The following is a 56,729-nucleotide window of genomic DNA, read 5'->3' as shown; positions in this document are numbered from 1 at the left end:
CCGAGGAGGCCGCGCTGGTGGCGGAGACGATGGGCAGCCGCGTCGTGCGACGGTACGACGCGCCCGTCCACAATCCCGGCGTGCTGCCCACCTGGCTCCACCAGCAACACCGGCCAGGAGTGTTCGTCGTCGCGGACGGGACGGGCGGCGCGCTGCCCACCCTCGTGTCCGGGCTGACGGATCGGATGGTCGTCGCGTTGCCGACCTCGGCGGGCGGCGAGCTGCCGGGACGGGCCGCGCTGCTGTCCGCGCTGAACTCGTGCTCGCCCGGCGTCGTCGTCGTCAACATCGACAACGGGTACGGCGCCGGATACGCCGCCCACCTGATCAACAGGGGGGCCGCGTGAGCCGTCCCATCGTCGCCGTCGCCGAGGCCGCCGGGCTCGACCCCGACCAGGTGCGCGACCGCGTCAAGGAGCTGCTCGCCCGGGACGCCGAGGTCGCGTTCCTCCGGCGGGCGTCGGCCGAACAGTTCGAGGCGGCGCGGGAGGCCGCGCCGGACGCCGTCCACCATCCGCGGTCAGGGCTCGTCGTGCTGACGCGGCCCCGCGCGCCGCTGGCGGAGCCCGTCACGGTCCTCTCGGCGGGGACGGCCGACCTGCCCGTGGCGGAAGAGGCGATGGTCGGCACGGCCGCGTTCGGCCTGGACGCGACGTTGATCGCCGACGTCGGAGTGGCGGGCCTGCACCGGCTGCTGGCGGTGCGGGAGCGGCTCGACCGGGCGCGGCTGCTCATCGTCGCGGCGGGGATGGACGGCGCGCTGCCCTCGGTCACGGCCCGGCTGACGTCCCGTCCCGTGGTGGCGGTGCCGACGAGCGTCGGCTACGGCAGCTCCAGCGGCGGGCTCGCGGCGCTGGCGGCCCTGCTGACGTCGGGGTCGCCCGGCCTGGTGGTCACCGGAATCGACGACGGCCTGGGGGCCGCGGTACTAGCGCGGAGGATGCTCGGATGAAGAAGATCGCCTATTTCAACTGTTTCGCCGGGGTCGCGGGTGACATGGCGCTCGGCTCGCTGCTCGACGCGGGCGCCGACCTCGCCGAGGTGCGCGCCATGCTGAAGGGGCTCGAAGTGCCCGGCTGGTCCCTGGACGTCGAACGGGTGTCGCGGCGCGGGCTGGCCGCCACCCGGGCGATCGTCGAGGTGAAGGACGACGCCGTCTCGCGGACGCACGCCGTCATCGAGGAACTCGTCCGGTCCGCGCCACTGCCCGGCCGCGTCCGCGACCGTGCGCTGAACGTGTTCCAGACCCTGGCGGAGGCCGAGGGCGCCGTGCACGGAATGCCGCCGAAGGACGTGCACTTCCACGAGGTCGGCGGGCACGACGCGATCGTCGACATCGTCGGAACCTGCGCCGCGCTGGAAACCCTCGGCGTGGACGAGGTGCGGGCCGCGCCGATCCCTGTCGGACGGGGCTTCATCCGCTGCCACCACGGCCTGATCCCCAACCCGGGCCCCGCGGTCGTGGAACTCCTGGCCCGCGCCCGCGCCCCAATCCAGGGCTTCGACCTCGACGCCGAAATGGCCACCCCCACGGGCACGGCACTACTCGTCACACTCTCCGCCGGATTCGGCCCGATGCCGTCAATGACCGTCACCGGCAACGGCTTCGGCGCCGGAACAAAGGTCTTCGGCAACTTCCCCAACGTGACCCAGGTAGTCCTGGGCGAGACCGCCTAACGAGCCAGCGCACGTAACAGGCCAGACCGCGTAACGAGCCAGCGCACGTGACCGGCCAGCGCGCGTAACAGGCCAGACCGCGTGACCGGCCAGACCGCGTGACCGGCCAGCGCACGTAACGGGCCAGCGCGCGTGGCGGGTGGGCGCACGTGGCGGGTGGGCGCGCGTGGCGGGTGGGCGCGCGTGGCGGGTGGGCGCCCGCAGGGCGTCGTTGGCCTGCGGGCGCCCGTGTGCAGCGGTGCCGACGCTTTAGCGGCGCCGCCAGACCTTGTGGTGTGGGGACCTCGGTGCCTCTGGGCGGGTCGACTCCCACTTGCGGCGCCACTCCGATGCCTCCGGTCCGCGTGGGGCGCGGCGACGGTCGGGGGCGTGCAGGGACGTCCACCAGTCCTCGTCGTGTTCGACCCACAGGCGGCCGAGCTCATCTTCCAGGCGGGCGTTGAACGCGCTGGTTGACTCGTCGGCGCCAGGGTCGAGTGGTTTGCCGTAGCGGACGGAGACGACGGGGCGACCCTTCTTTGGCCAGAAGCCGCCGCGTGGCATTGCCTGGTAGGTGCCGCGAAGGACCAGTGGCACGGCGGGGACGCCGTACTCGCGGCACAGGAGCGACGCGCCCATCCGGAAGCGGCGTGCCCAGCCGTCGGTGGAGCGGGTGCCCTCCGGGTAGATGAGCAGGCTCCAGCCGTCCTGGAGGAGCTCGGACGCCAGGTCGAGCGCGCCGCCCGAGCCGCGCCGCTCGATCGGGAACGCGTTGAACGTCAGCGCGGTCGCGACGGCGCGCCAGCGGGCGTCGAAGAAGTAGTCGGCGGCGGCGGCGACCGCCGTCCGGCTGCGGAGCCGGGCGGGCAGCGAACCCAGGATGATCGGCGTGTCCAGGTGGCTGGAGTGGTTCGCCACGAACACGACGGGGCCCTTGACCTCGTCCAGGATGTCGGCGCCGTGGATCTCGGGCCGGGTCTGGCTCCAGGTGAGGGTCCTGAGAACGCCGTCGAACGCGACCTTGCGGGCCGCGTTGGCGAGCGGCGTGCGCGCCCACTCGGTCTGGAACGAGCGGCTCGGCGGCGCCTCCGTCCACGGCTGCGCGGACCTCGGCGCGGGGGCGCGGCCCCGCCAGTCGCGGCCGCGGCGCAGAAGCTTGATCTCCTCGACCAGCTTCATGCGGCCGCCTTTGCCGCCGCTCATCGGACGTCCGCCAACGTCATCGGCGGCGTGTGCAGGTAGCTGAGGCTGGGGCTGCGGCCGACGGTCTCGCCCGCCATCTCCAGCGCGTCCGCGAGGGTGCTGGCGGCGCGGAACCCGAGCCGAGACGCGACCCGACGGTCGGCGCCCACGCAGATGACGTCACCCAGGTGGTTGAGGGCGTGCGCGCCCCAGTACCACATGTAGAACGGGTGCACGCCGTGGTAGGCGTACGAGTTGCGGTACAGGTGGATGTACCAGGGGTCGGTCGCGTACTGCTCCTCGAACTTCGTCTCGATGGTCGCCGGGTCGGTCGTCTGCGTCAGCACCTCCTCGTAGAAGTCGATGTAGCTCGGGTGGTGCAGCGGATGGAACTCCGACTTCATCGGGTGGTACAGGATCAGCGCGCCGCCCTCACGGACCAGCGGCTTGTTCTTGTACATGTTGAAGTAGTAGCCGAGCCCCAGGCTGTACACGAGGATCGGGTTCATCACCGAGTTGACGTTGTACGGGCACAGGTACGGCAGCCCCAGCATCAGGACGTCCGACTGCCCGTGCACCTCGGTGAGCTGCTGACGGTGCACCGCGGCGAGCGTCTTCTCGTGGACGAGGTCGGTCGCGCCCGCGTGCACGCCCGTCACGCCGTAGGGGGCGCGCATGTTCTGCCACACCCGGTGCCGCGCCGACGCCGGGGCCAGGTCGTTGCCGCGCTTGGCGGCCAGGAACTTCGCCTGGTCCTTGAGCGTCCACTCCCATTCGCGCTTGTTGAGGAACTCGAACGGCGACGGGAACTGGTCGTTGTTGAGCGTGCACTCCACGTGGAAAACGCGCACCGTCTCCGACAGGAGCTTGTGCATCCGGTCGTAGGAGTGGTGCATCGCCGAGTTCGGCGGGTCGTTGAACGACCGGGAATGCCGCAGCGTGTGCACGTTGTGGTGGTGCCGCAGGCTCTTGTACGAGGCGAGCCCGACCGCGACGGACTTGGCGCCGCCGTTCATCGCGACCAGGTTGATGTTCACGTACACGAGCAGGTCGGACTCGGCGGCCCGCTTGTTCAGCTCCACGTCCTCGCCGTGCCTGGTCTGCCCGAGCGAGACGAGGTTCTCGCGGTCCTCGGCGTCGTGGTTGCGGAGCCGGTCAGGCCAGAACGAGGTGAACACGCGCTCGCCGACGATGTGCCTGATCTCGGCGGGCGTCATCCGGCGGTGCAGCGCGTTGCCCGCGATCAGCTCGACGTCGTCGACGCCCGCCGCCGCGGCCATCTCCAGCACCTGCTCGATGACCCGGCCACGGACGTCGGGCGCCCGCATCGGCGGCAGCGGCAGCGACAGGTCGTCGAACACGATCGTCAGCCGCATGCCCGCGAACAGCAGTTCGGGAAGCGGCTCGCTGCCGAGCGGGTGCAGCAGCGCGTCCCGGATCTTGTTGTTGACGTCGCGCACGCCGGGCAGCGAGTCCGGCGGGTAGATCACCCTTGTGCCGAGGGGGAACCGTTCCAGCCGGAACCCTTCTCCTTGGTGCACCAGCAGCGGCGGCGTCCGCTCGTCCACCTCCAGCACGAGTCCCGGTCTGCTCACTTATCGGCTCCTTCGCGGTCGAGGTGGTCTGTGCCGTCAGCGGCCGAGGCGATCTCGCCGTGGGCGGGTCGGTCGCCGTTCTGCGGATCGAAGGCGATCTTGACGCTGCCGGAGCGTCCGGCGTTCAGCGCGTGCGACAGGGCGTCCCGCCAACGGGAGAGGGGGTAGACGCTGTCGACGAAGCCCGCGAGGGCGTCGTGCGAGGCGAGGTCGATCGCGGAGCCGAAGTCGTCGGCGCCGCGGCTGGCGTAGGAGCCGACGATGTTCAGCTCCCGGTACCAGGCGGGCGTGAGGTCGACCGCTTTGCCCGGCATGCCCGACAGCAGCACCGTCCCGCCCGCGCGGACGAGACGCAGCGCGGTGTCGAGCCCCTCGCCGCCCGTGCACTCGACGACGATGTCGGCGCCGCCGAGCAGGTACCCGGGCCCGAGTTCCGGACGGACGAGCGAACCGCCGGTGATGCGCCGCAACCCGCGCAGCGCCGCCGACGGGTCGATGGTCTCGGTGGCGCCGAGCGCGCGCGCCCGCCGCCGTTGCCCCGCGTGCCGGGCGATGACCGTGATCGGCCCGGCGGGGGTCAGTTCGCGCAGCGCGAGGGTGGTCAGCAGCCCGACCGTCCCGGCTCCGACCACGACGATGGACGTGCCGCGCGGCACGTCGATGCGACGGACGGACCGCACCGCGCACGCCAGCGGCTCGGCCAGCACGGCCCGCTCGGACGACAGCGACTCCGGCACCCGGTGCAACTGCGTCCGGTGCGCGACGAGGCGCTCCGACCAGCCGCCGCCCGTGTCGGCGCAGAACCCCGTCTGCAACCCGGACGAGATCCGCCCGGCGTTGACGTGGTCGCACCGGTTCTCGTTGCCTTCCGCGCACGGACCGCACGGGCCCGTGCCGCGCGCCCGGCACGGCAGCACCGGGTCCATGACGACCCGCGTCCCGACGGGCATGCCGTCGCCCGCGTCGTCGATCAGCTCCGCGACCACCTCATGGCCCGGCACGAACGGCATCGACACCAGCGGCGACAGGTAGGGCGACACCTTCCCGGCGGCCATCGCCAGGTCGGACCCGCAGATCCCCGACAACACGGGCCGCAGCCGCACCCAGCCAGGCCCCGGCTTGCCCGGCGCCTCCCTGGTCGTCAACCGCAGCGGCGCCAACGACGGCACCGCCGCCGACCGAATCCTCCCCGGCAACCGCGACGCGGCGAGATACCGCGCAGGCGACCGGTGATACTCCAGCGCCAATATCATCGGACCCTGCCTTTCTGGGGGACGACCCCCAGGCCCCCGGACAGGACGCCCGAAGATCCTCGCTCCGCTGCGGTCATCGGGCGTCCTCCAAGGCTGCGTCCAGGAGTGTTGTTACGGCGCCGTGGTCGCCGTGCCAGTCGGTGATGGTCCAGCGTTGGCGTTTGGCGTGGCGGTAGAGGCGGGCGTCGGGGTTGACGGCGACCGGGTGGCCGACCTGTTCCAGTACCGGACGGTCAGAGTAGTGGTCGCCGTAGGCCCAGCTTCCGGCGAGGTCGATGCCCTCGTCGTGGGCCCAGGCGCGCAGCCAGGCGGCGCGGGCCTCGCCGATCAGTGGTGGCTGGTCGAAGTGGCCGGTGCAGCGGCCGTCGACGACGCGGAGGCGGGCGGCGAGGATGTCGTCGAACAGGGTGCGGAGCGGCTCGACGAACACGTCCATGGTGCCGGTGAGCAGGATGGTGCGGTGCCCCGCCTCGCGGTGTCGCCGGATCCGGCGGATGGCCTGGGGCCAGGCGCGGCGCAGCAGGACGTGCGACAGCCGGTCGCGGGCGAGGGCGCGCAACTGTTCCTCGTCGGCGCCCTCGTAGCGGCGGACGAACTCGCGCAGGAACTCGCCGCGGTCGCGGTGCTCGGTGCGCAGGTAGTGGGGGACCTTGCGCAGTACGGGCATCAGCGTCCCGGGCCAGGACTTCATGGGGGCGTCCAGGAGGCGGGCCCACAGGTGCGCCTCGACGACGTCGGACGCGACGATCGTGCCGTCGAAGTCGAACACGGCCACGACGTCCGAGCGCTCCTCGAAGACGACCGGTGGGCGTGGGGGTGGGCCCGCGGTGAGGGCGGGCCGTGGTTCCCTGATGGGTTGTGGCACCGCGTGGAACGCGGCGGTCACGGCCGGGCAGTGCACGTCGCGTAGGTAGTACGCCCAGTCGATGACGGCGGAATCGCAGCCCGCGTCGTCCGGTAGGGAGCTGTCCAGGGCGAGGGTCGCGGAGTCGGCGTAGACGACCTCCGCCGCGCCGTACGCGCCGTACAGGTCGCGGTAGCGGCGCAGCAGCCGCACCTCGCGGCCCTGCTTGTACAGGTTGCGCTGCCAGTTTCGGGTGCGGTCGCCGCTCGGCAGCATCAGCAACGCGCGTTCGGCGATGTCCATGGCTCGTTCGGCGGTGCCGAGCATCTTCTCGGCGCGGCCCTCGCTGAGCAGCGTCAGCTCGCGGGGGCGGACGGCGCCGCGCCCGTCCATCCCGGGCAGCGGGTGCTCGGTGAAGTACTCCTGGACGAGCTCCACGAGGTTTTGCAGCGTCAGCGGGTTACGGGCGCCGGAGCCGACGTGGTAGTAGGCGGGGCTGCCGGGTTCGGGCGGGGTGGCTGCGGCGGCGAGCAGGGCGCTCACCACCAGGTCGACCGGGATGATGTCGACGACGCCGTCCGCGATCCCGGCGAGGGCCCGCAGCAGGCCCTGCCCGTAGGCGAGGATCAGCGGGTCGGCCATCTTGAACCCGTCGATCCAGCCCGGGTACGGGTGCCGGAGGCTGCTCTCCACGATCGCCGGACGGACGATCGACAGCGGCACGTCGTGGGCGGTCTGCTCGGCGGCGCGCTCACCGAGGGCCTTGGTGAGGGTGTAGACGTCGGGCCAGCCGAGGCTGCGGGCGCGTTCGCGGCCGTAGGCGACGAGGCGTTCGTCGACCTGCTCGCGGCGGCGGCGCTCGGTGTCGGCGGCCACGGCGGTCGGGCCCGCCTTGCTCTGTTCGCGGAGGGCGGCGGCGCGCAGCCGTCCGAGCACCTCGGGACGCCGCGACCCGCGCTCCACGGTCTGGCGGGCGTCGGCCGCGCATTCCAGCTCGGTCTTCCAGTCGATGGTGTGGTCGAGGGTCGTCTCCGGGACGATGCCCTTGCGGGAGCCCGCGACGTACGCGGTCGAGACGTGCACGATGTGCGGTTTCCTGCCGCCGCGTTGACCGGCGCGGCGGACCGCCTCGTACAGGTTGATGGTGCCGACGACGTTCGTCTGGAACGCCTCGTCGATCGGCGGGTCGAACGACACGATGGACGCGCCGTGGATGACGGCGTCGATGTCGTCGGGCAGTTCGGGCACGGACTCGGTGACGTCGGCCGACACGACCCGCACCCGCTCCCGCACGATGGCGCGGGCCGCCTCCTCGCCGACCCGTTCACGCCACGGCCCGAAGACGGGCTTGGCGATGAGGTCGTCCAGCCGCTGCTCGGCGGTGACGCCGGGCTTCTCGCGCAGCAGCGTGACGACACGGGTCTCGGGATACTGCGACAGCAGGCGCTCCAGAAGCGCCTGCCCGATGAAGCCGGTGCCCCCTGTGATCAGGACCGTCTGTCCGGCGAGGCCTTCGTCGAAGTCGTGCGTCATGCCCGGAACGCTAAGCACCGAAGGGGAGCGGCGAATCCGTCATCTGACGGGCCACTTCCCGCATGCCCGCACCCGCCGCGAGCGGCACCTCCGCGACGAGTGTGAAACCGCCTTTCGCGTCGGTCCCGGCGGAGAGGGAGCCGCCGAGCACGCCCGTCCTCGCCGTGAGGTTCGAGAGCCCTTTCCCCGATCCGGGGTCGGAGCCCGTGAACGACGGGTGGATGACCCCGTCGTTGCGCACCGTGAGCCGGACCACGCCGTCGTCGACGGTGACGGTCACTGCGCAGTGCTCCGGGTGGGCGTGCCGCAGCACGTTGGTCACCGACTCGCGCAGTACCGCCGCCAGCACTCCGTCCACCGGGCAGAACGGCGGGAGGTCGGCCTCGGCGGGCAGGTCCACGTGGACGTCGGCGCCCGCCGCCTCCAGCGCGGCCCGCGCCGAGACGGCCTCGTCCCGTAGCGAGAGGGCCGGGTCGTCGTCCTCGGCTACCGCGCGTGCCTCTGCGCGTGACCGTTCCGCTAGGTCGGCCAGTTCGCCAAGTTCGATGGCGGCGCGCGCGGGGTCGGTGGTGACGAGGCGTCCTGCCAGTTCCGCTTTCACGGTGATGGTCGAGAGCCCGAGGCCTAGTAGGTCGTGGACGTCGCGGGAGATGCGGAGCCGTTCGTGCAGCGCAGCCATCCGCGCCAGCCGTTCCCGGGCGACGTCGACCTCGCGCGCGAGCATCGGCAACCGGTACAGCGCGTACACGACGACGCCGATCTGCACCGAGATCGCGCACGTGTAGAGGTAGAACAGCGCGCCGTACGACGCCCACAGCGACGGGACGCACCACGCCACGATGGTCAACGCGAACAGAACCCAGGCGCGGCGTCCGCGCGCGACCAGCAGAACCGAGCCGGTCGCCAGGCACGCCATCGTCGCCCACTCCTGGCCGAACATCGCGTACGGGACGAACACGAGCAGGATCTGCGCGCTGAGCGTCCACGCGCCACCGCGCGGGAGCCGTCTGCGGAGCACCGTCGACGCGTGCCTGAGCGTGAGCACCGAGATCGCCGCCGCGACCGCCACGGCCGCCAGCGTCGCCCGCCAGGAGCCGTCGGTGCCCGCGTACACGTCGACGACCTGCTGCAACGCGAGGTCCACGGTCAGGATGAGGATGATCGTCCAGGCGAGGCGGGACTGGGTCACGCGGCCCGGCCGTTCGCGGCGGCGGGACGGCCCTCGCAACGCGCCGACGATCAATCGGACGTCGGTCGCCGCCTGCCGGGACGTCCGCGCGACGTCGTCAAGGTCGCGGCGCGCGGCCGGTGCGTCGACCGGCAGCAGGTCGCGGGCGCGGCGGCTCAACTCCTCGACGCGGGTGAGCGCGGCGCCGAGGACCGCGCGCAGGCTGCCCACGGCCTCCAGCCGTTCCCGTGCCGCCGCGGCCGCCGCGAACTGCGCCCGGGTGGCGTGCAGTTCGCGGACGAACCCGGACAGCCGCGTGATGGCGTACATCGAGACGCCGACGTTCACCGTCGCCATCACGCAGAAGGAGACGTCGACCGCCGACCAGCCCTGCGAGTACCGCAGGAGGCCCTCACCGCCCGCGACCAAGGCCACCATGAACCACGACACCGGGGGACGAAGCAGAAGCAGCATCGACCCGGCGAGGAATCCACCCGCGACGGGATACCAGTCGTTGCCGAACGCAAGCGGCGGCAGTAGCGCCAACACCGTCTGCACCGTCAGATGCGTCACGATGACCCATCGGCGTGGATGCTGCGACCGTGGCCCGTACAGAACGAGGATCCACTGCACGGCGAAGATGCCGGTGATGACGATGGTGGCGGACAGCAGCATGTGGGACGGCCCGGTCTCCGCCTGCTTGACCAGCCGCGTCTGCAACATCAGGACGAGATACATGCCGGTGACCGTGCGCGCGAAAAGGGGCGTACGGCCAGGAAGGCCACCAGGCCCTCCCAGCGCCGCCGCCTCAGCCTGCCGCGCCCTGGTCACGCTTCGATCACCGGCCCCCCAACGCCATCCCATCGGATGATGAAACGCCGGGGCCGCCGGATCAAGGGAACTAAGCGCGTGAATATTTTCACGGCGTTAATTTTGTGGCGCCTGGGTCAGGCGGGAACGTGGCGGTGCAGCTCGGCCCGCGAGGCGACGCCGAGCTTCGGAAACGCCTTGTAGAGGTGGTATGCGACGGTCCGGTGGCTCAGTCGCAGTTGGGCTGCTATTTGTCTGTTCGTTGCCCCCGTCATCGCGAGCCGGACGACCTGTAGCTCCTGAGCGGTCAGTCGGCCTGGTATGTCGTCGCCCGAGGCGCCCGAGGTACCCACGGCCTGCCCGGCGGCCCGCAGCTCGCCGCGCGCCCGCTCCGCCCACGGGACGGCGCCGAGGCGTTCGAAGACGTCCAGCGCGGCACGGAGCCTCGCCCTGGCCTGCGCGCGTCGCCTCGACCTGCGCAACCACTCCCCGTACAGCAGTTCCGTACGCGCCCGCTCGAACGGCCGCCCGCCCTCGCGGTGGGACGCGAGCGCGGCCGTGAAGTGCCGTTCCGCCTCGTCGGGCGCGGCGGCGAGCAGCGCCCGGCACCGGGACGCGACGCCGTCCGCCCACGGCTGCCCGGCGCCTTGGGCGAACGTCTCCAGCCGCGCCATCGGCTCGGCGCCGCCGTCGGGACGGCCCGCCGCGACCAGCGCCTCCACGGTGTCGGCGAGCGCGAGGACGACCGGCGCGGTGCACGGCGCCGGTGCCTGCCGGGCGTCGTCCCGGAGGTGTTCGGTCGCGTCCTCGTGGCGGCCGAGACCGAGGGCGAGCAGGCCGAGCGCGGCGCCGACCCGGCCGTCACCGGACAGCGCGCGACAGCGGACCTCGTCGCCCTCAACGGCCGCCTGCCGCGCCTGGATCGACCGCAGCGCGGCGGTCTGCCCGCGCTGGCCCGTCTCCTCGGCGATCTCCAGCGCGTCCCGCGTCAGGGCACGCGCCTCGTCGTGCTCGCCACGAAACAACCGCGACCATGCCTGGACGGCCAGCGCGCGCGGCACGAGGGTGAGCAGCCCCCGGCGCCGGGACCGCGCCACCAACTGCGCTGACATCTCGGCGGCGGCCGCGTCGTCACCGGCCAGCAGCGCGACCTCTGCGGCGAGGAGGCGAAGCCGGTCGTCCTGCCCGTCCGTGTCCGCGAGGATGCTGCGGGCGGACGTGACGTCGTCATCGAGCAACGCCGAGAGTGCCCGAACCATGCGGCTGGGGTTGTCGGTGAGCCCGTCCCTTGCCTGGACGCCGGTGGCCCGGTCGCCGCATGACCACGCGTGGAACACGGCCTCTTCGAGCACCCGCGCCCTGGTCTCTGGGTCGCCGTAGCTCCGGGCCCGATCCAGCAGCAGCCGGGCGGCGGCCTCCGGGACGCCGTGCTCCAGCTCGATGCCCGCCCGGACGATGTCGACCCGCGCCCTGGTGCCTTCGGCGTCGCCCGCGCGGGCGGCCTCGTCGGCGAGCGTCCTGGCCTGGACGAATCGTCCGGCGGCCAGCTCCGCCTCGGCCGCGGCGGCGAGGCGCCGGGCGCGGACCTCCGGGTCGCCGGTGAGCCGGGCGGCGCGCTCGTAGGCGTAGGCGGCGACGGACGGGCCCGATCTGTCACCGATGTCGCGTGCGGCCGACTCCAGTTCTTCGGCGACGGACTCGTCCGTGCCGAGGGCGGCGGCCGCCAGGTGTCGGACGCGCAGGTCGGCATCACCCGCCCGCGCGTGCGCCTCTGCGAGCGCGCGGTGGACGGCGATCCGCCGGGTGACCGGTACGCCCTGGTACGCGGCGGCGCGGCCCAGCGGATGCCGGAAGCCGATCGCGGTGCGGGTCACGGCGAGCAGGCCCGTCTCCTCCGCCGCCTCCAACGCGTCGAACGGAACCCCGAGGTCGCGTGCGGCCTGGACGACCACGCCCGGTTCGGCGGTGTCGTCGTCAGCGGCAGCGACGGCGAGCAGCAGGCGCGCCGATTCCGGCAGCCATCGGACCGCGCGCGCGAACTCCTCCGGGACGCGGGCGAGCCGTCCCGACCCGGCGGCGGCGAACTCGATGAGCGCGAGCGGGTTGCCGCACGCCTGCTCGACCAGCCGGTCACGGCGCTCGGCGGTCGTGTCGGGCGCGCGTTCGTCCAGGATTTGGCGCGCGTCGTCGGCGCTGAGGCCGTCCAGGTGGAGTTCGGGCAGGCCGGTGCGCGTCCACCCGTCTCTGACCGCGATGAGGAAGACGATGCCGCGTGAGGCGACCCGGCGGGCGGCGAACAGCAGCGCGTCCGCCGACTCGCGGTCTAGCCGGTGGGCGTCGTCGATGAGGCACAGCAGCGGCTTGTCGGCGCTCGCCCTGTCGAGAAGGGTCAGCAGCGCCAGGCCGGTGTGCAGCTTGTCACCGGCTTCCAGTGGGACGAGGCCGAACGCGGCGCGCAGCGCGTCTGCCTGTGGGGCGGGCAGGCTTTCAATCGCGTCCGCACGGTCGCCTAGCAGTAGGTGCAGGGCCGCGAAGGGGACGTCGGCCTCTGCCTCGATTCCGCTCCCTCGCAGGACGTCCAAGCCGTCCGCCCGCGACTCGGCGAGGTCGAGCAGCGCGGACTTGCCGATGCCGGTGTCACCTCGCAAAAGCAGCGCGCCGCCGCCCGCGCCAGAGCGGACGCGGTCGAGCAGCCGGTCGATCTCGGCGGTCTCGGCCGCGCGCCCGTACAGAGGTTCCCCCACCATGCTCCGGAGGGTGCCAGCAGCCGGTCGGCCCGACCAGTGCGGTGCGCACCGATCCGCATGTGAATCGCCCCGGGGTCGGACCATGCGTTTCTCATACCGGCCTCAAACCAGGAGTTCGCTCACACCCACCCGAACTCGTCGGCGATGCGCACCGCGTCGATGCGGTTGCGGGCGTTGAGCTTGCTGATGCAGCTCGCCAGGTAGTTGCGGACCGTCCCGACCGTCAGGTTGAGGGCGAGCGCGATGTCGTCCACATCGGCGCCCTCCGCCGCGAACCCCAGGACCTGCGCCTCGCGCGGTGTGAGCGGGTTCTCCGGCTGGCGCAGCGCGACCAGCGCGAGTTGCGGATCGACCACCTGCTCCCCCGCCGCGACCCGTCGGATCGCTGCGGCCAGTTCGGAGGGCGGCACGTCCTTCAGGACGAACCCGTGCGCGTGGGCGTCCAACGCGCGCCGCAGGACCCCCGGACGCCCGAGACCGGTCAGGATCAGCACGCGGCACTCCGGCAGCCGTTCGTGCAGTTCGGCGGCGGCGGTGACGCCGTCCGTGCCGGGGAGGTCGACGTCCAGCACCGCGACGTCGGGCCGGTGCCGCAACGCCGTCTGGACGATCGCGTCGCCGCTGCCGACCTCCGCCACGACCTCCAGGTCGGGTTCCATGTCGAGCAGGCCGGTCAGGGCACCGCGCAGTAGCGCGACGTCCTCGGCGAGCATGATTCGAATGGTTCCCGGCACCGTGTCCGCTTGCATGTCCGCCTGCGTGTCCGACTGAGCGTCCACCCGCGTGTCGACCCGCGCGCGTGCGGGCTCACCGTCCAGGCCCGTCATCGCTGACCACATCCTCCCGCCGCTCGCGGAAGACCGCCTTGATGAACACTTCGGTGTGTCGCAGCGCCCTGTCCCGCGCCTGCCGCCGTTCCTCGGGCGCGGCGTCGGCGTGCAACCACAGTAGCCGGGCTTGGCCGATGGGCCCGAACAGAGCCCAGGCCAGGTCGATCGGACGGCCGAGATCGGCCGGAACGCGCCCCGTGTCGATCCACTTCTGGAACAGCCCGCCGGTCTCGTCCATCGACCGCGTGATCATGGAGCCCATGGCCGTGCTGTGCACGAGGCCGTCCCGGGCCATGAGGCTGATGAACAGGCGTCCGCCCGGCGAGTCCCAGGCGTCCAGAACGTGTCCCACCAGCGCGCGGACGTACTCGGCCGGGTCGCGGTCGGCCAGCTCGGGGTGGAGGGTCTCCAACTCATAGGTCAGGCCCTGCGGCCCGAGCTTGGCGACGGCCGCGTCGAAGATGTCCTGCTTGCTCGCGAAGTGGGCGTACAGGACGCTCTCGCTCAGCCCGACCTCGCGGGCGATCGCGCGGATCGACGTCCCCGTGTACCCCTTCTGCGCGAACAGCCGCAGCGCCGCCTCGACGAGTTCGGCCTTGGTGTCCCCGGCCTCCGTCTTGGGCGGACGTCCCGGACGTCGCCGCGTCGGCCCGCCAGACTTCAACGACACCTCTCGCCACCTCCTCGGTCCCTAAGAGAAGAGTGCCGCACGGGCCCACCGGACACGCCGGTGGACCCCGCGCACTACCTGCCGACGCACGACCTGCTGGCGCACTGCCTGCCTCACGCGCTGGGCGCCGGTTCCATGGCGGCCGCCTTCTGCGTCCGTGCCATCTTCTTCGGCGCGAGAACCAGCGCGAGCCCGACCACACCCCACAGCGCCAGGACGAGGAGCGGACCACCGACCGCGTTGCCATCGAAGTAGACGGTGTTACGCACGGCGTCGATGGCGGCGCCAACCGGAAGCCACTCCCCGACCGCCGCGTACCACTCGGGAATGAACCGCGGACCGATCGGACCACCGCTCGCAGGGACACCGATCGGGATGAACAGCACTCCGGCCATTGCGACGGCAGGGGGACCAGCCATGTGCCACGCGCCCGCCACGAACGAACCGACCGCGAAGACGAGCAGCGCGCCGAGCCCCCACAGTCGCAGCGGAGAACCGGTGAGCGCGCCGGTCAGCCCGGCGGCGACCCAGGCGTTGACGCCGCCGACCGCGACGGACCCGACCGCCAGCAGCCCGATGCGCCGCGCGGCACCGGCCGCCGGGACGGCGACCGCCAGCAGAACCGCGAGGATCACCGCCGGGAAGACCGTCGTGATCACGAAGAAGATCGAGGACACGCCGTTGTTGTCGCCCTCGGGCAGCGGCGCGGCGTCCTTGACCGTGACCGGCCGCCCGGTCGCCTGGCCGGCGCCCTGGAACGCCGCCGTCAGCGCGGCCTCCTCGATCTTGCCGTTCGCGCCCGCGATGGTCAGCGTCGCGCCGCCCGTCCCGGGGACGAACACCGCGTCGACGTCGCGTTCCAGCAGCGCCTCGTTCGCCTCACGCTCGTTCCCGTACGCCGTGAGTTCGAAGGCGCCGTCGGCCTTCTCGTCCATCATCGCGTCCAGTTGGTGGACGGCGTCGTCCGGCGCGACGACCGCGACGGGCACGGCGTGCGGCTCCAGATGGTGCAGGGCGCCGAGGAACGACCCCGCGAAGATCATCCCGATCAGGGACGCCACGACCAGTACGGCGATGGGTTTGCGACCCTCATGCATCACTGCCTCCTTGCTCGATGTCTGCCCATAAAATAATCACTCGTTCGATTATTTTCCAGAGGGGTGCGTGCATGAGGCTGGTCACATGGCGGATGCGAACCCGCCCGAGGCTTCCTAGATTCGGGCTCGCGCACCTTCTCCTCGGGTGCGCCGAGTCACGGGAGGCTGCGTGTTCTACGGTGTCTTGTCGCACACGGTCGGGCCCCTGCTCCGCCTGGCGTTGCGTCCGAGGGTCGAGGGCAGGGAGAACATTCCGGCCGACGGGCCGTTCATCCTCGCGAGCAACCACCTGTCGATGATCGACAGCTTCGTGCTGTCGCCCGTCATCCCCCGCCGGTTGTGGTGGCTGGCGCGATCGGAGTACTTCGAGCTTCCCGGCGTGGGCGGGAAGCTGGTGCGGTGGGGCATGCTCGCGCTGGGGAACGTCCCGATCAGGCGCGGCCCGACGCGCGCCGCGATCCGCGCCCTCGAACGCATGGTCGCCGTCCTCGACGCGGGCGGGGGCGTCGCGATCTACCCGGAGGGGAGCCGTTCCCCGGACGGACGCCTCTACATCGGCCGCCGGGGCGTCGCCTGGCTGGCCCTCAACTCCGGCGCGAAGGTCGTCCCCGTCGCGCTCGGCGGAAGCGACCAGATCATCCCGCTCGGCTCCTGGCGGCCCCGGCTGAGCGTGCGTCCCATCGTCCGTTTCGGCGAGCCGATGGACTTCTCCCGCTACCGCGACCTGCCGCCCGGACGTGCCCGCCGCGTCATCACCGACGAGGTCATGGACGCCATCCGCAAACTGTCCGACCAGGAGTGGGCGGGGACGCTGAACCCCCGCGCCGACGACGAATGACCGTCCGGTTCAGCTGAGGACCTGATCGGCGAGGAGCCGCTCGAACTCATTCTCGAAATGCCCGTACTCGTCGCGCAACTCCTGCCCCAGCCAGCCGGACGGCAGGAGGTCCGGGGGCAGCAGCGGGTCGTTGACGAGGTGGCGCAGCACGGCGGCGGCGAGCGCGAACCGCTCGGCCACCCCGGTGGCGGCCGCCATCGCCGCTCTGAGCGCGTGCGCCCTGGCCATCCAGCCGCCCAGGTCCCAGAGGTCTGCGGCCAGCGCGGCGGGCGCGCCCTCGGGATACCCGCGCAGGAACGTGCACTGCCGTTCGACGATCTCCGGCCGCTCGCCCGCGCCACGGTGCCGGGTCAGGTTGGCCGGACGCAGCCAGGTGCCCTCGCGAAGTTCGGCGAGCCGGAGCGCGGACATCGCCTGCCGGAGCGCTGCCCGGTCGGCGGCGGGACGGCGCTCGGCGGTGATGACGGCGATCTCCCAGGTGCCGTCCCAGGGGATGGTCGGGGGCAGGCGGCCCTCGTCCTGGCGGGCCTGGCGGCGCAGCAGATGCTCGGTCAGCGCGTACGCGCCGCCCGCCTGCACCACGTCACCGGCGTTCACCATCCGGGAGAGGGCGACACGGACCGTCCCCTCGGCGATGCCGAACAGCTCGCCGACACGGACCAGATACCGGGCCGGCAACCTGGGCGGATGGACGCCGAGCAGCGTGCTCAGGACGACCGAACGCGCGGTGAGCGGGCGGATCTCCAGGCTGCTGTCCATGTCTGGTCAGACCTTATCCGGGTGGGCGGAGACGCTCTCCAGATTACATCCTTCCGTCATGCGATGAGGGAGCGTAATGTCCAGAGCATGGCGTCGAAGCGATCCGACCACCTGATCGAGCCGTTCGACCGGCTCCCGTTCGGCGACCCGGCCAAGGCCCGCCGGTACGAGACGGAGCGTTACCGGGGCGCCGTGGGCCTCAACTGGTACGACTGCGATCCCACGCTGCGATTCCTGATGCGCAGACATCTCGGGGACGGGTTCGCATGGGCCGAGCCGAGGCTGCGCGAGATGGGCGCGCTGATGGGCGGCCCGATCGCCGAACGCGCCGAGGAGACCGACCGGAACCCGCCGCGCCTGGAGAAGTACGACCGGTGGGGACGCGACATCAGCCGCGTCGTCATGCCGCCGTCGTTCGAGGCCGCCCGCGCCGACCTGGTCGCCACGTCGTTCGCCGGGCCCGCATTCGCCGCGGAGGCGACCGCGAACGGCGTCGACCCGGCGCCGCTGCGCGCCGCCTGGGGCTACCTTCTGGACCAGGCCGACATCGGCATGACCTGCGCGCTCGGCACCGGCGGCGACATGGTCATGGCGCTCGCGGAACAGTTCGCCCCCGAAGACGTCAGGGCGCGGGTACGGGAGCTGTTCGCGGAGGGCGCGATGTCCGGCGTCGCCGCGCAGATGCTCACCGAACGCTCCGGCGGCTCCGATCTCGGGGCGCTGGAGTCGACCGCGTCCCGCGACGGCGACGCCTGGCGGCTCAACGGTTTCAAATGGTTCGCGTCCAACGCGGGCGGCTCGGCGTTCGTCGTCCTCGCCAAGCCGGAGGGGGCCGTCGACGGGGTGCGGGGCATCTCGCCGTTCCTCGTCCTGACGGAACGGCGCGACGGTACGCGCAACGGTTTCCGCATCCGGCGGTTGAAGGACAAGCTCGGCACCCGTTCGGTGGCGTCCGGGGAGATCGAGTTCACCGACGCGGAGGCGTTCCTCCTCGCGCCGTCCGAGAGCGACGGCCTCTCCCGGATGATGGAACTGACGAACAGCGCGCGGCTCGGCATCGCGATGATGGGGCTCGGCTGCGCGCGGCGGGCCCTGGTCGAAGCCCTCTGCTACGCGCGGGCGCGGGAGGCGTTCGGCGCGCCGCTCGTCGAACAGCCGTTGATGCGGCGCAAGCTGGCCGAACTGATCGTCGAGACCGAGGCCGTCCAGGCGCTCGTGTTCGAGGGCCACCTGCGTCGCGGGCTGCGCCTGGCCCCCTCACTGATCAAGCTGCGGGCCGCGCGGCTCGGCGTCACCGCGGCGAGCGACGCCATCGAGATCCACGGCGGAAACGGCTACATCGAGCAGTGGCCCGTCGCGCGGATCCTGCGGGACGCGCAGGTCAACCCCATCTGGGAGGGCGGCGACAACATCCTGTGCCTGGACGTCCGCCGCGCCGTCGAACGCCACGACGCGCACGAACCGTTCCTCGACCGGCTCGCCGAAGCCGTCCGGCAGGCCCCCGCCGGGGACGACGGCACGGCCGACCTGGTCACCGAACGCATCGGTCATCTCCGGGAGGCCATAGAAAAGTGGCGGGGTCTCGACAGGACCGTCGCTGATGCCCGGCTCTATCCGCTGGCACAGTACATGGCGGACGTCTACGCCGCCGCACTGCTCCTTGAGCAGGCAGGATGGGAACGCGCCGACTCCTGCGAGGACCGCAAGGCCCTCGTCGCGCGCCTCTACGCTCGTACCCATCTCGCCGACTCCGGCCCGCTCCGCGCGATCGACGCACCGGCGGAGGAGCTCGACCGTTTCGCGGACCTGGCCGACGGCGCCCTGCTCGACGACCGACTGCTCGACGACCGTCTGTACGACGACCGCGAATGACCATCGGGAGCCAACGGATGACGCTGACCGTGGACGAGGCCGGGCTGGCCCTCGCCGACCCGAAGACCTACGCCGACGATCGTCTCCTGCACGAGTCACTCGCATTACTGCGCCGCGAGGCGCCGATCCACCGCGTGGACGCGCCCGAATACACGCCATTCTGGGCCGTCACCAAGCACGAGGACATCCTGGAGGTCGAACGCGAGCACCAGGTGTTCCTGAACGCGCCACGTCCGCTGCTCGCGACCACCGAACTCGACGTGATGAACCAGCAGCGCGCCGAGGCGGGCATCGCGTTGCGCACCCTCGTCCACATGGACGACCCCGACCACCGCGTCTTCCGCGCGATCGGCGCCGACTGGTTCCGCCCGCGAGCGATGCGGGCACTGGAACCCCGCGTCAAGGAACTGGCCAAGCGATACGTCGACCGGATGGTCGAGCTCGGCGGCGAGTGCGACTTCGCCCGGGAGATCGCCGTCCATTTCCCGCTCTATGTGATCCTGTCGCTGCTCGGGCTACCCGAAAGCGACTTCGACCGGATGCTGCGGCTCACCCAGGAACTGTTCGGCGGTGATGACGACGAGTTCCAGCGTGGCGCGTCCAACGAGGAGAAACTGCAAGTTCTGCTCGACTTCTTCGCCTACTTCCAGGGCCTGACAGACGCCCGCCGTCAGAACCCGACAGACGACCTCGCGTCCGCCATCGCGAACGCGAGCATCGACGGCGAACGGCTGAACGACTTCGACACCGCCTCCTACTACGTCATAGTGGCGACGGCCGGGCACGACACCACCAGCGCCACGATCGCCGGGGGCCTGCACGCGCTGATCGAACACCCCGCGCAACTGGCCCAACTCCGCGACGCACCGGGCCTGATGCCGCTCGCCGTGGACGAGATGATCCGCTGGGTCACGCCCGTCAAGGAGTTCATGCGCACCGCGACCCGCGACTACGACCTCCGCGATGTCACGATCCGCAAGGGCGAAGCCGCCATGCTCTCGTACCCGTCCGCCAACCGTGACGAGGACGTCTTCAATGACCCGTTCCGCTTCGACGTCGCCCGCGACCCGAACAAACACCTGGCATTCGGCTTCGGCGTCCACTACTGCCTAGGAGCAGCACTGGCCCGCATCGAGGTCCGGGCGTTCTTCGAGGAACTGATCCCACGCCTACGCTCCATAGAACTGGCAGGCGAACCAGAAAGCATCGCGACCACCTTCGTAGGCGGCCTCAAGAGCCTTCCGATCCGCTACTCAGTCGACTAACGCACGCGGTAGAGAAGTTCCTCGCCGCGTCCAAGGCGACGGCAGTTCTCCTCGGCCACCGCGAAATACCGATCCCAGGTCTCCCGAGTCAGCCACGCCACATGCGGCATGACAACGACGTTGTCGAGCCCCAGCAAGGGATTACCAGCGTCCACCGGCTCCCGCTCGAAAACGTCCAACCCGGCCCCGCCCAACCTTCCCGAGACCAACTCCGCCACCAACGCCGCCTCGTCGATCACCGCACCTCGCGCGGTGTTCACCACGACCGCACCGACCGGCAACAGCGCGAGCCGCTCGGCATCCAACAAATGGTGAGTCTCGTCCGTCAGCGGCACATGCACCGACACAACATCACTCGACCGCAACAACTCGTCCAACTCCCGCCAGGCCGGATCACCGGGCCGAGGCCGCCGCGACGTGTACAGAACCCGCGCGCCAACCGCCTCCAACATCGGCCGCAGCAGCCCCGCGATCTCACCCCCGCCGAGCAGCCCAACCGTCCGCCCACCAAGTTCCCCGCCGACAAGCTCCCGATCAGCGGGCCACCCGGCCCCACGCCGCGTCCGCGCATCAAACGGAACAACGCGACGAAGCACCGCCAGCATCAACAGCAGACTCGTCTCCGCGACGGCCTGCGCGTTGCGCCCCGGCATGTTCGCCACAGCGATCCCCCGCTCAGCGGCAGCCTCCAGGTCAATGGTGTTCACGCCGGTCCCGAGCTTCTGGATCAACCGCAGCTTCGGCGCCCGATCCATGTCCGCCGCCGTCAGAGGCCGAAGCACATGCCAGATCACCTCGGCCCCCGCCAGCAACTCCGCGAACCGCTCGTCGTCCTGCTCCGAACAGCTCACGACATCCAGCCCAGCCGCCAAATGCTCCATGTCGTAGTGCAACAAGACCCGCATCCCGCCCCCTTCACCAAAACACCACAACACGAACCGCCCAGCAACAGCAACCTCAGAACACCCATCGCCACCCATCGCCCCGGCCACACCATCCCAGACCGGCGCTCACTCCACCGGCACCGATAGCGCCGTCATCGCGGTTGACTCCGTATCCGGGAGAGCCGCTTGGCATCATGACACTCTGGCACCGGACGACTCTCCGCTTTCATCCATGAGCGACAGGTTCGTCGGCATCAATGACGACGGTTACGGAGTGTTCGAGCAAGGGGTCGAAGAGAACACGCATAAGCTGATCATCCAAGATCCGTCAGGCCGAGTCAGGACCGCACTGAACAAGGCCCAATCCTATGATATTTGGGGTCCTCTTTCGCCGTTGACGACGGCGGGCGACAGCATGGTTATTCCGTTCCTGCGGAGCGGAAAGCACTTCTTCGCCGTCATGACCGTCGCTGGAGAAGGCGCATCGACCATCAGACTTCCGGATGACGTGCGGGCGGCGACGTTCGACGGAACCACGGCATTTGTGATTCAGAAGAACGGATCTGTTGGCGTCGCGACCGGAGGAGCGGCATCGACCGAGACGCTACCACACCTGAAGGGCAATGTCTTCTGGACCGCCGCTGGAAACAATTCTTTGCTCGTCGCCACCTCGGTGGACACAGCAGAGAAAAGTCAGGTCTCGATAACGTCAATCGGAAACTAGGAACTACTCGTGAGCGAGTTCTATGTCTTCCACAATTCACTCGTGACGACCGCGCGCTCATTCGCGCAGGCGGCCAGCTCCTACGAGTCGACCATGCCGGACGATGGGCTTCCCGTGCGGTCAGAAGGGGTCGTTTAGGGTTACGGCGCCTTCTACGCCTATTTGGTAGGCCGAGACTCGGCGTTCGAAGAAGTTCGAGAGTTCTTGGACGTCCTGGAGGTCCATGAAGGCGAACGGGTTCTGGGTGCCGTAGCGGGGTGGGAGGCCGAGGCGGGTGAGGCGTTGGTCGGCGACGTATTCCAGGTAGGCGCGCATGTCGTCGGCGCTCATGCCGGGGAGGCCGTCGCCGCACAGGTCGCGGGCGAAGTCCAGTTCTGTTTGGACGGCCTCTTCCAACATGCGGGTGACCTGGTCCGTCAGCTCGGAGTCGAACAGGTCGGGTTCTTCGGCGCGGACGGTGTCGACCACGGAGAACGCGAATTCCATGTGCATCGACTCGTCGCGGAAGACCCAGTTGGTTCCGGAGGCCAGGCCGTTCAGGAGGCCGCGTGCGCGGAGCCAGTAGACGTAGGCGAAGGCGCCGTAGAAGAAGAGGCCCTCGATGCAGGCGGCGAAACAGATCAGGTTGAGTAGGAACGTGCGGCGGTCGTCTCTGGTTTTGAGTTCGTTGAGGGAGCCAAGTGAGTCGATCCAGCGGAAGCAGAATTCCGCCTTGGAGCGGATGGACGGGATGTGCTCGATCGCCGCGAACGCCTTGACGCGCTCTTCCTGGTCGGGGAGGTAGGTGTCCAGGAGGGTTAGGTAGAACTGGACGTGCACTGCCTCTTCGTACAGCTGGCGTGACAGGTAGAGGCGGGCCTCGGGCGCGTTGACGTGTTTGTAGAGGTTGAGGACGAGGTTGTTCGCCACAATGGAGTCGCCGGTGGCGAAGAACGCGACCAGGCGGTTGACCAGGTGTAGTTCGGCGGGCGTCAGGCGTGCCAGGTCGGCCATGTCGGACGCGAGGTCCACCTCTTCCACCGTCCAGGTGTTGCGGATGGCGGCGCGGTAGCGCTCGTAGAAGTCGGGGTAGCGCATCGGACGCAGGGTCAGGTCCATGCCGGGGTCTAGCAACATTACTGGCACGCCTCGCAGGTCTCGGGGTTTTCCAGGGAGCAGAGGTTTGATTGCGCGACGGTCGTTTGCGCGATGCGGGTGGCCGGGCGCGACCGTAGGTAGTAGGTAGTTTTGAGGCCGCTGCGCCAGGCGTAGGCGTACATCGAGGACACTTTCCCGATCGTCGGGGTCTCCATGAACAGGTTCAGGGAATGGGACTGGTCGATATACGGGGTGCGTGCGGCGGCAAGGTCGATCAATGCTTTTTGTGGGAGTTCCCATGCCGTTCGGTAGAGGGCGATCATCTCGTCCGGCAGACCGACGAGGCCCTGGACGGAGCCGTTCGCCTTCTTGATCGCCTCCCGGACGGCCGGGGTCCACAGCCCGAGCGATTTCAGGTCGTTCACCAGGTAGCCGTTGATCTGGAGGAACTCGCCGGACATCGTCTCCCGCTTGAACAGGTTGGACACCTGCGGCTCGATGCACTCGTAGCAGCCCGCGATGGACGCGATCGTGGCGGTCGGCGCGATCGCGATGAGGAGCGAGTTGCGGAGCCCTACGTCGGCGATCCGTTTCCGGAGTTTCTCCCATTCGGCGGGACGGGACGGAGTCGCGTCCGGGAAATGGTCGAGATGGAGTTGGCCGCGTGCGGTGCGGGTCTGGGCGTAGGCGGGTAGGGGGCCGTGGGCGGCGGCCAGGTCGGCCGACGCGTTGTAGGCGGCCAGGGCGATTTCCTCGGAGATGCGAGTTGACAGCGAGCGGGCCTCGGCCGAGTCGAACGGGAGGCTGAGCGTGAAGAAGACGTCCGCGAGGCCCATTACGCCGAGGCCGACCGGGCGCCATTTGTTGTTCGCCGTCTCCGCCTCGGGCGTCGGGTAGAAGCCACGGTCGATGGTGCGGTCGAGGAATCGGACGGCGGTGCGCACGGTGCTCCGAAGCCGTTCCCAGTCCATGCCGGACGGACCGACATGCGCCGCGAGGTTCACCGATCCGAGGTTGCACACGGCCGCCTCGTTGTCGCTGGTCACCTCAAGGATCTCGGTGCACAGGTTCGACAGGTGGACGGCCTGTCCCGGTTCGGCGGTCTGGTTGCAGGCGCGGTTGGCGGCGTCCTTGAACGTCATCCAGCCGTTGCCCGTCTGGGCGAGCGTCCGCATCATCTGCCCGTACAGCTTGCGGGCCGGGAGCTGCCGGACGAAACGGCCGTCCTTCTCGGCGGCCCGGTAGGCCGTGTCGAACTCGTCACCCCACAGGTCGGCCAGCTCCGGGACCTCCTTCGGGTCGAACAGCGACCATGTTTCGTCCTGTTCGACGCGGCGCATGAACTCGTCCGGAACCCAGTTGGCGAGGTTCAGGTTGTGGGTGCGGCGGGCGTCCTCGCCGGTGTTGTCACGCAGTTCCAGGAACTCCTCGACGTCGGCGTGCCACGGCTCCAGGTACACGCAGGCAGCGCCCTTGCGGCGTCCGCCCTGGTTGACGGCCGCGACGGACGAGTCGAGCGTCCGCAGCCAAGGCACGATCCCGTTGGAATGCCCGTTGGTGCCGCGAATCAGCGAGCCTCGTGAGCGCACCTTCGTCCAGGAGATCCCGATGCCGCCCGCGTACTTGCTGAGCCGCGCCACCTGCGCGTACCGCTCGTAGATCGACTCCAGTTCGTCGCGCGGCGAGTCGAGCAGGAAGCACGACGACAGCTGCGGCCGCCGGGCCGCGGAGTTGAACAACGTCGGTGAGCTGGGCAGATACGACAGCGTGCTGAGCAGCCCGTACAGCTCGGCGGCCTCGTCGACCGTGTCGGCCAGACCGCACGCGACCCGCAGGAGGAAGTGTTGCGGACGTTCCAGGACGAGCCGCGAACGCGGATGTTTCAGCAGGTAGCGGTCATAGAGCGTGCGGAGGCCGAAGTACTCGAAGCGGTCGTCGGCCGATTCGTCGATCAGGGCGTCGAGCGCGGGCGCGTTGGCGGCGACGAACGCGGCCGGGCCGTCCGCGAGCAGGCCCTCCCGGAGCCCGGCGGCGACCGAGTCGGCGAAGGTCAGCACCCCGGCGGCGGCCGTCTCGTCCCGGATCCGGAGCCCGAGCAGCCGGGCCGCGACCTTGGAGTATCCGGGTTCGGCGGGCACCAGCGTGCTCGCCTCGCCGATCGCCAGGTCGCGTAGCTCGGCGGCGTCCAGTCCATCACCGGCTCGGACGGCGGCCAGCACCCGGCCCGGGCCGGTGTCCGGTATCCCCTCGCAGGCCGCCTCGATCTCGGCGGCGATCTCCGCGACCGCCGTCGGCGGCGCGACCAGGTCCTGTGTCACGTGCTCTCCCCTCGCAGCCGCCTCGCGGAGGCATGCGAACGGGACACGACGGCACGTCGCGCTCCGCCCCCGACCCACCCGCGAGGCCTGGACATATCGGTCTGGGGGGCGACCCCCTGACCTCGTGCGGGCAGGTCTTCGGACTCGCGGGCGTCGCCTCGTTGTCAGTGAAGACAGGGCCGAGGCGTCCTACTGGCCGTCGCTTCCCAGGCCGGATGGCCCAGTGCCTATGACGGCGGTCGTTCCCGCTCACCGCTGCGGGGCAGTCCCGGAATCACACCGGGTTCCCTCTTACGACGCCCCCGCCGACGGGCGGCGGGGGCGAACCAGCACGGGATTGAACCCTACATGTAGTCGCCGATCTTTGCACAACCCCTAGATGTTGGGCATGCCAAGGAGTTCACGGGGTCGGCTATCCGGATCGCGGGAGTGGTGGGACGATGGGTGCGCCATGTCCCCGCGTCCCCCGCAGCCGGGCTTCCGAACCGCACGCGCGGTGGTTTTCGCCACCGTGTGCGTCACGCTGGCGACCTCCGGGCACGTCCTCGCATCGGGGACGACGATTCCGGTGTGGGCGGTGCTGACGGGTTTCGGCGCGGTGCTCGGTGTGACGCTCGTCCTGGCGGGTCACGAACGTTCGCTGGCGACGATCCTGGGCGGCCTCCTCGGCGGACAGTTCGCGCTGCACACGCTCTTCACGGCCGCGACCGCCCCGAGCCAGCCGATGCCGACGCACCACCAAACGGGCATACCGGACGCGGCGACGGCGTGCTCGAACCTCCTGATGCCGGTGGCGCACGCCTCGGACGCGCCGACGATGACGCTCGCGCACACCGTCGCCGCGATCATCGCGGCCTGGTGGTTGCGGCGCGGTGAACGGGCCGCCTGGTCGCTGGCCCGGCGGATCGCCCTGGCCGCCGCCGACCGTCCGGTCCGGCTGCTGCTCGTCGTCGACGTCGAGCCCGCCGAGGCCCGGCCGCGTGTTCCGGCTGTTTCGAAGGTCGTCACGGCCATCGGCCGCACCCTGCGACATCAGGTCGTCCGGCGGGGTCCCCCGCCGGGTTCGAGGGCGCTCCTCGCCTCCCGCTGAGCGAGCGCCGCACGTCACCGGACGCCGACTCGACGGCGCTTCCGGCTTCACTCGTGACCTCGAACGGAGTTCCGTCATGCCTTCCCTTTCTCACGCCGCCCGCAGGCTCGGCGCCGTCACCGCGCTGTCCGTCATGTCGGTGATCGGGCTCGCCACCGCCGCTTCCGCGCACGTCACCGTCAACCCGAAGACCGCCGAGCAGGGGTCGTACACCAAGGCGACGTTCCGCGTGCCGAACGAGCGCGACAACGCGTCCACGACCAAGCTGGTGGTGAACCTTCCGGCGGAGCATCCGCTGCCGTCGGTGTCGGTCCGTCCCGTCCCCGGTTGGACGGTGAAGGTCGACAAGTCCAAGCTCGCGACCCCGATGAAGATCGAGGGCGGCGAACTGACCGAGGCCGTCACCAAGATCACCTGGTCGGGCGGCAAGATCGACCCTGGTAACTTCCAGGAGTTCGACGTGTCGATGGGCCCGCTGCCGACCAACACCGACCAGCTGATGTTCAAGGCCGACCAGACATACTCGAACGGTGAGGTCGTCAAGTGGGACGCACCGACCACCGAGGGCGCCGCCGAACCCGAGCACCCGGCGCCAGTGCTCAAGCTCGTCCCGAAGGGCTCCACCAGCGTGAACACGACCAGCGGTCTTGTCTCCAAGACCACGCCCAAGGCGTCCGAGTCCGCCGATGACGGGACGGCCCGGCTGCTCGGCGGCATCGGCATCGGCGTCGGGGTCCTCAGCATCGCGGTCGGCGGCTACGGCCTGACCCGAGCCCGGAGCCGGTCATGATCCGCGTGGCGCGGCGCGTCGCCGCGGGCGCCCTGGCGGTCGGGACGGTCCTGGCGATCTTCGCGCCCCCGGCCTCCGCGCACGCCGCCCTCACCGACGCGAACCCGAAGAAGGACTCGTCGATCGCGTCACCGTCGCAGGTCGTCCTGACCTACTCGGACCCGATCCGGCTGCCCCGCGTGATCCTGACGGACGCCTCCGGCAAGGAACGCCAGGTCGGGGCGCCCCAGGCCGTCGACAACAAGGTCACCCAGCAGGTCGGCGGGACGTTGCCGAACGGTAAGTACACGGTGGGCTGGCGCGTCGTGTCGGCGGACGGCCATCCGGTGTCGGGCACCTACACGTTCACGGTGACGGGTTCGTCCGACGCCGCGGCGCAGCCCGCCGCCCCGGCGCCGACCCAGACCGGCACCGCGTCCACCGAGGACTCGGACGACGGCTCGTCGGGCTGGCTCTGGATCGGCCTGATCACACTCGTCGTGGTCGTGGCGGGGGGTGCGGTCGCCCTGATGCGGCGTTCGACCTCGTCAAAGAACTGATCAGCACGCTTCCGGTCGGGTGATTACAGCATTACAGTGATTACCCGACCGGTTTCGTGTCTCTGGGGGCCAGATGATCGTCGAGTACATCCGCTACAGCGTCGACCCGGCGGAGGCGGAGGAGTTCGAGGCCGCCTACGCGCGGGCGTCCGCCTCCCTGGCCGCCGCACCGCAATGCGTGGATTACGAGCTTTCGCGGTGCGTCGAGGAGCCCACGTCCTACATCCTGCGCATCGGGTGGACGTCGGCCGACGACCATCTGCAAGGCTTCCGGGGCGGCGAGCACTTCCCGGCCTTCTTCGCCGAGATCAAGCCGTACGTGCGACGCATCGAGGAAATGCGGCACTACGAGCAGACGGCGGTGCGCGGCGCGGGCTCGTCCGTCCCGACGATGTACGAGTGGGCGGGCGGCGGCGAAGCGCTCGAACGTCTTACCGAGGTCTTCTACACGAACGTGCTGAAGGACGACCTTCTGCGCCCGCTGTTCGAACACATGGCCCCCGACCACCCGAAATGGGTCGCGATCTGGCTGGGCGAGGTGTTCCGCGGGCCGGAACGCTACAGCGGGGAACGCGGCGGCTACCACCACATGGTCCGCCAGCATCTCGGCAAGGCCATCGCCGAACCCCAACGCCGTCGCTGGGTCGCCCTTCTCATGGACGCCGCCGACGAGGTGGGCCTCCCGGACGACCCGGAGTTCCGTGCCGCGTTCACGTCCTACATCGAATGGGGCACCCGGATCGCCCTCGCCAACTCCCAGCCCGACGCCAAGCCACCCCTCGAAGCCCCCATGCCCCACTGGGACTGGGGCGTGGCCCCGCCCTACGTCCCATCGGACTCCTGACTCGCGATAATCTGCGACGACATCCGCGACAAGGGGGTTGATGAATATGGCCTGCGCCGTTCTTCGTCATCAGCATGCCCTTGTCCGGGTCGCGAGAGGCTGAGCGCGGCCCGGTCGTCCAGCACGACCAGGAGCGTTCCATGTCATTCATCTCTTCTTCGTCCGACCTGAGCACCGACCGCCTCGTCCTGCGGCCATGGACCATGGCCGAGGTGGGCGCCGTCCTCGCCGGTGAGCGGCGAGACCATTGGGCGGACGACTTTCCCGCCGAAGGCGACCGCGTCATCGCGGGCTTCATCGCGGAGACCCCGACCGCGCTCGGCGAGTACGGGCAGCGCCAGATCATCGAGTCGGCCAGCGGCCTCGTCGTCGGTGCCATCGGCCTGTTCTGGCCGCCGGTCGACGGGGCCGTCGAGTTCGGTTACGGCGTCGTCGAGTCCCGGCGGGGACGGGGTTACGCCAACGAGGCCGCCCGAGCCCTGGTGGCGTTCGCGCTGGTAGCGCCGGGTGTCGAGGCGGTGACGGCGACGGTGGAGCTTTCGAACCCGGCGTCCGTCCGCGTCCTGGAGAAAGCCGGGCTGCGCCGCCTCCACGGCGACGCGCGCACCGCCACATTCGGCACCGCCTGATCCGGGAGCGCCGCACAGAGAAACGGATCATGCCTCGCTCACACACCCGGGAGAAAGGCTCCAGAAGGTCGCCAGATTGGAGGCGGACGATACCGAATCGCTACGTCCGCTTGCGGCCACCACCTTTCTCCCGGGTTTGTGGGAAACTGACGCTGAGCCTTCAGACTGTGCCCGTAATCTCTCTTTCCAACGCGAGGAGCCCGCATTGCCACTCCCTTTGATCATTGGCGGTGTCGTGCTGGCGAGCGGAGCGATAGGCACGGCCGTCACCGTTCGCCAGCTCAGGCGACCAGCGAAGATCATCCTGCTCGGCGCGAGCAAGAGCGGCAAGACCACACTGCTGAACACCTGGCAGGGGAAATGGGACGAGCCGGTAACCCGAACCCTTCCCGCCGGTGAGTTCATCGGCAAGATCCAGCTGGACACGGGGAAGAAGATCCTCTCGGTCGACAAGCCGATCACGTTCAGGAATGTCAGGGATTTCAGCGGCATGGACGAGATCCTTGAAAATTCCAAGGACGGCGTGAAGGCCGCCTCATACATTCTCTACCTCATCAAGGCGCCGAATCTGGAAGCGGACGAGGATACGCTGAAGGAGTCGGAGTTCTACGAACGACTGATCGCCGATGCCTCCCGCATCAAGCGATACGGCGCCAAGGTCAAGCGGGTGATCTTTGTCGTCACCTTCACAGACCAGGACTCCCGGTACGACCCGCAGGATCCGGCCGACTTCCTGAGCACGGTACAGAAACAACTCAGTGAGCCGATCAACATACTGGAAATGGAGACGACCAAGGTCGTCGCCGGAAGCATGCTCACCTTGGAGTCCGCCGAGCTCCTGGCGGCCGACGTCATTCAGGCGATGCTGTGATGGCCGCTCTCGAGCTGGTCTACGCCGAGTACGAGAGCGGCGAGCCGCCCTTCGTCTGGTTCGACGAGGAACGTCGGCCCGCCGAGCCGAAACGGCAGGCGATCCACATGATCGGCCTGCTGCGCAGGAAGGGCAAACACCGCCGGGGCAGGCAGGGCCTGTCGATCCGGCACAACAACGATCTTCTGATCCAGACGACGGTCGGGCTCAGCCACGACGACGGCGGGCCGCAGGGCGTCGTAGTGATCATCAGGAGGGTCGGCGGCGGCGCGGGGTGGACCGCCGCCATGACCGAGCGGATCGCGAAACTGCTGCGGGACGGTCAGATCACCGTGCACCACGACGAGTTCCGCTCTGTCCTGGAGTGGGGTGCGCGCTCGCGGAGCGAGAGAATCCTCAGCAAGCTGTGGGCGTGGGCCCGCGCGGCCAACTAGACGAGACGCTCACGAACCTGAGACAGAGCGGCGAGGGAAAAGATGTACGTTCCAGAGAAGTTGGCCGATCGACTGTTGACCGTCTCTCGCGAGGACTTCGTCCGCATCTCGGACGACGCCCCGGAGAGTGTTCGCGACCACCGCATCACGATCGTCCCGGTCCCGTTGTTCGGCCGCTGGAAGCAGTTCCCCGAACTGAAGAACTCGGCGCTGACCCACGATCGGGCCTATGTGCGCGACCCGGTGGTGCCCGAACGCTACATCGACGCGGTCGACGCGATCCAGGGGACCGCGCTGCGGAAATGCCGCCTCGCACTCAAGGTCTGCCGGGAACTCGGCGCCACGTCTTTGCAGGTCATGGAGTCCCGCACCGATTCCAAGAACTTCAACGCCACCAACGAATACTCGTCCCAGATCCAGACCGGAACAGCGGAACCGGCGCGCAAGAAGATGCCGAAGGCGAACCTGGCACTCAATGAGGAAACGTCACTCAATCTTGCCGCCCGGCTTCGCAACGATCTGAAGATGACCGTCGAAGCGGAAGGCAGGTGGCCCGGCCACGCGCCCTCGATCGAGGGAGCCCTGAGCGCCCTGGAGGGCTACGACCCGAGCGACGTCGAAGACCTGCGGATCTTCATCGAACAGCGGGAGGGCTCGCACAACGTGAGCACGAGCCTCTCACTCGTCGTCAACCTCCTGAGCGAGCTGAACCGGGACTTCGACCTGTTCCTCAAGGCCTCCGGCGGCCTTGAGGCCACCCTGGGCCGTCGCCAGGCCAAGGCCGGAACGAGCATGAGCAACGACTTCAGAACGCACTTCGAACGAACGAAAACCGTCTCGTTCTCCTTCAAAGTCACCTTCTGACCCGCACGCCCACAACCTCAGCCCCCAACCGCCCACGCCCGCCGGACCCGCTAAGCCCGACTCTCACCGTCCCGACCGAAAAGATCGGGCCAGGCAGAGTTCAGCGCTTCAACTCCCCCAGCAGTGCGCGGAAGGCGTCCAGGTGGAGTAGACCGACCCGCTACACCGCGATCTAGCTGGACGGCACGTTCCACCGCCCGGAACCAGAGCACTAACCACAAAAGGGATTCACAAGCCAAGCCGTCCCGGCTTCTCTGGATGAAGAGGGCGGGTAGGCATACGGTGGGTACACAAGAGGACTGCCAAACCTGCAACGGCCAGGGCGGGTGGTGGGAGTTCGGCAACGGCCAGCCGAACAAGGCCAAGCCAAAGCAGTGGATCAAGTGCTGGGGCTGCAACGGGAAGGGGAAGAAGTGACCGCCGACCCTTGGGACGGCCCCGCATGTGCGGCATGCAGCGGCAAGGGGGAAATCGTCCTCACCCGAGCAAACCACTGGATCAGTGTCGAATGCGCCGACTGTCATGGCACTGGCCTTGCCGAGGCCCCGCCCCCCGAACCCCGATACCGACCTGACGGATACCGCGTCCCCAAAGACGGCGAGGCCTACGACCCGGACATCCACGGCCCTATCCCGTCCTCCCGGTGGGGGCGAAATCAAGACTGAACCACTACCACCCGAGTGCGAAGCTTGCCTTCTCCCTCCACCCGGACGCCGAGAAGATCAAAGACATCACCCTTCCGCTAGAGGGCAGGTCGGGGTCAGCGCTTCAACTTCGCCAGCAGGGCGCGGAAGGCGTCGGGGGTGATGTGCAACTCCGGCCCGTCCTGATCCTTGGAGTCCCTGACGCCTACGTTTCCGGACAGCCGGGCAAGCTCCACGCAATGCGAACCGTCTCCGCCGGAGTGGGTGGACTTTCGCCACGTAGGCCGAGATGTCATGTTTTCCATCGTTCCTCCACCTCAGCGGTCCGGCGTTCGGCTAATGCTTTAGGTCCGCCAGCAGAACACGGAGGGTGCCGGGTGTGATGAAGAGCTTGGGGCCGTCCGGGTCCTTGGAATCTCGGACGCCCACGACCTTGCCGAGGTCTGCCAGTTCGACACATTCGTCTCCCTGTGAGCTGCTGTGGCTGCTCTTGCGCCATGCGGGGCGAGGGGTCATGGCTTCCATAGTTCCTCTGCGATCTCCTTGATCAACGCTGCCGACAACTCGGCCGGGAGCGCATAGGTGGAAATGTCCGCGAACCGCTGGTGCAGCCGTTCGAGTTCGGACAACCCGTCCAGGATCCTGCCGTGCGGCTCGGAAAGAGTGTAGGCGGTCTGAAGGTTGCCGGGCAGGGTCGCGATGGTGAACCCGCCAAGGTTGCCCGGATGCGGAGCGCCGTCCGGAATCACCTGAACGGACAGGCGCCGGGACACAGCGTCGGCCAACTGATGAAGCTGCTCGTACATCACCGCTGCGGTGCCGACCCGAGAGCGCAGTACCCGTTCCGGGAGGATGTAGATCAGCCTCGGCGGCGGTGGTTCGTTTCGAGTGAGGATGATCTGCCGGTCGATTCGGCTCTGCACGGCCTGCTGGTCGCCATAGAGAAGCACCTCGGCGTAGCTCGGCGTCTGCAACAAACCGTGAATCACGAGCGGCTGATAGGACCGCAAGGTTTCGGCCGTTGTCTCGTACTGGGGCCAGTCGGCGAAGTGTTCGGGGAAGGCGGCCGTGCGGCCGTCGAAGAGGCCGTCGTGGAGGTGGGTGAGGGCCTCTCGGGTGTCCAGGACGCGGTCGCACTCCTCGGCGAAGATTCGTTCGCAGCCGGACTCGCCGCGCTCGACGGCGCTGATCATCGAGGACGAGTACGGGATCTGGTTTCCGAGTTGGGCGAGGGACAGCTTGCCCAGTTCTCGGTATCGGCGGACCTCGGAGCCGAAGAGGTCGAGCGGGCCGCGTGACGGGGTCAGGGTCTTGGGGCGCTGGGGCATGTCCTCTCCTTTGGGCGGCGATCGGACGCGGGGTCACGGTCGCGTTGGTGGCCACTTACTTGGCATCTCTTTGCATCTCTTTGCATCTTGACGCAGAGTGAAGATCGACCGCAGGCGAACAGATGTTCCCCTGGGTGAGGCTTGTGTTGCCTGGGCGGAGGGGACGGGGGTGGGTATGACTACCCCCGTTTGGGGGTGGCGTAGGTCACTTTGGATGGCCAACGATTCTTGTGCCGGGTGTTCGTGTGTGCTTTGAGGAGAGACCATGGCCGCAGTCGAGTTCCGCGCGGCGCGCGACTTCCTGCTCGCGCATCGTGACGACTACGCGACCGCGTACGAGAAGTTCCGGTGGCCGGTGCTGACCGGGTTCAACTGGGCGCTGGACTGGTTCGACAAGATCGCCGAGAGCAACGACTCGCCCGCGTTGTGGATCGTCGAGGAGGACGGGTCCGAGGCGAAGTACTCGTTCTCGCAGATGGCGCGGCGGTCGAACCAGGTGGCGAACCTGCTGCGGCGGTCGGGGGTGCGGCGCCGCGACCGGATCATTCTGATGCTCGGCAACCAGGTCGAGCTGTGGGAGACGGTGCTCGCGGCGATGAAGATCGGCGCGATTCTGATTCCGTGTACACCGCTTCTGGGGACGGCGGATCTCCAGGATCGGGTGGTGCGGGGGCACGCTCGGCATGTGGTGGTGGGGTCGGAAGACGTCGACAAGTTCGATGGTGTGGAGGGTGAGTTCACCAGGATCGCCGTGGGCGAGAAGGTCGACGGGTGGGTGCACTACGCCGACGCCTATGGGGAGACGGAGTCGTTCACCCCGTACGGGCTGACGATGTCGCGCGACACGTTGCTGCTGTACTTCACGTCCGGGACGACGGCACAGCCCAAGCTCGTGGAGCACACACACGCCTCGTACCCGGCGGGCCATCTGTCGACGATGTATTGGATCGGGCTGCGGCCCGGGGACGTCCACCTGAACATCTCGTCGCCGGGGTGGGCGAAGCATGCCTGGAGCAACGTCTTCGCGCCGTGGGACGCGGAAGCCTGCGTGTTCATCTTCAATTACACGCGGTTCGATGCCGATCGGCTTGTCGACACCCTTGAGCGGTGCGGGGTTTCGAGCTTCTGCGCGCCGCCGACCGTGTGGCGAATGCTGATCCAGTCGGATCTGGGACGGCTCGCGAATCCGCCACGTGAGGTCGTCGCGGCGGGCGAGCCCTTGAATCCCGAGGTGATCGAGCGGGTCAAGGCCGTGTGGGGGCGGACGATCCGGGACGGGTTCGGGCAGACCGAGACAACCGTGCAGATCGCCAACACGCCTGGTCAGGAGGTCAAGCCGGGGTCGATGGGACGGCCCGTGCCCGGCTATCGGGTGGCGCTGGTCGATCCGGCGACCGGGGAGCCCGGCGACGAGGGCGAGATCTGCCTCGACCTGGACGACCGGCCGCTCGGGCTGATGACCGGCTACCACGGCGACGACGCGCGTACCGAAGAGGCGATGGCGGACGGTTTCTACCACACCGGCGATATCGGCTCCCGCGACGAGGACGGCTACATCACCTATGTCGGACGCTCCGACGACGTGTTCAAGGCGTCCGACTACAAGATCTCGCCGTTCGAGCTGGAGAGCGTGCTGATCGAGCATGACGCGGTGGCGGAGGCCGCGGTGGTGCCGTCGCCCGATCCGGTCCGGGCGGCCGTGCCGAAGGCGTACGTCACCCTCACCGCCGGGTGGGAGCCGACCGCGGAGACGGCGAAGGCGATCTTCGAGCACAGCCGGGCGCAGCTGTCGCCGTACAAGCGCGTCCGGCGGCTGGAGTTCGGTGAGCTGCCGAAGACGATCTCCGGCAAGATCCGCCGCGTCGAGCTGCGCGACGGCGAGCGCGGCAAGCACCCAGGCGCCGACGACCGGCCCCCGGGCGAGTTCCGTGAGGAGGATCTTCGATGATGTCGCCCCGCGCGCCCTTCCTTTCGTATGCGTCGGGCACGTCGGCGGTGCCGCTGCTCGGCGACACCATCGGCGCGAACCTCGCCAGGACGGTCGCGGCCTTCCCGGAACGTGACGCGCTGGTCGAGCAGGCGTCCGGGCGCCGCTGGACGTACGAGCAGTTCTCCGACGACGTGGACGCGGTGGCGCTCGGCCTCCTCGAACTCGGCGTCGTCAAGGGCGACCGCGTGGGCATCTGGTCGCCGAACTGCGCCGAGTGGATGCTCGTCCAGTACGCGACGGCCAGGATCGGCGCGATCCTGGTCAACATCAATCCCGCGTACCGGGTGCATGAGTTGGAATTCGTTCTGAACCAGGCCGGTATCCGCACGCTGGTGTCGGCGACCGCGTTCAGAACGTCCGACTACGCGGCGATGATCCGTGAGGTGCGGCCGAAGTGCGCGGCGCTACGGGACGTCGTCCTCATCGGCACGCCGGAGTGGGACGCGCTGCTGGGCGCTGGCCGGGCCATCGACCCGGCGACGCTCACCGAGATCGGCCGGACGCTGACCGCCGACGACCCCATCAACATCCAGTACACGTCCGGAACGACGGGCTTCCCGAAGGGCGCGACGCTCTCCCACCACAACATTCTGAACAACGGATTCTTCGTCGGCGAGCTGTGCGGCTATGACGAGGAGGACCGCGTCTGCGTGCCCGTGCCCTTCTACCACTGCTTCGGCATGGTGATGGGCAATCTCGCGTCCACCAGCCATGGCGCGTGCATCGTGATCCCGGCGCCCGTGTTCGACCCGAAGGCGACGCTGGACGCCGTCGCCGCCGAGCGGTGCACGTCGCTGTACGGGGTCCCGACGATGTTCATCGCCGTTCTGAACGAGCCGTCGCTGGACGATCTCGACCTGTCGAGCCTGCGCACCGGCATCATGGCGGGTTCGCCGTGTCCCGTCGAGGTGATGAAACAGGTCATCGAGCGGCTCGGGATGAGCGAGGTCGCGATCTGCTACGGCATGACGGAAACGTCCCCCGTGTCGACGCAGACGCGGGCGGGCGACTCGCTCGACAGACGTGTCTCGACCGTCGGGTCCGTGATGCCGCATCTTGAGGTCAAGGTCATCGACCCGGAGACGGGCGTGACCGTCCCGCGCGGCACGCCAGGCGAGTTCTGCACGCGCGGCTATTCGGTGATGCTCGGCTACTGGGACGAGCCCGAACGCACGGCCGAGGTCATCGACGCCGCACGCTGGATGCACACCGGCGACCTCGCCGTAATGGACGGCGACGGCTACGTCACCATCACCGGCCGGATCAAGGACATGGTGATCCGCGGCGGCGAGAACGTCTACCCGCGCGAGATCGAGGAGTTCCTCTACACCCATCCCGACATCGTGGACGCGCAGGTCATCGGCGTCCCGGACGAGAAGTACGGCGAGGAGCTGATGGCGTGGGTGCGGCTGCGCGAGGGCGTGCCGGGCCTGACCGCCGACGGGCTGCGCGCGTTCTGCGACGGCCGCCTCGCCCACTTCAAGATCCCGCGTTACGTGCATGTCGTGGACGAATTCCCTATGACCATCACAGGGAAGATCCGCAAGGTGCAGATGCGCGCGGAGGCCGTCGACATTCTGGGAATCTCCGATTCGGAGCCCGCCGCGCAACCCTGATCGCCCGTTTTCGTTCGGAACCTTTCGAGACGCCGCCGGGGCGGGCATGCTCGGAGCATGGGTGTGCCTATGTCGGGGGATCTGGGCGTCCGACCCCCAAGCATGACGCGGGACGACGAGGGCGGCGTCCGGACGGCGGTGCTGTCCCTGCACCGGACGACCGGCCTTCCGGTGGTGTTCGGCGGCGCCGTGTCCGGGAACGCCCCGGGCGGCGCGGACGACCGGCTGCGCATCACCGAGCTGGTCGGCAACACCACCGACTCGCTGGACGGCCTGATCGTGCGCCACGGCAACGGGCTCGGCGGCAAGGCGATGGCCATGGGCCGTCCCCTGTGGGTGAGCAACTATCCGCATTCGGTGTCGATCAGCCACGACTACGACAAGCCGGTCGGCCGGGAGGGATTGCTGTCGATCCTGGCGGTGCCGATCGTGGTGCGGCGGCGCGTGCGGGGCGTCCTGTACGGGGCGTTGCGCGAGCCGCTGTCGCTGGCCGACCGGGTGCTGGGCGCGGCCGTCCAGACCGCCCGTGACCTGGAGCAGGACCTCGCCGTCCAGGATCGGGCGCACGAGGCGCTCGCGCGGTCGCGTCCGGAACCGGCGGCCGCGCGGTGGGAGGAGGTCAGGGCCGTGCAGGCGGAGCTGCGCGCGCTGGCCGACCGGGTCGACGACGCGGCCACGCGCGACCGACTCCGGGAGGCGTCGTTGCGGCTGGCGGCGGCCGGTCCCGAGCCGGACGGTTCGCCGCGTCCCGCGCTGTCGCCGCGCGAGCTGGACGTGCTGTCGCATGTGGCGATCGGCTGCACCAACGCGGAGGCCGCCGCGCGTCTCGGCCTGATGCCGGAGACGGTGAAGAGCTACCTGCGCTCGGCGATGCGCAAGCTCGACAGCCACACCCGGCTGGAGGCGGTCACCACCGCCCGCCGGACAGGGCTGCTGCCCTAGCCGCGGGGAGCCGTCGTGAGGAGACCGCGGGGCCGCGCGGTCGTCTCGGGATCGGGCCCGGCGACGGGGTCAGCGACATGCGTTTCGCGCACCGTCCAGTACAGATCGGCCCCCGTGGCGCACTGCCTGGATCGAACGTTCACCACACGCCGGCTGCGCCGGGCCGTGATCGCTCGGCCGTCCCGCCAGCTCCGAGGCGGGGACGCCCGTTCCCCCGATACGCACAAAACCGTAACACCTCTGCGAACAAACTTGTTCATGGTAAACGGGTTTCCTGAGTCTGACTGATCACGTTGATAGCTTGTGCGGGTGGACTCCGACGGCTTCCCCTCGCTGCCGCGCGGGCGTCATCACCTCACCCGCGCGCAGGTTTCGGCGTCGCAGCGGGACCGGCTGCTCCAGGGCATCACGCAGGCGGTGGCGGAGAACGGTTACGCCCGCACTTCCGTCGCCGACGTGCTGAAGCGCGCCCATGTGTCCCGCGAGACGTTCTACGAGCATTTCGCCGACAAGCAGGCGTGTTTTCTCGCCGCCTACCAGGCCACCGCCGACCGCATAGCGACCGTCGTGCGGGACGCGCTGAAGCCGACCGGCGAGCCGGTGATGCGACGCCTCGAACACGCGGTGTGCGACTACCTGCGGGAGCTCTCGGCCGACGCGAGTTCGGCGCGCATGTTCCTGCTGGAGATCTACGCGGCGGGCCCGGCGGCGGCCGTCCTGCGGCACACGGTCCATCGGGGCTTCATCGAGCTGGTCGACGCGGCGCTGATGGAGGACGAGCGGTTCCGCCGCCTCCCGGACCACGAGTTCGCGTCCACGATGCTGGTCGGCGGGGTGGCGTCCCTGGTGACCGGTGCGGTCGCCATGGGACAGCACGCCACCCTGCCGAAGCTGTGCACGCCGATCCTGTCCTATCTCGCCTCGCTTCTCGATCCCGGCTAGATGCGGGCTGGATAAAGGTGCCCTCTAGATGAAGGTGCTGAGCGAGGCCGCCATTCCGAAGCCGACGACCGACAGGATCGTCTCCAGCACCGTCCACGTCTTGATGGTGTCGCGCACCGACATGTTGAAGTAGCGGGAGATGATCCAGAAGCCGCCGTCGTTGACGTGCGAGGCGATGATGGAGCCCGCCGAGATCGCGATGGCGATCAGCGCGACGTGCGGGTCTGAGTAGTCCTTGGCCGTGACCAGCGGCGCGACGATGCCGCCGGTGGTGACGATCGCGACGGTCGCCGAGCCCTGCGCGAGCCGCAGCCCGCAGGCGATGAGGTAGGCGAGCACGATGACGGGCAGGCCCGCGTCCGACAGGGTGGTGGCGAGGGCCTTGCCGACGCCGGTCGCCGACACGACGGCGCCGAAGAACGCGCCGCCGCCGATGACCAGCAGGATCATGCCGATCGGACGTAGTGACCGCGCCGCCAGGTCGGACAGTTCCGCGGTGGAGACGCCACGGCGGATGCCGAGGGTGTACATCGCGAGCAGGACGGCGATGGTGAGGGCGACGACGGGGTTGCCGAGGAACGTCAGGGCGGGCAGAGCCGAGCTGTCCTCCCACCAGACGGTGCCGAACGTGGCGAGCAGGATCAGCACCAGCGGGACGGCGATGATGAACCCGACGAGGGCGAGCGAAGGTTCCGGCTCGTCCTTCTCCAGCTTCACCTCCTCCGCCACGACGTACTCCTCCGGGACCTCGACGATCACGCGCTTGCCGATCCAGGCGCCCCAGACGACGCCCGCGACGAGGAACGCGGGGATGCCGCAGACCAGGCCGAGGATGATGAGCCAGCCGAGCGGCACCTCGAGGAGCCCGGCGGCGGCGACCGGCCCGGGGTGCGGCGGCAGGAACGCGTGGGTCATCGACAGGCCCGCGAGCAGCGGCATCGTGTACAGGACGAGCGAGCGCCCGCCCCTGCGCGCCGTGATGTACACGAGTGGCGCCAGGACGAAGATGCCCACGTCGAAGAAGACCGGGATACCAAAGATGAGCCCGGCGAGGCCCATCGCGAGGGGCGCGCCGCGTTCGCCCGCGACGCTCAGCAGTCGTCGCGTCAGGACGTCCGCGCCGCCGGACCGCTCCAGGATGGCGCCGAGGATCGTGCCGAGGCCGACGATCGGCGCGATGTGACCGAGGAGCCCGCCGAAGCCCTTCTCCAGGACCGACTCCTTGGAGCTGAGCGCGGTCCCGACGATCTCCTCGACGCTGAGCCCGGCGACCAGCGCGAGCGCGAGGCCGGAGACCAGCAGGGCGATGAACGGTTCGAGTTTGACCTTGATGATGAGGAACAGCAGGATCGCGATGGACGCCGCGCACAGCGTCAGCAGGCCGCCTGTCTCGTGTTGCAGCCAATGGACCATGGGAGCGGCCCTCTCGGTGATGTGGGGGGGTGGGGGGAGCGCCGGAGGCGACCTCAGCGGGTCGTTCCGGCGGGGGTGCGGCGGAGGGAACGGCCGGGCAGGGCGCCGGAGTGGCGTCCGTCCCGGATGACGGCGGTTCCGCCGACGAACACGTGCGTGATGCCGTCGGGCTGGCGCTTCGGGTCGTCGAAGGTGGCGGTGTCGCGGACGGTGGCGGGGTCGAACAGGACGAGGTCGGCGTGGTGTCCGGGCCGGATCAGTCCGCGATCTTCGAGGCGGAGCCGCCGCGCCGCGACCCCGGTCAGGTGCGCGACGCACTCCTCCAGGGAGAGCACGCCGAGGTCGCGGACGTAGTGGCCGAGGTAGCGGGGAAACGTCCCCCAAGCGCGCGGATGCGGTTTCGCGGCTGCGTTGGCTTCTGTAATCACGGGTAGAAGCCCGTCGCTGCCACCGGTGTGGCAGGGATGGCGCATGATCGCCCGGACGTTCTCCTCGTGCCCGACGTGCTGGAGGATCGTGGTGGCGAGGTCGTCGGCGACGAGCCGTTCGCAGAAGACGTCGAACGCGGGACGTCCGGACGCGGCGGCGAGGTCGGCGATGGTGCGTCCGACGACGGTGGTGTCCGGGGAGCCGGAGATCTCGATCGTCTCCCATTCGGCGGGGACGCCGTGGCAGCCGTCCGACCCCTCGACCTCCATCGAGTGCCTGATCCGGGACCGTTCCTCCGGGTCGGCGAGCCGCGCCAGCAACGCGGCGGGGCCGCCCGCCGCCGCCCAGCTCGGGAGCAGCGCGACGAGGGTCGTGGAGCCCGGCAGGTACGGGTAGGTGTCGAGGGTGATGTCGCCGCCGTCGGCGATGGCGGCGTCCAGCAGGCTCAGCAGTTCGGGCGCGCGGCCCCGGTTGACGCCGAAGTTCATCGTCGCGTGGGCGAGGTGCAGCGGGCAGCCGGTGCGGCGCGACAGCTCGACCATCTCCGCGTACGCCTCCAGCGCGCCCGCGCCGTACGAGCGGTGGTGCGGCGAGTAGAAGCCGCCGAGCGACGCGACGACGCGGCACAGCTCGGCCAGTTCCGCGTTGTCGGCGTACATGCCGGGCACGTAGGTGAGGCCGCTGGACATCCCGACGGCGCCTTCACGCATGCCGATCGCTACCAGTTCGCACTGCCGGTCGAGTTCGGCGCGGGTGGGTGGACGGTCGTCCCACCCCATCGCGAGCATCCGGACCGTGCCCTGCGGGACGAGGTAACAGGCGTTGACCGCGATGCCCTGGTCGAGACGGTCGAGATACTCGCCGACACCGCGCCACGACCAGTCGAAGCCGGGCGGGTCGCCGTTCCAGCCGCTGATGGTGCGGCGGGTCTCGGCCAGGGTGGTGTCGTCGACGGGGGCGTAGGAGAGGCCGTCCTGCCCGATGACCTCGGTCGTCACGCCCTGACCGACTTTGGCGAGATGGTCGGGTTCGATGAGCAGCGCCAAGTCGGAGTGGGCGTGCATGTCGATGAAACCGGGTGACAGGACGAGACCGTCCGCGTCGATGGTCGTCGTGCCGGTGAGGTGCTGCCCGATCTCGGTGATCCGGCCTTCGCCGATCGTGACGTCGGCGACCCGGCCTGGGGCACCGGTGCCGTCGACGACGGTGGCGCCCCGGATAAGGGTGCCCGGCATCAGAACCACGTCCTGATGAGGTCGATGACGGTCGGATGCTCGGCGTCGGCGTCGTCCACGACCGGGAGGAGCGTCCATTTGTCGAGCGCGGTGCACGGGTGCGACAGGCCGAGCCGGACGACGTCGCCGACCTCCACGGAGCCGCCGACCAGGAAGGCGTGCTGGTCGTTGACCGCCGTGACGCTCGCCTTCTCGACCGGGTCGGGCCCCTTGCCCCGGACGAACTGCGGTCCGGGGAGGCCCTCGTCGAACGGTAGGTCGCGTTTGCCCGCGTCCAGCAACGCCAGCTCCGGTTCAGGCCGGGACACGGCGCGCGCCCAGCCGTGCATGGCCGAGCGCAGCGCCGTGTCCGCCGCTCCCCGTGAGAAGGGCGAGATGTCCTTGTAGAAGCCGTCGTCGTGAACGATGTACGCGCCCGATCGCAGGACGACCCGTCCGTCGACCCCGCCGAGGACGTCGGCGACCTGGTCGAAGAACGAGCTGCCCCCGGCCGTGACGATGGGCTCGTCGGTCTCGTACTCCAGACCTCCGAACAGGTTCGCCATCCGGCGCAGGTAGGCGTCGACGGCGGCGCGGCCCTCGTCGGACGCGTCGTGCGCCAGCGCGCCCTCGTATCCGGCGAGGCCGACCAGGCGGAGCGTGGGCGCGGCGCGGACGGCGTCGGCGATCGCGCGAGCGTCGCCGTCGTCGCGGACACCGGTCCGCCCGTGCGGGCCTCCGATCTCGACGCACACACCGACCCGGCGCTGGACGCGGGCTTTGCGCAGCGCCTCGTCCATCAGCTCGACCGAGCGCACCGAGTCGGCCCAGGACACGAACTCCAGCTCGGGACGTTCCTCCAGCTCGGCGCCCAGCCAGGCGAGGCCCGCCGGGTCGAGCAGCGCGTTCGCCACCATGACGCGGGTGACGCCGAACGCGAGGGCGACACGAAGTTGCGGCAGGTTCGCGACGGTGAGGCCCCACGCCCCGGCGTCCAGTTGGCGGCGCCACAGCTGCGGGGCCATCGTCGTCTTGCCGTGCGGGGCGAGGGAGACTCCGGCGTCGTCCGCCCACCGGGCCATCGCCCGGACGTTGTGGTCGAGAGCGCCTTCGTCCAGGGTCAGCAACGGGGTGCCGAAGTCGTCCAGTGGCGGACGAAGCTCGCGAACCTCCGCGACCGTCCTCCCGTGCAGGGACGCCGGTATCGCCTTGAAGCGCCAGTCGAGCCGTTCGTCACCGAGCGCGTCGATCGCCTCGGTGTCGATGCTCGCGACCATGATGACCTCCAACGTTGCGCAATATGCAACCGCAATTGCACCTTGTGCTTCTGTGGTTGTAGCATCACGCGCGGGTGCCGGTCAACGACCCGGGAAGGCGGACGGCGGATGAGCCAGAGTCTCGGACGCGCCCTCGCCATCCTCCGCGAGCTGGGCGAGGGGCCGCGCGGGCTGGACGAGCTGGCCGCGAAGGTCGGCGTCCACAAGACGACCGTGCTGCGGCTGCTGCGCACCATGGAGGACGAGCGTTTCGTCCATCGCGGCGCCGACCACCGCTTCCACCTCGGCTCGCGGCTGTTCGCGCTGGCGGGCGCGGCACTGGAGCAGCGCGGCGTCCGGGACGTCGCCGCCCCGCACCTCGCCCGGCTGAACGACGCGACCGGGCAGACCGTCCACCTCGGCGTGTACGAGGGCGGCAACGTCATCTACCTGGACAAGTACGACTCGCGGCACGCGATCCGCATGTACTCGCGGGTCGGGTTGAGCATGCCGCTGCACGCCACTGCCATCGCAAAGGTCCTGCTGGCCGACCTGCCCGAGCCGCGCCGCCGCCGGGTCGCCGAGGAGATCGAGTACACCCGGTTCACCGAGTACACGATCACCGGCGCGGCCGAGCTGCTGACCGAGCTGTCCCGGGTGGCCGAGCGAGGTTACGCACTGGACGACGCCGAACACGAGACGTTCATCCGCTGCGTCGCGGCACCCGTCCGCGATGCGACCGGCCGCGTCGTCGCCGCCGTGTCCATCTCCGTGCCCGAGGTCCTGCTGAACCGGGACGAGGTCCTCGCCCTGCTACCCGACCTACTGGACACCGTTCACGCCATCTCCACCGACTGCGGCCACACCACCCCCTGACCACCACCCCCTCACCACCGCGCCCCAACTATGGGACCCCAACCATGGGACCTCCACCACAGGGCCCTCCCCGCAGGACCCCCACCACAAGGGCCCTCACCACAAGGCCCTCACCACAGGACCCTCACCACAGGACCCTCGCCACAGGCCTTCACCACGCGGCCCTGACCATGGGGCTTCGCCACGGGACGTTGACCATGGGGGTTGTCTGGGTGGCCCTAATAATGAGGAAGATCCCATAGCGGCCTCCCAGTCCCTTAAACCTCGATAGCGTGGGACATGTGGAGGTCGATGTTTCGGGTCTGGCGTCCGACCTGGCGTCACGCCTGGCGACGCGTCGTGAGGCGCTCTGGTTGATGGGCGCGGCTGTCGCGGTCACCGCGGTCGCGGCAGACGGGCCCGATCCGGCGGACGGTCCCCGGAGACCCGCCACGGCGACTCCCCGGGCGCGTCCGGTCATCCACCCGACGCCCACTCCGACGCCGACGCCCACCCCAACGCCGCGTCCCGCCCCGTGGACGCCCGCGAAGCTCACCGCGCTGGAGACTCCGGTCCGCGAGCTGTCGCAGCTGTCCCCCGCGCCGCCGCCGAAGTCGATCGCGCTCACCATCGACGACGGCCCGCACCCCGAGTGGACGCCGCGGATGCTGGAGCTGCTCGCCAAGGAGGGCATCCACGCGACGTTCTTCCTGATCGGCGAGCAGGTCAAGGAGTATCCGAAGCTGACCCGCCGCATCGCCGACGCCGGTCACCAGATCTGCAACCACACCGAGACGCACCCGATCAGCATCGCGAGGATGTCGACGAAGAAGGTCCGCAAGGAGATCGTCGACGCGCACGACCGGATCGCCGACACGACGGGCATCGTCCCGCAGTTCTTCCGGTCGCCTGGCGGCGCGTGGTCGAAGACCGTCCTGGAGCAGACCGCCGAGCACGGCATGCTGCCCATCGACTGGGCCGTCGACCCCCGCGACTGGTCCCGGCCGGGTGTGGGACGCATCCGCAGGTCGCTCCTGAAGGGCAAGGAGGGCAACATCATCCTGTGCCACGACGGCGGTGGCGACCGGTCCCAGACCCTCAAAGCGTTGGAAAGCGCAATTCCCAAACTGAAGAAACGCGGCCTGAACTTCGTCGCTCTCTGACCCGCGCTCTGACCGGGCCCCCGCGACTCAATTGCGCGTTCGTGAAAGTTGCCGGACGCGCGGGAACGCCGCCCCGAAGCAATTCGCGGGGCGGCGTCCGCTGCGTTCACATCCGGAGCGTCAGGCGACCCTCTGGTACGGCAGGACGGTCTCGCCGGGCTTGTGCGTGCTCATGTCGAACATCGTGAGCGAGGCGAAGGTGGGGCCCTTGTGGCAACGGTTGTCGAGCAGCGTGGTACGGCCACGGAACGCGTTGATCGTGCCGTCGATGCTCTTCTGCGCCGGGCAGACGACGTTGAGCTGAATGGCGCCGCCACCCATGCAGTTCACCGCGACGAACGGGCCGGCCGAGGCGTCGAGGGAACAGACGACGGGCGGTCCCGGAGGGGGCTTGGGAGCGTCGTCGTTGCCGGCCGCCATCGCGGGCCCGGCGCCGAGGCCGTACAGGCCGAGCGCGGCCGCGCCGAGCGCGACCGTGGAGAGGGTGTACTTGCGAATGTTCATGACGCACTTCCTCTGGAGGCTGGTTGTTCGGAAGCAATGTGATCACATTTTGAACAATTCTCCCCCTGGCCTGTCCGCAGCGGTATGACCTGTGCGGGCCGACCGAGGACGGAAGAACGTCCATTGGCGCCGGCGTCGCAAATCGGGCCCGATTCCGTGGAACCGGACCCGGAATGCAGACCTATCATCGGGGGCCAACGGGCCGGTTGGTAATACCAGTACCTCATCAAAATCAGTTATACCCGCGACTCACCATGGACAATGTTAGTCAGACTAGGCAGAGTGGTGTCCAATACGTGCGCACCGGTCGATCCGCTTCGCACATCGGGCCGGAATTGACAAAGCCCTGGCGCGGATTTCATAGCGGAGAACCGTTCGGCCTGGGATATGCGAACCCCTCGAGTTCACACAAAGGGCCCATGGCGGGCGGCCGAGGCACGCGCCGGGCGGGACGGGCGGGGTGGCGGTGGGGCCCGGCTGCCGGGTGTAGTCAGGTACACCCCCACTCCGGGTTGCGGGCACACTGTGCGGAAGGGCGCACGCCAGAAGACTGGAGGTCAGAAGGCGGCGACCCCTAAGGAGCACCCGTGGACGGCGGAACGGTGACAGAGACACGACAGCGAGAAACACGACTGCAACGGCACGTCAGGGCGCCGTGGCGGGGCCTGGCCCTCGGGCTGCTCGGCATCCCCGCGATGCTCGTCGGCATCTGGTTCATCACGGTCGTCTCGTTGATCACCAGTTTTGTCGGGGTGCTGCTGTTCCCGTCCGCGACGATGCTGCTGCGCACCCAGCTGGACGCCTACCGCGTCAGGATCAACCGCTGGACGGACGCGAAGATCCAGCGTCCCTACCTGCCGGAGCCCGAGATCGAGCCCGGTCTGAACGGCCTGCTGAAGCGGTTCGCCCGGCTGATCAGCGACCCGGCCACCTGGCGCGACTACCTGTGGGCGGCCGCCGACCCGATCGTGGTGCTGTTCACGGCGGCGCTGCCGGGCCTGCTCATCCTGTACGGCCTGTGGGGCTTCGCGCTCGCGACGTTCGCGGGCGGGATGATCGGCCACTACGGCGGCACCGACTGGTACGCCTACATCCACGTCACGGAGGGCTACGACCGCGACGCGGCGCGCCTGGTCTCCACGGTCGTCATCGCCACCGCGTGCGTCGTCGCCGGTCACCTCATCGGCCCGAAGATGCTGGAGGTGTACGGGCAGTGGGGCCGGTTCGTCCTCGGCCCGACGAAGAAGTCGGAGCTGGCGCTGCGCGTCCAGCATCTGACCGAGACCCGCTCGGAGGCCGTGGACGCCTCCGCCGCCGAGCTGCGCCGCATCGAACGCGACCTGCACGACGGCGCGCAGGCCCGGCTCGTCGCGATGGGCATGAGCCTCGGCGCGATCGAGCACCTGCTCGACAAGGACCCGGCGAAGGCCCGGGTGCTGCTCGCCCAGACCCGCGAGTCGTCGGCGAAGGCGCTGCACGAGCTGCGCGACCTCGTCCGCGGCATCCACCCGCCGGTGCTCGCCGACCGCGGCCTCGGCGACGCGGTCAAGGCGCTCGCGCTCGACCATCCGATGCGGGTCGAGGTCACGGCCGACCTGCCGGAACGGCCGGAACCGCCGGTCGAGTCGGCCGCCTACTTCGCGGTGTCGGAGTTCCTCACGAACGCGGCCAAGCACTCCGGCGCGTCCCAGGTCTGGATCGACCTGCGGTACGACAACGGCATGCTGCGGATCACCGTCACCGACGACGGGCGCGGCGGCGCGTCGCTGGACGGCGGCACCGGCCTGCGCGGGATCGAGCGGCGGATCGGTACATTCGACGGCGTCCTCGCCCTCAGCTCGCCCGTGGGCGGCCCGACGATCGTCACCATGGAGCTGCCTTGCGCGTTGTCATCGCCGAAGACCTCGCCCTCCTGAGGGAGGGGTTGGTCAGCCTCCTGGAAACGCACGACTTCGAGATCGCGGCCGCCGTCGACAACGGCCCCTCGCTCCTGAAGGCGCTTCTCGACCACCGCCCGGACGTGGCGGTGGTCGACGTGCGTCTGCCGCCGTCCTTCACCGACGAGGGCCTCCAGGCGGCGCTGGAGGCGCGCCGCCAGGTCCCCGGCATGCCGGTGCTGGTGCTGTCGCAGTACGTCGAGCAGCTGTACGCGCGGGAGTTGCTCGCGGACGGCACCGGCGCCATCGGCTACCTGCTCAAGGACCGGGTGTTCGACGCCGCGCAGTTCGTGGACGCGGTCCGCCGGGTCGCGGCGGGCGGCACCGCGATGGACCCCGAGGTCATCTCCCGCCTGGTCGCCAGCAACACCCGGAACACGCCGCTCGGCCGCCTGACACCGCGCGAGACGGAGGTCCTGGAGCTGATGGCGCAGGGACGGTCGAACGCCGCCATCGCGGAACGGCTCGTCATCACCGAGCGGGCGGTGACGAAACACACCGCGAACATCTTCACCAAGCTCGACCTGCCCGTGACGGGGGACGACAACCGCCGCGTCCTAGCCGTCCTGGCCTATCTGAACCACTGAGCTGAACCGCTGATCTGTTCTGAACCGCTGGCATAGGCACGGGCGCGGCGCCATGGTGGCACCGCGCCCGCTTCTCCCCCACGCCCGCTTCTCCCCCCGCGCTACATGAAGTTCACGCCGACCCTCGTCGGCTGGATGGTGCCCTGGACGACCGTGTTCGGGCAAAGCTGCCGTGGTCCGTTGAACCATTTCGCTGGTGCGGCCACCCAGGTTCCGTACCAGGAGACGGCGAAACTCTTGGTGTCCGGGCATTCCACGTCGGTCGTCCACTTCATGCTCGCGTAGACCCACTCGCCGGGCTTCACGGTGATGTTCATGCCCGCCCCGGGGTAGTTCTGCCGGGACGCCTGGAGCGGCTGGTAGGTGCCGTTCTCGTCGGACAGGCCCATGGACGCCCAGCCCGCCGGGATCGTACAGGGCCGTCCGGAGTTGTTCTTGAGGCTCAGCATGGAGACCGTCCTGGTCTCCGTGCTGCCGTCCTGCTCCTGCATCTCGGCCGCCATTTCGCCGCCCTGGCAGCGCGTCCCGCCCCCGGCGGGCGCCCCGCCGCCTCCCGTCGGCGCCCCGGTCCCGGTGCCGCCTCCGTTCCCTCCCCCGCCGCCCGGCGCCTTCGACGCCGAGCCGTTCGACGGGAGGCTCACCTCGGGTGGCGACGACCCGGTGCCCGAGCCCGTGCCCGAGCCCGAGGCCCCGGTTCCGCCATCGCTGGAGCAGGCGGCGAGCGAGGCGGTGAGGACCAGCGCGGACGCGGCCAGAACGAGCAGCGATCCACGGTCGGCGATCGGCTTCATCAACGTTCCCCCGAATCAGTGATGATCTTCTGTGTCCGGATGGTGAGATGGCCGGAAAGTCCGACAGGTTCGGACTTTTCGCCGAGTCGTGGAATGTCGCAGGTCGCGGCGAGTGGCATAGTCTGCTCCGCGAGATTTGCCCCCGGGAGGGCACGATGACGGTGATTCTGGTCCTGCTCTGCCTGGCCATCGCCGGCCGGGAGCTCTATCTGGCGTTCGAGCGCAAGCGGATACCGGGCGCGCCCGAGATCGCCGACATCCGCACCCAGCTCCGCGCGCTGAAGGGGACGCGGGACGAGCTGGAGAGCGTCCGCGCGTCGCAGGGCGACCGGCTGGACCGGCTGACCCGCGAGCAGGACCGCGACCGGGAGGCCCTCGGCGCCGCCGACGCCCGGATCAGGTCGCTGATCTCGCAGATCAACGACCGGATGGTGCCGGACGTCAACGACCGCCTGCACCGGCAGCGGGAGGCCATGGAACGGCTCGCCGCCGACCTCACCGGGCTCCGCGCCCAGCTCGCCCGCCGTCTCGACGACGCCGTCGCGGCGTCCCTCGGCGCCGAGGCCGCGGACGTCGTCGCCGGGCTCCTGCGCGTGGAGCCGCCGGAGACGCTGCCACCGGCCGCCGCGGTGTTCGGACGTTTCGTCGAGCACCAGGGCCTGCGCGTCGAGCTGACCGACCTGGACCGCTACTACCTGTCGGGCCGCAGCCCGCGCGGCCTCGAACGCGACTTCATCGAACTGGTGCGGGCGCTGCGCGGAGACTGCGAGGAGACCACCGAACAGCTCCGTGACCTGGCCCGAGCCCTCGGGGACGCCGAACGCGGCACCGCCCAGATCGGCCCGCTGCTGCTCGTCCGGACGCCGGACTCACTCGTGTGCGGGGTGCTGCCGCTCGCGGAACTGCTGCGTCCCGAGACCCCCGGGCTGCTGGACGACCTGCCCGCTGCCGAGCGGCGTATCCGGCAACTCCCCGAAACACGGTTCTGCGTCGTCAGCGGGTCGGATTCGTCCACCTGAAGGCGGGGTCGCGGCGTTCGAGGAACGCGGCGATGCCCTCGTCGGCCTCGCCACTCGCGGCCATCTCGTCCAGCCATCGCCGCGCCTTCTCCGCTACGGGGCCCGACGCGACGACCGCGTCCACGATGTCCTTGGTGGCCCGCTGTGTGAGCAGCGACCGGGACGCGAGCGTCGCGGTGAACCCGGCGACCCGCTCGGCCAGGCCGCCCGCCGGGACGACCTCGTCCACCAGACCGACGCGGAGCGCGTGCCCGGCGCCGACCAGGTCCGCCGAGTAGAGCAGGTACTTCGCGGCGGACGGCCCCACCAGGCCGACGAGCCGTGCCGTCGCGTCCGCCGGGTAGACGATGCCGAGCTTGGCCGGAGGGATGCCGAACCGGGCGCCGTCCGAGGCGAACCGCAGGTCACAGGCCGCGGCGAGCTGGCAGCCGCCGCCCACGCAGTAGCCCTCGATCGCCGCGAGCGACGGTTTCGGGAACGCGGCGAGCGCTCGTTCGGCGACCGTCGCCAGGTGGGAGTCGTCGTCGCGGTGGATGTCGGCGAGTTCGGCGATGTCGGCGCCCGCGCAGAAGTTCCCGTCCGCCCCGGTCAGCACCGCGACCCGCACGTCCGGGTCGGCGGCCAGCTCGTCCAGGACGCCGGGAAGCGCCCGCCACATGGCCGCGGACATCGCGTTGCGCTTGGCGGGACGGTCGATCACGATCGTGCCGACACCGTCCGCGACCACCGCGCGCAACGCCCCGTCGGTGCCCGCGGGAGACCCGCCCGGCGGCCCCGCCATAGTCCTCCCTCAGCTCGGCCCCGGCCATCGTACGAAGCCGCCGTGTCGTGGGCGGGACGCGCCCCCGTCCGGGAGGCGGAAACGCCCGCGTGGAAACATTCCCGGACGTCCGGGAATGCCAAACGGGCCCTGAGTGCTGTACCCTCGAGGCAACGTCTTCGGTTCCGCGAGGGCCGGCGAAGACGTTCTCTTCCCCGCCCGGGCCATCTGAGAGCCCGGTGAATTCCCGATTCGAGACGCTCATTGACGTCCGAACGACCGTACAAGGGAGCCGACGTCAGCCCGGTGAACCGAGCTGCATTTCTCTCATTCCACTCGCGTACGCGCCGCGGGTTCCGCCGCCGTACACGAGAGTCGACCCCGGGCCGTGCGGAACGTTCCGCATTGGCCTAGAAGGGACCCGCATGTCCACTTCCACACTCACCACCGAACGGCCCGCCGCCGAACGCACCGGTGCCGAACACACCGGCACGGCGCGGACGGCCCCCGGCCGTAAGGTCCAGGCGCAGCACAGCGTGTCCGCGCCGACCGGCAGCCGCAGGAGCGGCCGCCAGGGACGGCCCCCCGCCGAGGAGGCCCCCACCGTCCCGTTCACCGGCATCCTCGCCGTCCAGGACAAGCACGCTTTCGTGCGCACCTCCGGCTACCACCCCGGCTCGAACGACGTGCACGTGTCGCTCGCCCAGATCAAGGCCAACAATCTGCGTCCCGGCGACGCCGTCGCGGGCACGGCGCGTCCGCCCAAGACGAGCCGCGAGAAGTTCGCCGCCCTCGCCCGCGTCGACACGGTGAACGGCGTGGCGCCCGACGAGGCGGCCGACCGTCCCGAGTTCGGCAAGCTGACCCCGCTGTTCCCGAACGAGCGCCTGCGCCTCGACACCGGCTCGCTCGCCACCCGCGTCATCGACCTGGTGTCGCCGCTCGGCAAGGGCCAGCGCGGCCTGATCGTGTCGCCCCCCAAGGTCGGCAAGACGATGGTGCTCCAGGCCGTCGCGAACGCGATCGCCGAAAACAACCCCGAAGTGCACCTCATGGTCGTGCTCATCGACGAGCGGCCCGAAGAGGTCACCGACATGCAGCGGACGGTGCGCGGCGAGGTCATCCACTCGACGTTCGACCGTCCCGCGAAAGACCACACCGAACTCGCCGAACTCGCCATCGAACGGGCCAAGCGACTCGTCGAACAGGGCCACGACGTGGTCATGCTGCTCGACTCGATCACCCGGCTCGGCCGCGCCTACAACCTCGCGGCGCCGTCCAGCAGCCGCATCCTGGCGGGCGGTGTCGCGACGACCGCGATCTACCCGCCGAAGAAGTTCTTCGGAGCCGCCCGCAACATCGAGGACGGCGGTTCGCTGACCATCCTCGCGACCGCGCTGGTCGAGACCGGGTCGCGCATGGACGACGTCTTCTTCGAGGAGTACAAGGGCACCGGCAACATGGAGCTGAAGCTCGACCGGGGCCTCGCCGACCGCCGTGTCTTCCCGGCCGTCGACATCGAGGCGTCCGGGACGCGCCGCGACGAACTGCTCATGTCGCCGGAGGAGCTCCAACTCTCCTGGCGTCTGCGCCGCGCTCTCCAGGGGCTGGAGAAGCAGCAGGCCGTCGAGCAGCTGCTGGAGAAGATGAAGGGCACCTCGTCCAACGCCGAGTTCCTGCTCCGCCTCCAGCAGACGACCTGACGGCCTACCGTCCCCGTTCCGGACGGAACGACCTCAGGATCGTGTCGTACAGGCGCTGGCCGGGCGTCCACTCCTGATCCGGGGAGTGGAAGCAGAACTCGTACCCCGCCGCCCGGCTGCACAGCACATGCCTGGTGCCATCGGCGCCGTCCCGCCAGGTGAACTCCCATTCGGCGGCGCCCGCGACGACGTCCGGCGCGCCCTCCAAACGGAGCCTGCGATATCCGGGGTAGCGGTTCTCCGCGACAGCGGCCCGCTCTTCTGCGCGCAACCCGTCCAGTGGGTCTCCGACCGTTGGCGCGATGCGTAGGCCACGTCCCGCCTGGGCGTCCTTCCACCGCATGACGGGCCCGCGTCGCTCCGCCTGCCAGCCCGCGGGCACGCGCACCGAGTAGGCGCTCGCCTCCCGGTACTTCGCCGTCTTGGCCGTCCCTCCCGCCGCCGGACGCAACGCGACCGCGTCACTCGTGCCGATCGACGCCCACCGGGCGGCCCACGTCCCGGCCCCGGCGGCGACCACGGCGAGCGCCGCCGCCCCCACGACGGCCCCGGGACGCACGCGCGGCCTCCACCGGCGGGCACGACGCGATCCGCATGGCGGCGCCAACGTCCACGGAACACGAGGCCCCCGCAGGACGCGAGAGACCGCCGCGTCCCGCGAGACCCACGCACCGCGACGCGCCCAAGGCACACGCCGCCGCAGCGAGAAGCGGTTGTGCACGACGACCCTGGTGGCACCACCTTCCGGATGGGCCCCGATGACGTCCCGTAGAACCTCGGATGTGGCCTCAGCCGTCCAACGGTCTTCGGGCCGCTGGCTGAGAAGCCCCTCAATGACGGGCGTCAACGGACCCGCCCGCACAGGACGCGCGTAGTCGCCCAGCAACACCGCCACCATCGACGCCAGCGCATGGCTACGCAGGAACGGCGAGAACCCCTCGACAGCGGTGTAGAGCGTCGCGCCCAACGACCACAGATCGGAGGCCTCCACCCCCGGCATCCCGTTCACCCTCTCGGGCGGGAGGTAGGCGGGCGACCCCTCGATGCCCGCGGGCATGGTGTCCACGGTCTCGGTGCCGCTGTTCAGGTGGACCGCGAGGCCGAAATCGGTCAGGAGCACCCGTCCGTCATCGCAGACCAGCACGTTGCTGGGTTTGACGTCACGGTGCAGGATCCCCGCGGCATGCGACGCGCGCAGCACCGACAGGACGGCCGCGCCGATCTCGGCCGTCCGGCGCACGCCAAGCGGGCCGTCTTCGGTGACGAGCCGGTTCAGCGAACACGACTCCAGGAACTCCATGACGATCCACGGACGTCCGTCCTCCACAAGCAGGTCATGAACGGCGACCACACCCGGATGCTTCAACGCAGCAGTAGCACGCGCTTCCGACAGAAGTCGCCGACACAACACCCTGCGTTCACTTTCGGTGATGCGTCCGGGGAGATGGACCTCCTTGACGGCGACGTCCCGGTCCAACATCTCGTCGTAGGCGCGCCAGACGGTCCCCATCCCGCCCCTGCCGACCACAGAGAGCAGGCGATACCGCCGGGCGAGCGGTATCAACCGGTCCCCACTCATGGGGAGGTAATCGCCGGTCCACGCCCAAGCCACGCTCCCACCGCATCAATCATTTTTTGACCGGTTCGATCAGCAGCAAAAGGGCCCAGACGTGGTATATCTCCGTCCGGCACCCCTTCAGGGCACCGCCGGGCCGCGTCGTTCTTACACGGCTCTTATCCGGGTACCGGCATGCTTGGCCGTAACGATTCAGTATCAGACGGGGGTAGTGGTGAGCGCAGGCGCTATGGCGTGGACCCCGCCGACGTGGGAGGAGATCGTCAGCGAGCACTCGACGCGAGTGTTCCGGCTGGCGTACCGGCTGACCGGCAACCGACACGACGCCGAGGACCTGACCCAGGACGTCTTCGTCCGGGTCTTCCGTTCGCTGTCGTCCTACAGCCCCGGCACGTTCGAGGGCTGGCTGCACCGCATCACCACGAACCTCTTCCTCGACCGCGCCCGCCGCAAGCAGCGCATCCGCTTCGACGCGCTCTCCGACGACGCCGCCGACCGCCTCCAGGGCCGCGAACCGACGCCCGCCCAGGCCTACGACGACCGCCTCTTGGACGCCGACATCCAGCGCGCCCTGGACGGTCTGGCCCCCGAATACCGCGCCGCGGTGGTCCTGTGCGACATCGAGGGCCTCACCTACGAGGAGATCGCGGCGTCGCTGAACGTCAAGCTCGGCACCGTCCGCTCCCGGATCCACCGGGGCCGCGCCCAGCTGCGCGAGGCACTGGAGCACCGCCGTCCGACGGAACTCCCCACGCCCTGCGACCGCTGAGCGACTACGACTTCGCGATGAAGTCGAGGATGTCCTGATTGACCTCGTCGGCGTCGGTCATGAAGATCCCGTGCCCCGTCCCGGGGTACTCCTTGTACACGCTGCCTGGCACGAGCTCGGCCAGCCGACGCCCGCAGATCGCGACGGGAGCCGAGGCGTCGGCGTCCCCATGAAGGATCAGCGTCGGCAACCGAAGCGCCGCCGCCTCCGCACGCAGATCGGTGCAGAAACCGGTCTTGACCGCCTCGACGGCCGCCTTGGCGGAGCAGTCCAGGCACCGCTGCACCGTCCACTCGATGAGTTCGGACGAGACCTTCTTGCCGAGATGGGTCGCGAAGAACGCCTGCGTGTTCTGGGCCATCCACTGCGGACGGTCCTTCGTCCGCACCGCCAGCGCGGCGTCGAACAGCTCCTGCGGGATCCCGCCGGGGTTGTCCGCCGTCCTGATGGCCAACGGCGCGGTGACCGAGATCATCACGGCCCGGCTCACCCGGTCGTACCCGTGCCGCGTCAGGTAGCGGATCACCTCGCCGCCGCCCATCGAATGCGCCACCAGCGTCACATCACGCAGATCGAGATGGTCGAGCAGCGCGGCCAGGTCATCGGCGAGGGTGTCGTAGTCGTAGCCGTGCCCGACCCAGTCAGATTTTCCGTGGCCACGCCGGTCGACGGCGACGCAGCGCATGCTCTCCGACAGCGGAAGCATCTGGAACTCCCACGAACTACTGCTGAGCCACGCCCCGGCAATGAACACGACCGGATCGCCCGAGCCCCAGTCGGTGTAGAACAAGCTCGTCCCGTCCGCGCCTTCGAAATACGGCACCGTCACACCCTTTCCCCTGGTTCTGTCTCTGACGATCTTCACCGAGCAGGGGTCATCGGGTCGATTACCTCGGACGTAACCGTCCTGGGTAGGGCTTCCAGGGCGCTGCCGGGCCCTTTGCTCTCCCTAGCCGCGACGGCTGGCAGGATTGTGGACGATGGCCATCCCCAGAGACCCCGACCGACTCGTCTTCTTCACCGACGCCGTGGTCGCGATCGCCATCACTCTGCTCGTCCTCCCCCTGGTGGACGTCGTCCCCGAGGCGGAACGGAACGGCCAGAGCGCCACCGAGGTGATCACCGAGCACAAACCGGAGATCTTCGGCTTCCTGCTGAGCTTCGCCGTGATCACCCGCCTGTGGCTCGCCCACCACGAGTTCTTCCGCCACATCCGCGCCTACTCGGGCCGCCTGATCCTCTGCAACATCGGCTGGATCCTGACGGTCATCGTCCTGCCGTTCCCCACGGCGATGGTCGGCGTCTACGGCGACGACCGCTTCACGGCCGCCTTCTACATAGCCACGATCTTCCTGGCCGTCGCCTTCCAGGCAGCCATGGAACTGGTGGTCCGAGCAGACCCCGACCTGGCGTCAGAATCAAACCCACCGCCCCGAGAGGCCCTGACCGGCTCGACCACCGCCGCGGCCCTCCTGGCCCTGGCCCTCGTCCTGGCACTGGCAATCCCAGCCCTGAACTACTGGACGCTCCTCCTGCTCTTCCTCTCGTCCGCCATAGAGAAAGCCTGGCAACGCCACCACCCTTAGCGTCCGCTTGACCTCAAGCACACGTGAGGAACAAAAGTGGTGCTCATGAGCACAACAGACGCCGACTCCCGGACCGAACTAGAAGCGATCAAGCAGGTAGTCGCCCGGGTAGAGCACTCCCAGAACAACGAACTGCCAGCCGACTTCGTCGCCCTCTTCCGGGCCGACGCCGTCTGGACAACAGGCCACGGCAAACGCCTGTTCGGCCGCGACGCGATAGCGACCTTCACCCATCAGGTCCTCCCCGGTGCGATGCAGAACACAAAGGTCACCTTCGAGGTAGAGCACGTCCTGTTCATCCGCCCCGACGTAGCCGCCGTCAAGGTCCGCCAGGTCTACGAAACGCCCGACGGCCAAGACGTGGGCACCCCCTTGTTCGTGATGGCAAAGGAAGGAGACCAATGGCTCCTGACCGCCTGCCAAAACACCACCGTCTTCAACGACGAGTGACCGACCTTGAGCTTCCCCCCGTTCTCCGGACACCTGGCCTGAGGTCACCGGCGATCATCAGGAAGGATGTCG

At 69.5% G+C, this 56,729-nt stretch carries 51 protein-coding genes, 1 pseudogene and 1 riboswitch (1 of these 53 running past the window's edge); of the genes and pseudogenes, 28 read left to right on the top strand and 24 right to left on the bottom strand.

Annotated elements, in window-relative coordinates:
* The 3 genes in view from ABD808_RS30040 to larC are tightly spaced (each overlapping or abutting the next) and all read left to right on the top strand, a layout consistent with a single transcriptional unit that may run on beyond the window.
* Positions 1–347, top strand: the 3' portion of a protein-coding gene (locus ABD808_RS30040; protein ID WP_344903730.1) for an AIR carboxylase family protein. The gene continues 319 nt to the left of window position 1, outside the view; only the last 347 of its 666 coding nucleotides appear in the window; its start codon lies beyond the left edge, outside the window; the stop codon is at positions 345–347.
* Positions 344–952, top strand: a complete 609-nt coding sequence (larB, locus tag ABD808_RS30035; protein WP_344903727.1) for a nickel pincer cofactor biosynthesis protein LarB — start codon at positions 344–346, stop codon at positions 950–952. Before ABD808_RS30040 ends, larB begins: the two co-directional genes overlap by 4 nt.
* Positions 949–1,677, top strand: coding sequence for a nickel pincer cofactor biosynthesis protein LarC (larC, locus tag ABD808_RS30030; protein ID WP_344903724.1), 729 nt, complete (start codon positions 949–951; stop codon positions 1,675–1,677). The genes larB and larC overlap by 4 nt, the downstream gene beginning before the upstream one ends.
* 249 nt (positions 1,678–1,926) lie before the next feature.
* On the opposite strand, the gene ABD808_RS30025 is transcribed toward larC, so the two are convergent.
* From ABD808_RS30025 to ABD808_RS29985, 9 genes are all read right to left on the bottom strand, one after another.
* On the bottom strand, positions 1,927–2,859 hold the full coding sequence (locus ABD808_RS30025; RefSeq protein ID WP_344903721.1) for a lysophospholipid acyltransferase family protein: 933 nt from the start codon (positions 2,857–2,859) through the stop codon (positions 1,927–1,929).
* Positions 2,856–4,433 carry an NPN-dependent hydroxyacid isomerase, LarAH14/15/16 family gene (gene larAH / locus ABD808_RS30020; RefSeq protein ID WP_344903718.1) on the bottom strand — a complete coding sequence of 526 codons (1,578 nt, stop codon included), beginning with the start codon at positions 4,431–4,433 and terminating at the stop codon, positions 2,856–2,858. The genes ABD808_RS30025 and larAH overlap by 4 nt, the downstream gene beginning before the upstream one ends.
* Positions 4,430–5,602 (bottom strand): zinc-dependent alcohol dehydrogenase, encoded by a 1,173-nt coding sequence (locus tag ABD808_RS30015; protein ID WP_344903715.1) that lies wholly within the window; start codon positions 5,600–5,602, stop codon positions 4,430–4,432. The genes larAH and ABD808_RS30015 overlap by 4 nt, the downstream gene beginning before the upstream one ends.
* A gap of 157 nt (positions 5,603–5,759) precedes the next feature.
* Complete coding sequence (locus tag ABD808_RS30010; protein WP_344903712.1) at positions 5,760–8,063, bottom strand: HAD-IB family hydrolase; 2,304 nt, start codon at positions 8,061–8,063, stop codon at positions 5,760–5,762.
* A 10-nt stretch (positions 8,064–8,073) separates the two neighbouring features.
* Entirely contained in the window at positions 8,074–9,969 is a 1,896-nt protein-coding gene (locus tag ABD808_RS30005; RefSeq protein ID WP_344903709.1) for a histidine kinase, read from the bottom strand.
* Positions 9,970–10,178: 209 nt separating this feature from the next.
* Positions 10,179–12,788, bottom strand: coding sequence for an AAA family ATPase (locus ABD808_RS30000; RefSeq protein WP_344903706.1), 2,610 nt, complete (start codon positions 12,786–12,788; stop codon positions 10,179–10,181).
* A gap of 119 nt (positions 12,789–12,907) precedes the next feature.
* Complete coding sequence (locus tag ABD808_RS29995; RefSeq protein ID WP_344904564.1) at positions 12,908–13,537, bottom strand: response regulator transcription factor; 630 nt, start codon at positions 13,535–13,537, stop codon at positions 12,908–12,910.
* A 58-nt stretch (positions 13,538–13,595) separates the two neighbouring features.
* Positions 13,596–14,288: a TetR/AcrR family transcriptional regulator gene (locus tag ABD808_RS29990; RefSeq protein WP_344903703.1), complete on the bottom strand. Its 693-nt coding sequence runs from the start codon at positions 14,286–14,288 to the stop codon at positions 13,596–13,598.
* 113 nt (positions 14,289–14,401) lie between these two features.
* Positions 14,402–15,385 carry an ABC transporter permease gene (locus ABD808_RS29985; protein WP_344903700.1) on the bottom strand — a complete coding sequence of 328 codons (984 nt, stop codon included), beginning with the start codon at positions 15,383–15,385 and terminating at the stop codon, positions 14,402–14,404.
* 169 nt (positions 15,386–15,554) lie between these two features.
* On the opposite strand from ABD808_RS29985, the gene ABD808_RS29980 reads away from it, so the two are divergent.
* Positions 15,555–16,223 (top strand): lysophospholipid acyltransferase family protein, encoded by a 669-nt coding sequence (locus ABD808_RS29980; RefSeq protein WP_344903697.1) that lies wholly within the window; start codon positions 15,555–15,557, stop codon positions 16,221–16,223.
* 9 nt (positions 16,224–16,232) lie between these two features.
* Here ABD808_RS29980 and ABD808_RS29975 read toward each other — a convergent pair whose 3' ends face one another.
* Complete coding sequence (locus ABD808_RS29975; protein WP_344903694.1) at positions 16,233–16,982, bottom strand: PaaX family transcriptional regulator C-terminal domain-containing protein; 750 nt, start codon at positions 16,980–16,982, stop codon at positions 16,233–16,235.
* An 87-nt stretch (positions 16,983–17,069) separates the two neighbouring features.
* Here ABD808_RS29975 and ABD808_RS29970 point away from each other — a divergent pair, with 87 nt between their 5' ends.
* Both ABD808_RS29970 and ABD808_RS29965 read left to right on the top strand, forming a co-directional pair.
* Complete coding sequence (locus ABD808_RS29970) at positions 17,070–18,854, top strand: acyl-CoA dehydrogenase family protein (protein WP_344903691.1); 1,785 nt, start codon at positions 17,070–17,072, stop codon at positions 18,852–18,854.
* A gap of 17 nt (positions 18,855–18,871) precedes the next feature.
* Positions 18,872–20,119, top strand: coding sequence for a cytochrome P450 (locus ABD808_RS29965; protein WP_344903688.1), 1,248 nt, complete (start codon positions 18,872–18,874; stop codon positions 20,117–20,119).
* Here the strand turns inward: ABD808_RS29965 and ABD808_RS29960 are convergent.
* On the bottom strand, positions 20,116–21,111 hold the full coding sequence (locus ABD808_RS29960; protein WP_344903685.1) for a 2-hydroxyacid dehydrogenase: 996 nt from the start codon (positions 21,109–21,111) through the stop codon (positions 20,116–20,118). The two genes, ABD808_RS29965 and ABD808_RS29960, sit on opposite strands and share 4 nt — an antisense overlap.
* A 124-nt stretch (positions 21,112–21,235) precedes the next feature.
* On the opposite strand from ABD808_RS29960, the gene ABD808_RS29955 reads away from it, so the two are divergent.
* A complete protein-coding gene (locus ABD808_RS29955) occupies positions 21,236–21,727 on the top strand; it encodes a hypothetical protein (protein ID WP_344903682.1) in 492 nt (163 codons plus the stop codon).
* A 120-nt stretch (positions 21,728–21,847) separates the two neighbouring features.
* Here the strand turns inward: ABD808_RS29955 and ABD808_RS29950 are convergent, their stop codons facing one another.
* Both ABD808_RS29950 and ABD808_RS29945 read right to left on the bottom strand, forming a co-directional pair.
* Positions 21,848–22,843 carry a ribonucleotide-diphosphate reductase subunit beta gene (locus ABD808_RS29950; RefSeq protein ID WP_344903679.1) on the bottom strand — a complete coding sequence of 332 codons (996 nt, stop codon included), beginning with the start codon at positions 22,841–22,843 and terminating at the stop codon, positions 21,848–21,850.
* Positions 22,843–25,122, bottom strand: a complete 2,280-nt coding sequence (locus ABD808_RS29945; RefSeq protein WP_344903676.1) for a ribonucleoside-diphosphate reductase subunit alpha — start codon at positions 25,120–25,122, stop codon at positions 22,843–22,845. The genes ABD808_RS29950 and ABD808_RS29945 overlap by 1 nt, the downstream gene beginning before the upstream one ends.
* Positions 25,123–25,234: 112 nt before the next feature.
* A riboswitch (cobalamin riboswitch) is annotated at positions 25,235–25,468 on the bottom strand.
* 105 nt (positions 25,469–25,573) lie between these two features.
* Here ABD808_RS29945 and ABD808_RS29940 point away from each other — a divergent pair.
* The 8 genes from ABD808_RS29940 to ABD808_RS29905 all read left to right on the top strand — a co-directional run bounded on the left by ABD808_RS29940 (position 25,574) and on the right by ABD808_RS29905 (position 31,183).
* Entirely contained in the window at positions 25,574–26,212 is a 639-nt protein-coding gene (locus ABD808_RS29940) for a hypothetical protein (protein ID WP_344903673.1), read from the top strand.
* Positions 26,213–26,288: 76 nt separating this feature from the next.
* The gene (locus ABD808_RS29935) at positions 26,289–27,002 is read left to right on the top strand and encodes a YcnI family copper-binding membrane protein (RefSeq protein ID WP_344903670.1); all 714 of its coding nucleotides are present in this window, start codon (positions 26,289–26,291) and stop codon (positions 27,000–27,002) included.
* Positions 26,999–27,541: a copper resistance CopC family protein gene (locus ABD808_RS29930; protein WP_344903667.1), complete on the top strand. Its 543-nt coding sequence runs from the start codon at positions 26,999–27,001 to the stop codon at positions 27,539–27,541. The genes ABD808_RS29935 and ABD808_RS29930 overlap by 4 nt, the downstream gene beginning before the upstream one ends.
* 73 nt (positions 27,542–27,614) lie before the next feature.
* Positions 27,615–28,385, top strand: a complete 771-nt coding sequence (locus ABD808_RS29925; protein WP_344903664.1) for a group II truncated hemoglobin — start codon at positions 27,615–27,617, stop codon at positions 28,383–28,385.
* Between the two features lie 140 nt (positions 28,386–28,525).
* Positions 28,526–29,014 (top strand): GNAT family N-acetyltransferase, encoded by a 489-nt coding sequence (locus ABD808_RS29920; RefSeq protein WP_344903661.1) that lies wholly within the window; start codon positions 28,526–28,528, stop codon positions 29,012–29,014.
* A 76-nt stretch (positions 29,015–29,090) separates the two neighbouring features.
* Positions 29,091–29,885: a hypothetical protein gene (locus ABD808_RS29915; RefSeq protein ID WP_344903657.1), complete on the top strand. Its 795-nt coding sequence runs from the start codon at positions 29,091–29,093 to the stop codon at positions 29,883–29,885.
* Positions 29,885–30,319: a hypothetical protein gene (locus tag ABD808_RS29910; RefSeq protein WP_344903654.1), complete on the top strand. Its 435-nt coding sequence runs from the start codon at positions 29,885–29,887 to the stop codon at positions 30,317–30,319. Before ABD808_RS29915 ends, ABD808_RS29910 begins: the two co-directional genes overlap by 1 nt.
* A gap of 75 nt (positions 30,320–30,394) precedes the next feature.
* On the top strand, positions 30,395–31,183 hold the full coding sequence (locus ABD808_RS29905) for a hypothetical protein (protein ID WP_344903651.1): 789 nt from the start codon (positions 30,395–30,397) through the stop codon (positions 31,181–31,183).
* A gap of 760 nt (positions 31,184–31,943) precedes the next feature.
* Here the strand turns inward: ABD808_RS29905 and ABD808_RS29900 are convergent.
* From ABD808_RS29900 to ABD808_RS29890, 3 genes are read right to left on the bottom strand one after another with little or no spacing between them, the layout of a single operon-like run.
* Positions 31,944–32,123: a DUF397 domain-containing protein gene (locus ABD808_RS29900; protein ID WP_344903648.1), complete on the bottom strand. Its 180-nt coding sequence runs from the start codon at positions 32,121–32,123 to the stop codon at positions 31,944–31,946.
* A 40-nt stretch (positions 32,124–32,163) separates the two neighbouring features.
* Complete coding sequence (locus ABD808_RS29895; RefSeq protein WP_344903645.1) at positions 32,164–32,343, bottom strand: DUF397 domain-containing protein; 180 nt, start codon at positions 32,341–32,343, stop codon at positions 32,164–32,166.
* On the bottom strand, positions 32,340–33,155 hold the full coding sequence (locus ABD808_RS29890; RefSeq protein ID WP_344903642.1) for a helix-turn-helix domain-containing protein: 816 nt from the start codon (positions 33,153–33,155) through the stop codon (positions 32,340–32,342). The genes ABD808_RS29895 and ABD808_RS29890 overlap by 4 nt, the downstream gene beginning before the upstream one ends.
* A gap of 265 nt (positions 33,156–33,420) precedes the next feature.
* Here ABD808_RS29890 and ABD808_RS29885 point away from each other — a divergent pair, with 265 nt between their 5' ends.
* From ABD808_RS29885 to ABD808_RS29870, 4 genes are all read left to right on the top strand, one after another.
* A complete protein-coding gene (locus ABD808_RS29885) occupies positions 33,421–35,103 on the top strand; it encodes an AMP-binding protein (protein ID WP_344903639.1) in 1,683 nt (560 codons plus the stop codon).
* Positions 35,103–36,761, top strand: coding sequence for an AMP-binding protein (locus tag ABD808_RS29880; RefSeq protein WP_344904561.1), 1,659 nt, complete (start codon positions 35,103–35,105; stop codon positions 36,759–36,761). The genes ABD808_RS29885 and ABD808_RS29880 overlap by 1 nt, the downstream gene beginning before the upstream one ends.
* A 69-nt stretch (positions 36,762–36,830) precedes the next feature.
* Positions 36,831–37,703 (top strand): helix-turn-helix transcriptional regulator, encoded by an 873-nt coding sequence (locus tag ABD808_RS29875; RefSeq protein WP_344903636.1) that lies wholly within the window; start codon positions 36,831–36,833, stop codon positions 37,701–37,703.
* Between the two features lie 309 nt (positions 37,704–38,012).
* Positions 38,013–38,645: a TetR/AcrR family transcriptional regulator gene (locus ABD808_RS29870; protein ID WP_344903633.1), complete on the top strand. Its 633-nt coding sequence runs from the start codon at positions 38,013–38,015 to the stop codon at positions 38,643–38,645.
* Positions 38,646–38,669: 24 nt separating this feature from the next.
* On the opposite strand, the gene ABD808_RS29865 is transcribed toward ABD808_RS29870, so the two are convergent.
* The 3 genes from ABD808_RS29865 to ABD808_RS29855 are packed head-to-tail and all read right to left on the bottom strand — an operon-like array spanning position 38,670 to position 42,978.
* A complete protein-coding gene (locus ABD808_RS29865) occupies positions 38,670–40,058 on the bottom strand; it encodes a GntP family permease (protein ID WP_344903630.1) in 1,389 nt (462 codons plus the stop codon).
* Positions 40,059–40,111: 53 nt separating this feature from the next.
* Positions 40,112–41,722 (bottom strand): N-acyl-D-amino-acid deacylase family protein, encoded by a 1,611-nt coding sequence (locus ABD808_RS29860; RefSeq protein WP_344903627.1) that lies wholly within the window; start codon positions 41,720–41,722, stop codon positions 40,112–40,114.
* Entirely contained in the window at positions 41,722–42,978 is a 1,257-nt protein-coding gene (locus tag ABD808_RS29855; RefSeq protein WP_344903624.1) for an alanine racemase, read from the bottom strand. The genes ABD808_RS29860 and ABD808_RS29855 overlap by 1 nt, the downstream gene beginning before the upstream one ends.
* A gap of 108 nt (positions 42,979–43,086) precedes the next feature.
* Here ABD808_RS29855 and ABD808_RS29850 point away from each other — a divergent pair, with 108 nt between their 5' ends.
* Positions 43,087–43,833 (top strand): IclR family transcriptional regulator, encoded by a 747-nt coding sequence (locus ABD808_RS29850; protein WP_344903621.1) that lies wholly within the window; start codon positions 43,087–43,089, stop codon positions 43,831–43,833.
* 281 nt (positions 43,834–44,114) lie between these two features.
* Positions 44,115–44,975: a polysaccharide deacetylase family protein gene (locus ABD808_RS29845; protein ID WP_344903618.1), complete on the top strand. Its 861-nt coding sequence runs from the start codon at positions 44,115–44,117 to the stop codon at positions 44,973–44,975.
* Between the two features lie 120 nt (positions 44,976–45,095).
* Here ABD808_RS29845 and ABD808_RS29840 read toward each other — a convergent pair whose 3' ends face one another.
* Positions 45,096–45,479: a hypothetical protein gene (locus tag ABD808_RS29840; RefSeq protein WP_344903615.1), complete on the bottom strand. Its 384-nt coding sequence runs from the start codon at positions 45,477–45,479 to the stop codon at positions 45,096–45,098.
* A gap of 602 nt (positions 45,480–46,081) precedes the next feature.
* On the opposite strand from ABD808_RS29840, the gene ABD808_RS29835 reads away from it, so the two are divergent.
* Both ABD808_RS29835 and ABD808_RS29830 read left to right on the top strand, forming a co-directional pair.
* On the top strand, positions 46,082–47,395 hold the full coding sequence (locus ABD808_RS29835; RefSeq protein ID WP_344903612.1) for a sensor histidine kinase: 1,314 nt from the start codon (positions 46,082–46,084) through the stop codon (positions 47,393–47,395).
* Positions 47,359–48,003 (top strand): LuxR C-terminal-related transcriptional regulator, encoded by a 645-nt coding sequence (locus ABD808_RS29830; RefSeq protein ID WP_344903609.1) that lies wholly within the window; start codon positions 47,359–47,361, stop codon positions 48,001–48,003. Before ABD808_RS29835 ends, ABD808_RS29830 begins: the two co-directional genes overlap by 37 nt.
* Positions 48,004–48,104: 101 nt before the next feature.
* On the opposite strand, the gene ABD808_RS29825 is transcribed toward ABD808_RS29830, so the two are convergent.
* Positions 48,105–48,794, bottom strand: coding sequence for a DUF4232 domain-containing protein (locus ABD808_RS29825; protein WP_344903606.1), 690 nt, complete (start codon positions 48,792–48,794; stop codon positions 48,105–48,107).
* Positions 48,795–48,949: 155 nt separating this feature from the next.
* Between ABD808_RS29825 and ABD808_RS29820 the strand changes: the two genes are divergently transcribed.
* Positions 48,950–49,813 (top strand): hypothetical protein, encoded by an 864-nt coding sequence (locus ABD808_RS29820; RefSeq protein ID WP_344903603.1) that lies wholly within the window; start codon positions 48,950–48,952, stop codon positions 49,811–49,813.
* Here ABD808_RS29820 and ABD808_RS29815 read toward each other — a convergent pair.
* The gene (locus tag ABD808_RS29815) at positions 49,788–50,594 is read right to left on the bottom strand and encodes an enoyl-CoA hydratase/isomerase family protein (RefSeq protein WP_344903600.1); all 807 of its coding nucleotides are present in this window, start codon (positions 50,592–50,594) and stop codon (positions 49,788–49,790) included. The genes ABD808_RS29820 and ABD808_RS29815 overlap by 26 nt on opposite strands.
* Before the next feature lie 536 nt (positions 50,595–51,130).
* On the opposite strand from ABD808_RS29815, the pseudogene rho reads away from it, so the two are divergent.
* Positions 51,131–52,276 (top strand): annotated as a pseudogene (gene rho / locus ABD808_RS29810) (transcription termination factor Rho); the annotation flags it as partial.
* Positions 52,277–52,280: 4 nt separating this feature from the next.
* Here rho and ABD808_RS29805 read toward each other — a convergent pair.
* Entirely contained in the window at positions 52,281–53,855 is a 1,575-nt protein-coding gene (locus ABD808_RS29805; protein ID WP_344903597.1) for a serine/threonine-protein kinase, read from the bottom strand.
* 226 nt (positions 53,856–54,081) lie between these two features.
* On the opposite strand from ABD808_RS29805, the gene sigE reads away from it, so the two are divergent.
* The gene (gene sigE / locus ABD808_RS29800) at positions 54,082–54,621 is read left to right on the top strand and encodes an RNA polymerase sigma factor SigE (protein WP_344904558.1); all 540 of its coding nucleotides are present in this window, start codon (positions 54,082–54,084) and stop codon (positions 54,619–54,621) included.
* Positions 54,622–54,625: 4 nt separating this feature from the next.
* Here sigE and ABD808_RS29795 read toward each other — a convergent pair whose 3' ends face one another.
* Positions 54,626–55,450: an alpha/beta fold hydrolase gene (locus ABD808_RS29795; RefSeq protein ID WP_344903594.1), complete on the bottom strand. Its 825-nt coding sequence runs from the start codon at positions 55,448–55,450 to the stop codon at positions 54,626–54,628.
* A 151-nt stretch (positions 55,451–55,601) separates the two neighbouring features.
* On the opposite strand from ABD808_RS29795, the gene ABD808_RS29790 reads away from it, so the two are divergent.
* Both ABD808_RS29790 and ABD808_RS29785 read left to right on the top strand, forming a co-directional pair.
* Positions 55,602–56,207, top strand: a complete 606-nt coding sequence (locus ABD808_RS29790; protein ID WP_344903591.1) for a TMEM175 family protein — start codon at positions 55,602–55,604, stop codon at positions 56,205–56,207.
* Positions 56,208–56,252: 45 nt separating this feature from the next.
* Complete coding sequence (locus ABD808_RS29785) at positions 56,253–56,657, top strand: SgcJ/EcaC family oxidoreductase (protein WP_344904555.1); 405 nt, start codon at positions 56,253–56,255, stop codon at positions 56,655–56,657.
* Positions 56,658–56,729 lie beyond the last annotated feature (72 nt).

Origin of the sequence: Actinomadura meridiana (genome assembly GCF_039537545.1) — a bacterium.
Lineage (GTDB): Bacteria > Actinomycetota > Actinomycetes > Streptosporangiales > Streptosporangiaceae > Spirillospora > Spirillospora meridiana.
The sequence above is the reverse complement of the archived record's forward strand: the minus strand, read 5'-3'. Positions and strand labels throughout refer to the sequence as shown.

What these genes read in the sequence shown, in the direction of transcription:
- ABD808_RS29900 (WP_344903648.1), bottom strand. Translation starts at nt 32,123, where the DNA reads ATGACATCTCGGCCTACGTGGCGAAAGTCCACCCACTCCGGCGGAGAC.
- ABD808_RS30005 (WP_344903709.1), bottom strand. Translation starts at nt 9,969, where the DNA reads ATGTATCTCGTCCTGATGTTGCAGACGCGGCTGGTCAAGCAGGCGGAG.
- ABD808_RS29790 (WP_344903591.1), top strand. Translation starts at nt 55,602, where the DNA reads ATGGCCATCCCCAGAGACCCCGACCGACTCGTCTTCTTCACCGACGCC.
- ABD808_RS29875 (WP_344903636.1), top strand. Translation starts at nt 36,831, where the DNA reads ATGTCGGGGGATCTGGGCGTCCGACCCCCAAGCATGACGCGGGACGAC.
- ABD808_RS29855 (WP_344903624.1), bottom strand. Translation starts at nt 42,978, where the DNA reads ATGGTCGCGAGCATCGACACCGAGGCGATCGACGCGCTCGGTGACGAA.
- ABD808_RS29860 (WP_344903627.1), bottom strand. Translation starts at nt 41,722, where the DNA reads ATGCCGGGCACCCTTATCCGGGGCGCCACCGTCGTCGACGGCACCGGT.
- ABD808_RS29970 (WP_344903691.1), top strand. Translation starts at nt 17,070, where the DNA reads ATGGCGTCGAAGCGATCCGACCACCTGATCGAGCCGTTCGACCGGCTC.
- ABD808_RS29890 (WP_344903642.1), bottom strand. Translation starts at nt 33,155, where the DNA reads ATGCCCCAGCGCCCCAAGACCCTGACCCCGTCACGCGGCCCGCTCGAC.
- ABD808_RS29820 (WP_344903603.1), top strand. Translation starts at nt 48,950, where the DNA reads ATGACGGTGATTCTGGTCCTGCTCTGCCTGGCCATCGCCGGCCGGGAG.
- ABD808_RS29865 (WP_344903630.1), bottom strand. Translation starts at nt 40,058, where the DNA reads ATGGTCCATTGGCTGCAACACGAGACAGGCGGCCTGCTGACGCTGTGC.
- ABD808_RS29955 (WP_344903682.1), top strand. Translation starts at nt 21,236, where the DNA reads ATGAGCGACAGGTTCGTCGGCATCAATGACGACGGTTACGGAGTGTTC.
- sigE (WP_344904558.1), top strand. Translation starts at nt 54,082, where the DNA reads ATGGCGTGGACCCCGCCGACGTGGGAGGAGATCGTCAGCGAGCACTCG.
- ABD808_RS29785 (WP_344904555.1), top strand. Translation starts at nt 56,253, where the DNA reads ATGAGCACAACAGACGCCGACTCCCGGACCGAACTAGAAGCGATCAAG.
- ABD808_RS29950 (WP_344903679.1), bottom strand. Translation starts at nt 22,843, where the DNA reads ATGTTGCTAGACCCCGGCATGGACCTGACCCTGCGTCCGATGCGCTAC.
- ABD808_RS29985 (WP_344903700.1), bottom strand. Translation starts at nt 15,385, where the DNA reads ATGCATGAGGGTCGCAAACCCATCGCCGTACTGGTCGTGGCGTCCCTG.
- ABD808_RS29940 (WP_344903673.1), top strand. Translation starts at nt 25,574, where the DNA reads ATGTCCCCGCGTCCCCCGCAGCCGGGCTTCCGAACCGCACGCGCGGTG.
- larC (WP_344903724.1), top strand. Translation starts at nt 949, where the DNA reads ATGAAGAAGATCGCCTATTTCAACTGTTTCGCCGGGGTCGCGGGTGAC.
- ABD808_RS29995 (WP_344904564.1), bottom strand. Translation starts at nt 13,537, where the DNA reads ATGCAAGCGGACACGGTGCCGGGAACCATTCGAATCATGCTCGCCGAG.
- ABD808_RS29895 (WP_344903645.1), bottom strand. Translation starts at nt 32,343, where the DNA reads ATGACCCCTCGCCCCGCATGGCGCAAGAGCAGCCACAGCAGCTCACAG.
- ABD808_RS29910 (WP_344903654.1), top strand. Translation starts at nt 29,885, where the DNA reads ATGGCCGCTCTCGAGCTGGTCTACGCCGAGTACGAGAGCGGCGAGCCG.
- ABD808_RS29975 (WP_344903694.1), bottom strand. Translation starts at nt 16,982, where the DNA reads ATGGACAGCAGCCTGGAGATCCGCCCGCTCACCGCGCGTTCGGTCGTC.
- ABD808_RS29825 (WP_344903606.1), bottom strand. Translation starts at nt 48,794, where the DNA reads ATGAAGCCGATCGCCGACCGTGGATCGCTGCTCGTTCTGGCCGCGTCC.
- ABD808_RS29925 (WP_344903664.1), top strand. Translation starts at nt 27,615, where the DNA reads ATGATCGTCGAGTACATCCGCTACAGCGTCGACCCGGCGGAGGCGGAG.
- ABD808_RS29930 (WP_344903667.1), top strand. Translation starts at nt 26,999, where the DNA reads ATGATCCGCGTGGCGCGGCGCGTCGCCGCGGGCGCCCTGGCGGTCGGG.
- ABD808_RS29840 (WP_344903615.1), bottom strand. Translation starts at nt 45,479, where the DNA reads ATGAACATTCGCAAGTACACCCTCTCCACGGTCGCGCTCGGCGCGGCC.
- ABD808_RS29805 (WP_344903597.1), bottom strand. Translation starts at nt 53,855, where the DNA reads ATGAGTGGGGACCGGTTGATACCGCTCGCCCGGCGGTATCGCCTGCTC.
- ABD808_RS29885 (WP_344903639.1), top strand. Translation starts at nt 33,421, where the DNA reads ATGGCCGCAGTCGAGTTCCGCGCGGCGCGCGACTTCCTGCTCGCGCAT.
- ABD808_RS30025 (WP_344903721.1), bottom strand. Translation starts at nt 2,859, where the DNA reads ATGAGCGGCGGCAAAGGCGGCCGCATGAAGCTGGTCGAGGAGATCAAG.
- ABD808_RS29965 (WP_344903688.1), top strand. Translation starts at nt 18,872, where the DNA reads ATGACGCTGACCGTGGACGAGGCCGGGCTGGCCCTCGCCGACCCGAAG.
- ABD808_RS29920 (WP_344903661.1), top strand. Translation starts at nt 28,526, where the DNA reads ATGTCATTCATCTCTTCTTCGTCCGACCTGAGCACCGACCGCCTCGTC.
- ABD808_RS29935 (WP_344903670.1), top strand. Translation starts at nt 26,289, where the DNA reads ATGCCTTCCCTTTCTCACGCCGCCCGCAGGCTCGGCGCCGTCACCGCG.
- ABD808_RS29850 (WP_344903621.1), top strand. Translation starts at nt 43,087, where the DNA reads ATGAGCCAGAGTCTCGGACGCGCCCTCGCCATCCTCCGCGAGCTGGGC.
- ABD808_RS29880 (WP_344904561.1), top strand. Translation starts at nt 35,103, where the DNA reads ATGTCGCCCCGCGCGCCCTTCCTTTCGTATGCGTCGGGCACGTCGGCG.
- ABD808_RS30010 (WP_344903712.1), bottom strand. Translation starts at nt 8,063, where the DNA reads ATGACGCACGACTTCGACGAAGGCCTCGCCGGACAGACGGTCCTGATC.
- ABD808_RS29815 (WP_344903600.1), bottom strand. Translation starts at nt 50,594, where the DNA reads ATGGCGGGGCCGCCGGGCGGGTCTCCCGCGGGCACCGACGGGGCGTTG.
- ABD808_RS30000 (WP_344903706.1), bottom strand. Translation starts at nt 12,788, where the DNA reads ATGGTGGGGGAACCTCTGTACGGGCGCGCGGCCGAGACCGCCGAGATC.